61 protein-coding genes (2 of these 61 cut by a window edge) are annotated in these 55,402 nt (G+C 54.6%); 33 read left to right on the forward strand and 28 right to left on the reverse strand.

The features are described 5' to 3' along the window. The 4 genes in view from nuoN to OU789_RS04970 are tightly spaced (at most 10 nt apart) and all read left to right on the forward strand, a layout consistent with a single transcriptional unit that may run on beyond the window. Nucleotides 1-177: the end of an NADH-quinone oxidoreductase subunit NuoN gene (gene nuoN / locus OU789_RS04955; protein WP_274653823.1), read on the forward strand. 1,263 nt of this gene lie to the left of the window's left edge; 177 of the gene's 1,440 nt are visible here — the last part of the coding sequence; its start codon lies beyond the left edge, outside the window; the stop codon is at nt 175-177. Next, nucleotides 167-931: a biotin--[acetyl-CoA-carboxylase] ligase gene (locus OU789_RS04960; protein WP_274653825.1), complete on the forward strand. Its 765-nt coding sequence runs from the start codon at nt 167-169 to the stop codon at nt 929-931. Before nuoN ends, OU789_RS04960 begins: the two co-directional genes overlap by 11 nt. Nucleotides 932-941: 10 nt before the next feature. Further along, entirely contained in the window at nt 942-1,721 is a 780-nt protein-coding gene (locus tag OU789_RS04965; RefSeq protein WP_263953545.1) for a type III pantothenate kinase, read from the forward strand. Then, a complete protein-coding gene (locus OU789_RS04970) occupies nt 1,718-3,394 on the forward strand; it encodes a ribonuclease J (protein WP_274653827.1) in 1,677 nt (558 codons plus the stop codon). Before OU789_RS04965 ends, OU789_RS04970 begins: the two co-directional genes overlap by 4 nt. A gap of 70 nt (nt 3,395-3,464) precedes the next feature. Here OU789_RS04970 and OU789_RS04975 read toward each other — a convergent pair whose 3' ends face one another. Beyond that, nucleotides 3,465-4,952 carry a DEAD/DEAH box helicase gene (locus OU789_RS04975; protein ID WP_274653829.1) on the reverse strand — a complete coding sequence of 496 codons (1,488 nt, stop codon included), beginning with the start codon at nt 4,950-4,952 and terminating at the stop codon, nt 3,465-3,467. A gap of 275 nt (nt 4,953-5,227) precedes the next feature. On the opposite strand from OU789_RS04975, the gene OU789_RS04980 reads away from it, so the two are divergent. Next, on the forward strand, nt 5,228-6,364 hold the full coding sequence (locus tag OU789_RS04980; protein WP_274653831.1) for a hypothetical protein: 1,137 nt from the start codon (nt 5,228-5,230) through the stop codon (nt 6,362-6,364). Continuing rightward, complete coding sequence (locus tag OU789_RS04985; protein ID WP_274653833.1) at nt 6,365-7,495, forward strand: hypothetical protein; 1,131 nt, start codon at nt 6,365-6,367, stop codon at nt 7,493-7,495. It abuts the gene before it with no gap. A gap of 339 nt (nt 7,496-7,834) precedes the next feature. Here the strand turns inward: OU789_RS04985 and OU789_RS04990 are convergent, their stop codons facing one another. Together OU789_RS04990 and OU789_RS04995 are read right to left on the reverse strand one after the other, a co-directional pair. Further along, nucleotides 7,835-9,442 (reverse strand): peptide chain release factor 3, encoded by a 1,608-nt coding sequence (locus OU789_RS04990; RefSeq protein WP_274653835.1) that lies wholly within the window; start codon nt 9,440-9,442, stop codon nt 7,835-7,837. Between the two features lie 128 nt (nt 9,443-9,570). After that, complete coding sequence (locus OU789_RS04995; protein WP_274653837.1) at nt 9,571-10,221, reverse strand: hypothetical protein; 651 nt, start codon at nt 10,219-10,221, stop codon at nt 9,571-9,573. Between the two features lie 285 nt (nt 10,222-10,506). On the opposite strand from OU789_RS04995, the gene OU789_RS05000 reads away from it, so the two are divergent. The 6 genes from OU789_RS05000 to OU789_RS05025 all read left to right on the forward strand — a co-directional run bounded on the left by OU789_RS05000 (nt 10,507) and on the right by OU789_RS05025 (nt 15,588). After that, nucleotides 10,507-11,286 carry an SDR family oxidoreductase gene (locus OU789_RS05000; RefSeq protein WP_274653838.1) on the forward strand — a complete coding sequence of 260 codons (780 nt, stop codon included), beginning with the start codon at nt 10,507-10,509 and terminating at the stop codon, nt 11,284-11,286. Between the two features lie 327 nt (nt 11,287-11,613). Next, the gene (locus OU789_RS05005; RefSeq protein WP_274654520.1) at nt 11,614-12,669 is read left to right on the forward strand and encodes an ABC transporter ATP-binding protein; all 1,056 of its coding nucleotides are present in this window, start codon (nt 11,614-11,616) and stop codon (nt 12,667-12,669) included. A 264-nt stretch (nt 12,670-12,933) separates the two neighbouring features. Beyond that, nucleotides 12,934-13,146 (forward strand): twin-arginine translocase TatA/TatE family subunit, encoded by a 213-nt coding sequence (gene tatA / locus OU789_RS05010; RefSeq protein ID WP_263953538.1) that lies wholly within the window; start codon nt 12,934-12,936, stop codon nt 13,144-13,146. 27 nt (nt 13,147-13,173) lie between these two features. After that, nucleotides 13,174-13,824 carry a Sec-independent protein translocase protein TatB gene (tatB, locus tag OU789_RS05015; RefSeq protein ID WP_263953537.1) on the forward strand — a complete coding sequence of 217 codons (651 nt, stop codon included), beginning with the start codon at nt 13,174-13,176 and terminating at the stop codon, nt 13,822-13,824. Further along, a complete protein-coding gene (gene tatC, locus OU789_RS05020) occupies nt 13,821-14,756 on the forward strand; it encodes a twin-arginine translocase subunit TatC (protein ID WP_274653841.1) in 936 nt (311 codons plus the stop codon). The genes tatB and tatC overlap by 4 nt, the downstream gene beginning before the upstream one ends. Beyond that, on the forward strand, nt 14,749-15,588 hold the full coding sequence (locus tag OU789_RS05025) for an ATP-binding protein (RefSeq protein ID WP_274653843.1): 840 nt from the start codon (nt 14,749-14,751) through the stop codon (nt 15,586-15,588). Before tatC ends, OU789_RS05025 begins: the two co-directional genes overlap by 8 nt. A 73-nt stretch (nt 15,589-15,661) precedes the next feature. On the opposite strand, the gene OU789_RS05030 is transcribed toward OU789_RS05025, so the two are convergent. The 4 genes from OU789_RS05030 to OU789_RS05045 all read right to left on the reverse strand — a co-directional run bounded on the left by OU789_RS05030 (nt 15,662) and on the right by OU789_RS05045 (nt 19,239). After that, complete coding sequence (locus OU789_RS05030; RefSeq protein WP_274653844.1) at nt 15,662-16,894, reverse strand: M23 family metallopeptidase; 1,233 nt, start codon at nt 16,892-16,894, stop codon at nt 15,662-15,664. 81 nt (nt 16,895-16,975) lie between these two features. Further along, a complete protein-coding gene (locus OU789_RS05035; RefSeq protein ID WP_263953533.1) occupies nt 16,976-17,614 on the reverse strand; it encodes a protein-L-isoaspartate(D-aspartate) O-methyltransferase in 639 nt (212 codons plus the stop codon). Next, nucleotides 17,611-18,399: a 5'/3'-nucleotidase SurE gene (gene surE, locus OU789_RS05040; RefSeq protein ID WP_274653845.1), complete on the reverse strand. Its 789-nt coding sequence runs from the start codon at nt 18,397-18,399 to the stop codon at nt 17,611-17,613. The genes OU789_RS05035 and surE overlap by 4 nt, the downstream gene beginning before the upstream one ends. A gap of 162 nt (nt 18,400-18,561) precedes the next feature. Further along, entirely contained in the window at nt 18,562-19,239 is a 678-nt protein-coding gene (locus OU789_RS05045; RefSeq protein WP_263953531.1) for an SDR family NAD(P)-dependent oxidoreductase, read from the reverse strand. An 88-nt stretch (nt 19,240-19,327) separates the two neighbouring features. Here OU789_RS05045 and OU789_RS05050 point away from each other — a divergent pair, with 88 nt between their 5' ends. Then, nucleotides 19,328-19,921 carry a biotin transporter BioY gene (locus OU789_RS05050; RefSeq protein ID WP_274653846.1) on the forward strand — a complete coding sequence of 198 codons (594 nt, stop codon included), beginning with the start codon at nt 19,328-19,330 and terminating at the stop codon, nt 19,919-19,921. A gap of 99 nt (nt 19,922-20,020) precedes the next feature. On the opposite strand, the gene OU789_RS05055 is transcribed toward OU789_RS05050, so the two are convergent. The 11 genes from OU789_RS05055 to pyrC all read right to left on the reverse strand — a co-directional run bounded on the left by OU789_RS05055 (nt 20,021) and on the right by pyrC (nt 30,668). Then, nucleotides 20,021-20,440 carry a DUF1284 domain-containing protein gene (locus OU789_RS05055; RefSeq protein WP_274653847.1) on the reverse strand — a complete coding sequence of 140 codons (420 nt, stop codon included), beginning with the start codon at nt 20,438-20,440 and terminating at the stop codon, nt 20,021-20,023. Nucleotides 20,441-20,466: 26 nt separating this feature from the next. Further along, nucleotides 20,467-21,921 carry an amidophosphoribosyltransferase gene (purF, locus tag OU789_RS05060; protein WP_263954424.1) on the reverse strand — a complete coding sequence of 485 codons (1,455 nt, stop codon included), beginning with the start codon at nt 21,919-21,921 and terminating at the stop codon, nt 20,467-20,469. 200 nt (nt 21,922-22,121) lie between these two features. Continuing rightward, entirely contained in the window at nt 22,122-22,700 is a 579-nt protein-coding gene (locus tag OU789_RS05065) for a CvpA family protein (RefSeq protein ID WP_274653848.1), read from the reverse strand. A 17-nt stretch (nt 22,701-22,717) separates the two neighbouring features. After that, complete coding sequence (gene radA / locus OU789_RS05070; RefSeq protein WP_263953527.1) at nt 22,718-24,082, reverse strand: DNA repair protein RadA; 1,365 nt, start codon at nt 24,080-24,082, stop codon at nt 22,718-22,720. After that, nucleotides 24,075-24,542, reverse strand: a complete 468-nt coding sequence (locus OU789_RS05075) for a paraquat-inducible protein A (RefSeq protein WP_263953526.1) — start codon at nt 24,540-24,542, stop codon at nt 24,075-24,077. The genes radA and OU789_RS05075 overlap by 8 nt, the downstream gene beginning before the upstream one ends. A gap of 48 nt (nt 24,543-24,590) precedes the next feature. Beyond that, on the reverse strand, nt 24,591-25,337 hold the full coding sequence (locus OU789_RS05080) for an ABC transporter ATP-binding protein (RefSeq protein ID WP_263953525.1): 747 nt from the start codon (nt 25,335-25,337) through the stop codon (nt 24,591-24,593). Further along, complete coding sequence (locus tag OU789_RS05085; protein WP_274653849.1) at nt 25,334-26,125, reverse strand: MlaE family ABC transporter permease; 792 nt, start codon at nt 26,123-26,125, stop codon at nt 25,334-25,336. The genes OU789_RS05080 and OU789_RS05085 overlap by 4 nt, the downstream gene beginning before the upstream one ends. Beyond that, on the reverse strand, nt 26,122-27,171 hold the full coding sequence (gene alr, locus OU789_RS05090; protein WP_263953523.1) for an alanine racemase: 1,050 nt from the start codon (nt 27,169-27,171) through the stop codon (nt 26,122-26,124). Before alr ends, OU789_RS05085 begins: the two co-directional genes overlap by 4 nt. A 90-nt stretch (nt 27,172-27,261) precedes the next feature. Beyond that, nucleotides 27,262-28,770 (reverse strand): replicative DNA helicase, encoded by a 1,509-nt coding sequence (locus OU789_RS05095; protein ID WP_394358494.1) that lies wholly within the window; start codon nt 28,768-28,770, stop codon nt 27,262-27,264. A gap of 135 nt (nt 28,771-28,905) precedes the next feature. Beyond that, nucleotides 28,906-29,586 (reverse strand): orotate phosphoribosyltransferase, encoded by a 681-nt coding sequence (locus tag OU789_RS05100; protein WP_263953522.1) that lies wholly within the window; start codon nt 29,584-29,586, stop codon nt 28,906-28,908. A gap of 44 nt (nt 29,587-29,630) precedes the next feature. Next, nucleotides 29,631-30,668 (reverse strand): dihydroorotase, encoded by a 1,038-nt coding sequence (pyrC, locus tag OU789_RS05105; RefSeq protein WP_274653850.1) that lies wholly within the window; start codon nt 30,666-30,668, stop codon nt 29,631-29,633. Between the two features lie 214 nt (nt 30,669-30,882). Between pyrC and OU789_RS05110 the strand changes: the two genes are divergently transcribed. The 6 genes from OU789_RS05110 to ureC are packed head-to-tail and all read left to right on the forward strand — an operon-like array spanning nt 30,883 to nt 34,897. Next, nucleotides 30,883-31,746 (forward strand): urease accessory protein UreD, encoded by an 864-nt coding sequence (locus OU789_RS05110; RefSeq protein WP_274653851.1) that lies wholly within the window; start codon nt 30,883-30,885, stop codon nt 31,744-31,746. Between the two features lie 8 nt (nt 31,747-31,754). Beyond that, nucleotides 31,755-32,057: an urease subunit gamma gene (locus OU789_RS05115; protein ID WP_263953519.1), complete on the forward strand. Its 303-nt coding sequence runs from the start codon at nt 31,755-31,757 to the stop codon at nt 32,055-32,057. A 6-nt stretch (nt 32,058-32,063) separates the two neighbouring features. Then, on the forward strand, nt 32,064-32,369 hold the full coding sequence (locus tag OU789_RS05120; RefSeq protein WP_263953518.1) for an urease subunit beta: 306 nt from the start codon (nt 32,064-32,066) through the stop codon (nt 32,367-32,369). Then, nucleotides 32,369-32,776 carry a lysozyme inhibitor LprI family protein gene (locus OU789_RS05125; RefSeq protein WP_274653852.1) on the forward strand — a complete coding sequence of 136 codons (408 nt, stop codon included), beginning with the start codon at nt 32,369-32,371 and terminating at the stop codon, nt 32,774-32,776. The genes OU789_RS05120 and OU789_RS05125 overlap by 1 nt, the downstream gene beginning before the upstream one ends. After that, nucleotides 32,773-33,177, forward strand: coding sequence for a lysozyme inhibitor LprI family protein (locus OU789_RS05130; protein WP_274653853.1), 405 nt, complete (start codon nt 32,773-32,775; stop codon nt 33,175-33,177). Before OU789_RS05125 ends, OU789_RS05130 begins: the two co-directional genes overlap by 4 nt. 10 nt (nt 33,178-33,187) lie before the next feature. Next, on the forward strand, nt 33,188-34,897 hold the full coding sequence (ureC, locus tag OU789_RS05135; RefSeq protein WP_274653854.1) for an urease subunit alpha: 1,710 nt from the start codon (nt 33,188-33,190) through the stop codon (nt 34,895-34,897). Between the two features lie 143 nt (nt 34,898-35,040). On the opposite strand, the gene OU789_RS05140 is transcribed toward ureC, so the two are convergent. Further along, nucleotides 35,041-35,379, reverse strand: a complete 339-nt coding sequence (locus tag OU789_RS05140) for a hypothetical protein (protein ID WP_274653855.1) — start codon at nt 35,377-35,379, stop codon at nt 35,041-35,043. Between the two features lie 205 nt (nt 35,380-35,584). Between OU789_RS05140 and OU789_RS05145 the strand changes: the two genes are divergently transcribed. From OU789_RS05145 to ureG, 4 genes are read left to right on the forward strand one after another with little or no spacing between them, the layout of a single operon-like run. After that, on the forward strand, nt 35,585-35,791 hold the full coding sequence (locus OU789_RS05145) for a DUF1127 domain-containing protein (protein ID WP_263953513.1): 207 nt from the start codon (nt 35,585-35,587) through the stop codon (nt 35,789-35,791). 49 nt (nt 35,792-35,840) lie between these two features. Next, on the forward strand, nt 35,841-36,416 hold the full coding sequence (locus tag OU789_RS05150) for an urease accessory protein UreE (protein WP_274653856.1): 576 nt from the start codon (nt 35,841-35,843) through the stop codon (nt 36,414-36,416). Then, nucleotides 36,413-37,036: an urease accessory protein UreF gene (locus OU789_RS05155; RefSeq protein ID WP_274653857.1), complete on the forward strand. Its 624-nt coding sequence runs from the start codon at nt 36,413-36,415 to the stop codon at nt 37,034-37,036. Before OU789_RS05150 ends, OU789_RS05155 begins: the two co-directional genes overlap by 4 nt. A 19-nt stretch (nt 37,037-37,055) precedes the next feature. Then, on the forward strand, nt 37,056-37,667 hold the full coding sequence (gene ureG, locus OU789_RS05160; RefSeq protein WP_274653858.1) for an urease accessory protein UreG: 612 nt from the start codon (nt 37,056-37,058) through the stop codon (nt 37,665-37,667). A 14-nt stretch (nt 37,668-37,681) separates the two neighbouring features. On the opposite strand, the gene OU789_RS05165 is transcribed toward ureG, so the two are convergent. Beyond that, entirely contained in the window at nt 37,682-38,656 is a 975-nt protein-coding gene (locus OU789_RS05165) for a phosphoadenosine phosphosulfate reductase (protein ID WP_274653859.1), read from the reverse strand. A 301-nt stretch (nt 38,657-38,957) separates the two neighbouring features. Further along, nucleotides 38,958-39,248, reverse strand: a complete 291-nt coding sequence (locus OU789_RS05170) for a hypothetical protein (RefSeq protein WP_274653861.1) — start codon at nt 39,246-39,248, stop codon at nt 38,958-38,960. A 210-nt stretch (nt 39,249-39,458) separates the two neighbouring features. On the opposite strand from OU789_RS05170, the gene OU789_RS05175 reads away from it, so the two are divergent. The 5 genes from OU789_RS05175 (at nt 39,459) to OU789_RS05195 (ending at nt 43,637) form a co-directional block, all read left to right on the forward strand. Then, nucleotides 39,459-40,427, forward strand: coding sequence for an XdhC family protein (locus OU789_RS05175; RefSeq protein WP_274653862.1), 969 nt, complete (start codon nt 39,459-39,461; stop codon nt 40,425-40,427). Further along, on the forward strand, nt 40,424-41,425 hold the full coding sequence (locus OU789_RS05180) for a molybdopterin-binding protein (protein ID WP_274653864.1): 1,002 nt from the start codon (nt 40,424-40,426) through the stop codon (nt 41,423-41,425). The genes OU789_RS05175 and OU789_RS05180 overlap by 4 nt, the downstream gene beginning before the upstream one ends. A 108-nt stretch (nt 41,426-41,533) precedes the next feature. Further along, nucleotides 41,534-41,995, forward strand: a complete 462-nt coding sequence (locus OU789_RS05185) for a (2Fe-2S)-binding protein (protein WP_274653866.1) — start codon at nt 41,534-41,536, stop codon at nt 41,993-41,995. Between the two features lie 17 nt (nt 41,996-42,012). Further along, entirely contained in the window at nt 42,013-42,798 is a 786-nt protein-coding gene (locus OU789_RS05190; RefSeq protein WP_274653868.1) for an FAD binding domain-containing protein, read from the forward strand. A gap of 275 nt (nt 42,799-43,073) precedes the next feature. Continuing rightward, nucleotides 43,074-43,637, forward strand: coding sequence for an outer membrane protein (locus OU789_RS05195; RefSeq protein WP_274653870.1), 564 nt, complete (start codon nt 43,074-43,076; stop codon nt 43,635-43,637). A gap of 104 nt (nt 43,638-43,741) precedes the next feature. Here the strand turns inward: OU789_RS05195 and infC are convergent, their stop codons facing one another. Then, complete coding sequence (infC, locus tag OU789_RS05200) at nt 43,742-44,239, reverse strand: translation initiation factor IF-3 (RefSeq protein WP_274653872.1); 498 nt, start codon at nt 44,237-44,239, stop codon at nt 43,742-43,744. Nucleotides 44,240-44,509: 270 nt separating this feature from the next. Here infC and OU789_RS05205 point away from each other — a divergent pair, with 270 nt between their 5' ends. After that, nucleotides 44,510-45,139 carry a hypothetical protein gene (locus tag OU789_RS05205; protein WP_274653874.1) on the forward strand — a complete coding sequence of 210 codons (630 nt, stop codon included), beginning with the start codon at nt 44,510-44,512 and terminating at the stop codon, nt 45,137-45,139. Nucleotides 45,140-45,215: 76 nt separating this feature from the next. Here OU789_RS05205 and OU789_RS05210 read toward each other — a convergent pair whose 3' ends face one another. The 5 genes from OU789_RS05210 to OU789_RS05230 all read right to left on the reverse strand — a co-directional run bounded on the left by OU789_RS05210 (nt 45,216) and on the right by OU789_RS05230 (nt 49,303). After that, nucleotides 45,216-46,064, reverse strand: coding sequence for a ferredoxin--NADP reductase (locus OU789_RS05210; protein WP_263953500.1), 849 nt, complete (start codon nt 46,062-46,064; stop codon nt 45,216-45,218). A 67-nt stretch (nt 46,065-46,131) separates the two neighbouring features. After that, nucleotides 46,132-46,551: a DUF934 domain-containing protein gene (locus tag OU789_RS05215; protein ID WP_274653876.1), complete on the reverse strand. Its 420-nt coding sequence runs from the start codon at nt 46,549-46,551 to the stop codon at nt 46,132-46,134. Beyond that, nucleotides 46,548-47,342 carry a phosphoadenylyl-sulfate reductase gene (locus OU789_RS05220; protein ID WP_274653878.1) on the reverse strand — a complete coding sequence of 265 codons (795 nt, stop codon included), beginning with the start codon at nt 47,340-47,342 and terminating at the stop codon, nt 46,548-46,550. Before OU789_RS05220 ends, OU789_RS05215 begins: the two co-directional genes overlap by 4 nt. Beyond that, entirely contained in the window at nt 47,332-49,002 is a 1,671-nt protein-coding gene (locus tag OU789_RS05225; RefSeq protein WP_274653880.1) for a nitrite/sulfite reductase, read from the reverse strand. Before OU789_RS05225 ends, OU789_RS05220 begins: the two co-directional genes overlap by 11 nt. Beyond that, nucleotides 48,995-49,303 (reverse strand): DUF2849 domain-containing protein, encoded by a 309-nt coding sequence (locus OU789_RS05230; RefSeq protein ID WP_263953496.1) that lies wholly within the window; start codon nt 49,301-49,303, stop codon nt 48,995-48,997. Before OU789_RS05230 ends, OU789_RS05225 begins: the two co-directional genes overlap by 8 nt. Before the next feature lie 233 nt (nt 49,304-49,536). On the opposite strand from OU789_RS05230, the gene OU789_RS05235 reads away from it, so the two are divergent. Then, entirely contained in the window at nt 49,537-49,998 is a 462-nt protein-coding gene (locus OU789_RS05235) for an Lrp/AsnC family transcriptional regulator (protein WP_263953495.1), read from the forward strand. A 6-nt stretch (nt 49,999-50,004) separates the two neighbouring features. Here OU789_RS05235 and OU789_RS05240 read toward each other — a convergent pair whose 3' ends face one another. Next, complete coding sequence (locus tag OU789_RS05240; RefSeq protein WP_274653883.1) at nt 50,005-51,186, reverse strand: cytochrome P450; 1,182 nt, start codon at nt 51,184-51,186, stop codon at nt 50,005-50,007. A 91-nt stretch (nt 51,187-51,277) separates the two neighbouring features. Between OU789_RS05240 and OU789_RS05245 the strand changes: the two genes are divergently transcribed. The 3 genes from OU789_RS05245 to OU789_RS05255 form a co-directional block, all read left to right on the forward strand. Next, entirely contained in the window at nt 51,278-53,041 is a 1,764-nt protein-coding gene (locus OU789_RS05245) for a sensor histidine kinase (protein ID WP_274653885.1), read from the forward strand. Continuing rightward, complete coding sequence (locus tag OU789_RS05250; protein ID WP_274653887.1) at nt 53,038-54,264, forward strand: sigma-54-dependent transcriptional regulator; 1,227 nt, start codon at nt 53,038-53,040, stop codon at nt 54,262-54,264. The genes OU789_RS05245 and OU789_RS05250 overlap by 4 nt, the downstream gene beginning before the upstream one ends. A gap of 236 nt (nt 54,265-54,500) precedes the next feature. Then, on the forward strand, nt 54,501-55,402 hold the 5' portion of the coding sequence (locus OU789_RS05255) for a DctP family TRAP transporter solute-binding subunit (protein ID WP_274653889.1). 100 nt of this gene lie beyond the right edge of the window; the window shows 902 of its 1,002 coding nt (coding positions 1-902); the start codon lies at nt 54,501-54,503; its stop codon lies off the right edge, out of view.

Below are 55,402 nucleotides of genomic sequence, written 5' to 3' on the forward strand. Positions count from 1 at the left end.
CTGCGCATCGTGTACTACATGTACTTCGGTGAGGAAACTGATCCGCTAGACCGCCCGACATCTCCTGTACTTTGGGGCGTTTTGATGGTGTCTGCTGCGGTAATGGTGCTTGGCATTGTGAATATGTTCGGCGTTGAGGCTATGGCCAAAGCCGCCGCGGTTGCCCTTGTCAACTAATCCAACGGCAAACTGGCCCCATGGATATGGGCGTCAGGTACTTGCCACGTGTGACAGCACATTGAGCGAGGCCGCGCGGCAAGCGTCTGGCCTCGCTGGTCCGACCTGGATCCTCTCACATATGCAAACAGCGGGGCGCGGTCGGCGAGGCCGTGCATGGGCAATGCCAAAGGGCAATTTTGCCGCAACGCTTGCAGTTCGGTTACCTGACCCGCCTGAAACTGTCGCTCTAAGAAGCTTTGTCACCGCGCTTGCGCTCTATGATGCCCTTGTTGCGGCTACGGGGCGGACCGCGCCTTTCGCGCTTAAATGGCCGAATGATGTGCTGCTCAATGGGGGAAAGCTTGCGGGCATCTTGCTTGAAAGCGCTGCCGCACAAGGCGGAGACGTACAGCTATTCATCGGTGTGGGTGTCAACTTGGTGGGCGCGCCAGGCAAGGATGAGGTCGAAGCGGGCGCGGTGCCGCCGGTTGACCTCGTCTCTGAGACCGGTGTTCGGGTGACGCCAGAGGAGTTTCTTGACCTACTTGCCGTCGCTTTCGACAAATATGAGCAACAGTTCCAAACTTACGGCTTCGCCCCAATCCGAGAGGCATGGTTGGCGCGAGCTGCACGCCTTGGCGAAACCATTCGGGCCCGTACCGGCAATCAGGAATGGCATGGAACCTTTGAAACTGTGGACGAACGTGGCAACCTGATCCTCGTAACGGCGGCAGGGCGCATGGCGATTCCGGCTGCGGATGTTTTCTTTTAGGAGGCCTTGAATGCTTCTGGCGATTGATTGCGGCAATACAAATACCGTGTTTTCCATCTGGGACGGCGAGAAATTTCTTGCCACATGGCGCGCCTCGACCGAGCATCAGCGCACCGCCGATCAGTATTACGTCTGGCTTTCTACGCTGATGCAGATGCAAAAACTGGACGTGACGATCACCGAAGTCATCATTTCCTCAACCGTGCCGCGCGTCGTGTTTAACCTGCGTGTGTTCGCTGACCGATATTTCAACACGCGCCCGCTGGTCGTTGGAAAACCAGAATGTGCGCTTCCGGTTGATGTGCGCGTAGATGCGGGAACGGCTGTTGGGCCGGATCGTTTGGTGAATACGGTTGCTGGGTACGATCTCTATGGCGGTGACTTGATCGTGGTCGATTTTGGCACTGCAACAACCTTTGATGTGGTGGCCAGCGATGGTGCCTATATCGGTGGTGTGATTGCGCCCGGGGTCAATCTCAGCCTCGAAGCATTGCACCAAGCAGCAGCTGCTTTGCCCCATGTGGACGTCACCAAACCCGCTAATGTCATAGGTACCAATACGGTCGCCTGTATGCAGTCAGGTGTTTTTTGGGGTTACGTTGGCCTCGTGAACGGGATATGCGAACAGATCAAAGCCGAACGAGACCGCCCGATGCGGGTTATCTCGACCGGCGGACTAGCACCTCTGTTTCAACAGGGGCATGCACTTTTTGACAAATTCGAAGATGATCTCACCATGCATGGTTTGACGGTCATACATAAATATAACAAGGAAAACCCCGCTTTATGAGCAGAGACCGTCTGATCTATCTTCCGCTTGGTGGTGCCGGTGAAATCGGCATGAACACCTATGTTTACGGCTACGGCCCCAAGGGCAAGGAGCGGTTGATCGTCGTCGACATCGGCGTCGCGTTCCCTGATATGGACAGCACGCCAGGCGTAGACCTGATTATGGCCGATGTAACGTGGCTTGAGGAAAACAAAGAGCGTATCGAAGCTGTTTTCATCACCCACGCTCACGAAGACCATATTGGTGGCCTTTCGCATCTTTGGCATCGGCTTGGTCATCCCGTGGTTTATGCGCGCGCCTTTACGGCCCACCACGCCCGCCGCAAAATGGAAGAGCAGGGCGCTGATCCGCAAGAGGTTCATACGGTTTCGCCCTATCCGGAAGTGGTTGAAGCAGGCCCGTTTGCGGTCAGCTTCATGCCCGTTGCGCACTCCATTCCTGAAAGTTCTGGTCTTGTAATTGATACGCCAGCAGGGCGGATTGTTCACACTGGCGATTTCAAGTTGGATGAAACTCCGATTATTGGCGAGCCCTTTAGCCCAGAGCTTTGGGCTGAAATCGCCAAACCTGGCGTGAAGGCGCTGGTTTGTGATTCAACCAACGTATTTTCGCCCAAAGCAGGCCGCTCCGAGAAAACGGTCGGCCCAGAGATTGAACGGCTCGTAAAAGAGGCCAAGGGCATGGTTGTGGCGACGACGTTCGCCAGTAACGTTGCGCGCCTCAAAACGCTTGCTGAAGCAGGCCACAGGGCAGGGCGCTCTGTTGTTTTGCTTGGTCGGGCTATGCGGCGGATGGTGACGGCAGGTGTCGAGACCGGTATTTTGAAGGATTTCCCAACGGTTGTACCCGTTGAAGAAGCGCGCGACATACCGCGCGAGAACCTCATGCTGTTGGCCACCGGATCGCAGGGCGAGCGCCGTGCAGCGGTTGCGCAGCTTTCACGCGGTAAATACCTTGGAATGTCGATGAAAGAAGGCGATCTGCTTCTCTTCTCGTCCAAGACCATTCCCGGCAATGAACGCGGCGTGATCAATATCATGAACGCTTTCTCTGAAATGGGTGTTGATATCGTTGATGACGACGGTGGCCTTTACCATGTGTCCGGTCATGCCAACCGCCCTGATCTGGAGCGGGTTCACGAGATCATGCAACCTCAGATGCTCATCCCGATGCACGGCGAGCACCGCCACTTACGCCAACACGCAAAGCTCGGCGAACAAAAGGGGCTGGCGAGCGTTGTTGCAGTAAATGGTATGATGATCAATCTCTCGGGCAACCGTCCTGAGGTCGTAGAGTATATCGATTCAGGCCGCACCTATCTTGACGGATCGGTGAAGATCGGCGCTTTGGATGGCGTTGTGCGCGAGCGTATTCGCATGGCTCTGAATGGGCATATCATGGTGAGCATTATCATTGACGAAGAGGATTCTCCGCTCGGCGATCCATGGGTCGAGATCATGGGCCTACCGCGCTTTGGGCGAAGCAATGCAGAACTTGTTGATGTTGTCGAAACCGATCTTGGTCACGTGCTAATGCGGATGGACGCCAAAACTTTGGCGGATGATGACAAGATTGAAGACCAAATCCGCAAAGCAGCGCGTCGTTCCGCACAGGACGAGATTGGCAAAAAGCCAGAAGTTACCGTTGTTGTGAGCCGTTTGCTCGAAAACTAAACGATCCCAGCGTACAAAACAAAAAAGGCAGCCAAATGCGGCTGCCTTTTTTGTTTGCTGATTGAGTGTGTTAGCTTGCCGCGCGGCGCTCGTCAAAGCTCATCGCAATAAAGCCGGGCATGTGATCGCCCATGCCGACAACGCCGTTATCTCCACGGTTTTTGTCGTTGCGGCCACGGCCACGCTGGGACTCGCGAGCAGGCTTTTTGCTACGGTTGTCGCTTTGATTGTCTTTTTGTTTGTCAGACTTCTCAGAAGCAGTTTTCTCTGTCTGCACTGTTTCTGTTGCTGCGTTGTTGTCACTTGCTTCAACAGGTTTCGCCGCGGTCTCTTCAGATTTATCGCTCTTACGACGACGACCACGCTTCGGCTTTTCTTCGGAGGCATCCTTTGCCTCTTCCACAGGCGTAGCAATCGGGTTTTCTAGGCGTGGAATTTCTTGCTTCACCAATTTCTCGATATCAGCGAGGTTCTTCTCGTCTTGAGGCGAGCAAATCATGAATGCCTTGCCCTTCCGCCCCGCGCGACCTGTTCGGCCAATACGGTGAACGTAATCTTCGGCATGGCTCGGAACGTCGAAGTTGAACACGTGGCTCACGGCCGGAATATCAAGTCCGCGCGCAGCAACGTCTGATGCGCAGAGGAAACGAAGATCTCCATCGCGGAAGCCTTGAAGAACTTCCATACGCTTGGATTGATCAAGGTCGCCGTGGATTGGCTCTGCGTTATAGCCATGCTTTTTCAAAGACTTAGCAACAATATCAACATCGCGCTTGCGGTTACAGAAAACAATGGCGTTTGAGCAGCCTTCGCCTTCTTGCTCCACAATTGAACGCAGGATATCGCGTTTTTCCTTAGCGGTACGATCCTTACGGCTTGGCTTCATCAGCACAACGCCTTGCTCGATATTCTCGCTCGTCGTCGCGGCACGTGCCACTTCAATTTTGGCAGGAGCCGATAGGAATGTGTTGGTGATCCGCTCGATTTCCGGTGCCATAGTGGCCGAGAAAAACAGTGTTTGGCGGGTAAATGGCGTGAGGCTGAAGATGCGTTCGATATCGGGGATAAAGCCCATATCAAGCATCCGGTCTGCTTCGTCCACAACCATGATCTGAACGCCCGTGAGGAGCAGCTTGCCGCGCTCGAAATGATCAAGCAGACGACCAGGTGTTGCGATCAAAACGTCAACGCCGCGATCAATCAGCATGTCTTGTTCTTTGAAAGATACGCCGCCAATCAGCAATGCTTTGGTCAGGCGCGTCCCCTTTGCGTAGATGTCAAAGTTTTCCGCAACCTGCGCGGCCAACTCACGTGTGGGGGCGAGTACAAGGCTACGCGGCATACGGGCGCGCGCGCGGCCTTTTGACAGCATGGTAATCATCGGCAGCGTAAAGCTCGCAGTCTTACCAGTACCTGTTTGCGCGATCCCCAAAACATCGCGTCCTTCGAGAGCAGGGGGAATCGCACCCGCCTGAATTGGGGTCGGAGTATCATATCCGGCGGCCGTAACGGCCTTGAGAACCTTGGGATCAAGTTTCAAATCTGAGAATTTAGTCATGTATGTCCATCATTTACGGTATCGGACCGTAAGGTTGAGGGACGCAGAGTTCCAGAGCGTCCCGGCGGTGGTCTCTGCAGCATGCAGATGCGCCAATCCAATAGCCCAGATCGGGCTCTGGGTCAACTTGAGCGCAGTATTTGCCTGAAATTGTTAAATATATCGCCTGTTTTTACGGTCTGAGTGGCTAATTTTCACCTAGCCTTCTGAACTTGGCCGGCCTTGTTTCGGATGTTTGCCTATGGTAGCGGGCGTCCAACTAAGAGGGGCGAAGAATGCAGCACCACCAAATTTACGATCTGGTTGACTTGAACCTCGCTGAGTTCTCCACGCAACGTCGTGAGATTGAAGGCATTTCGGAGTTTCGCGACAATCCTGATTACAAACATTTTGACGCGACACAACTATTCTATGATTGCGTCTTGTCACCAGACGGGAAATCTTTGCGCTTTACTGCGCCATTGTTCGGCAGTTTTTGGGATGTATTCAGGGCTGGCATTCGGATCGATGGTGAACCGGTTTCAAGACTTAAACGGGTTTCAATTCCGCGCACCAATTCGCCCCGTTGTGAACTGGTCGAAGTGCCGTGGAGAGAGGGCAGCCAGCTTTCCTTTGTTATTGACGGTCAATCGATTCCGATTACGCCACGAGGCTCGGCAGCTAACGCGTTCAAAGGACGGAATGCGCTACTTTGTGTAAGCAAAAACAATGATCTAAGTTGGATCAGGGATTGGACGCAGTTCCATGCCAATGCCCACGGTGCGGACGCAGTGGTGCTGTTTGATAACGGTTCTGATGCCTATCGCCTTGAAGATATTAGCGCTTGTTTGGCGGAAGTTGACGGTATTGACGTAAGCGCCGTTGTGCGCGCGCCGTTTGAATACGGTCGGCAGTTAAAGAAACCTTTCAAGCTGAATACCAAGTTCTTTCAGGTCGGAATGCTCAACCTCGCGCGCCGCGATTTTCTTGCTCAATCCAGAGCGGTTTTAAGCATTGATATCGACGAGATGGTTATGCGGGGCAAAAAAAGCATATTTGATGTGGCCTGTCGCAGTCCGTTCGGAATGGTTTCGACACGTGGAAAATGGGTTTTCCCGGACCCAAAGCTCGATTTACCCCTTCCGCACAATGCAAATGTGTACCTCCCCGAACGCTATTTTGCACAGCCCAAATGGTGTGCTACACCGAATGGGTTGTTGAGCCGAATTGGTTGGGATGTGCATGCTGTTGGAGCGCGTTTTGAAGGTTTAGGGCGCGTATGGCCGCGAAATGAATGGCACGTTCACTGCGCCGGGACGACAACATCGTGGAAGTCATGGTCGCGTCGCTTCAAGAAGAACAATGACCTGACATTTTGCGAAGCGGTCGCAAATCAATGGGACGCTTGTCTTGGAAACGGCCAAGGAAAGTAGATGGAGAGTACAAACGTAATTGACCTAGCTTCATTTGATATCTCGTTGTTTACAGATGAACGTCGAGTTATCCCCAATCTGGAGCTGTTTTTAGGTCATCCTGAACTTGTGCACTTTGATGACACCACGCTATTTTACGATTGCGTTGTATCACCTTGCGGACGAAAACTACTTTTTACAGCACCTTTTTTTGGCAGTTTTTGGGAGCTGTTTTCTAGCTCAATAAGAATTGATGACACGCCAGTCGGGAGTATAAAACGAACTATATTACCTCTAGGCAGCACTCCACGCTGTGACTTAGTAGAAGTGCCGTGGGCTCGGGGCGCGAAACTAAGTTTTATTATAAATAATCAGAAAATTGAGTACTTTCCTCGACCTTCCGCAGCAAACTTGATTGGAAAGCGCAACTCGTTAGTTTGTGTTAATAAAAATAACAGCTTGGATTGGATCGGTGACTGGGTGAGTTATCATGTGTTGCGTCACCGCGCCGAAGCAGTCGTGATTTTCGATAATGGCTCGGACGCGTATTCCGTTCATGACATTGCTGACACGCTTTCAAATGTCTCTGGTTTGAGCAGTTTTCTCGTCGTTAAGGCGCCATTCAAATATGGACGAGTAATTGCTCGTTCAGGTACGTCAATCAAGTATAAGTACTTTCAAATCTCAATGCTGAACATTGCGCGTCGAGATATTCTGGCTCTGTCTCCAGCGGTATTGAATGTCGACATTGACGAGTTAGTTATGGGGAAAAGTAGGAGTATTTTCAGGGCTACGCGGCAAAACCCAATTGGAGCAATCTCATTTCCTGGTAAGTGGGTTTTTCCTGGCTCGGAGGTAAAGCAGTCATCGCCGCACCGAGAGCACGTTTTTACATCTACAACGGGGTCGTGTCATCGTAAGTGGTGCGCAAATCCCAATAGTTTTCTGAGCCGGTTGGGGTGGGATGTGCATGCTGTAGGTGGTCGATTCGAAAATTTAGCAAAGATAGCAAGATTTGAGTTTTGGCATGCGCATTGCGCTGGAACTACGACATCCTGGAAGCCGACTTCTAAAAGATTCTCTCCCGATGACAGTTTACGCTTTTCCTGCGAACTCGCCAATCTATGGAGAGAATATCTTCCACCTAAGTAGAAAGAAATAAATGGTGCCTTGGGCCTATGTGTTTCATTTTTTAAAGCCCGAGTTCCTCGGGTAAGATGTTTGTTTCTTGCTCTTGTTATAACTTTTGACGATTACAAAGCCGAAGTTCCTTCGGACGTAGAAAACCTTGTTTTTCGAGGTGATCGAACCATCTCAACGGTACTGAAATCGGGGCTAGAAAAGGGTGTTCGCCGCTTTCGGCACGGGAAGGTAAGCAAACTTCTTCTCACGGTCATATAGAACGGGGGGATCGAATGGTTCGTTCTTTTTGAACAGAAGCTTGATGTAAAGCTCCGCAGCCCTGAGATAGTGTTTGCTTGGCCTCATACCCTATACCATCATCTCTTTCGTAGCTGTCAGCTTCACGTCTGGATAGTCTCGCTCGATACGGTCGATGTCCCACTGTAGACGCGTCAGATAGACGATGTCACCATCATGGTCCCGCGCGATGTGTTGTTTGTTGGCAGCTTCAAACTTGTCGACAGCGGTTTTCTCGCCCGCAACCCAACGGGCAGATGTAAATTGGCTCGGCTCGAAACGAACGGGAAGGCCATATTCCATTTCGATCCGGCTGGCGAGGACTTCGAATTGGAGTGCGCCGACAACGCCGACGATGAAGCCCGAGCCAAAAGTTGGCTTGAAGACTTTTGCCGCGCCTTCTTCTGCAAACTGCATGAGAGCTTTTTCGAGGTGCTTGCCTTTGAGTGGGTCGCCAGAACGTACGCCTTGCAGGAGTTCGGGCGCAAAGCTTGGGATGCCGGTTGCGCGGATTTGTTCGCCTTCGGTCAATGTGTCGCCGATGCGCAATTGGCCGTGGTTTGGAATCCCGATGATATCACCTGCCCATGCTTCTTCGGCCAGTTCGCGATCGCTTGCGAGGAAGAGGACAGGGTTGCTGATTGCCATCGGCTTTTTACTGCGGACATGTGTGAGTTTCATGCCGCGTTTGAAATGCCCTGATGCAAGGCGGACAAAGGCCACGCGGTCGCGGTGTTTTGGGTCCATGTTGGCCTGCACCTTGAAAACAAAACCCGCGACTTTCTTCTCGTCCGGTGCAACAGGGCGTGGTGAGGCGGATTGGGGCTGTGGCTCTGGGCCATAGTTGGCAATACCGTCCATCAACTCCTTAACACCAAAGCTGTTGATCGCAGAGCCAAACCAAATTGGCGTCATTGTGCCTTCGAGCATCGCTTGGTGGTCAAGCGCAGGCAGAAGTTCGCGGGCCATCTCGACTTCTTCACGAAGTTTTTCGAGCAGGTCAGCTGGGACGTGTTCTTCAAGGAGAGGATCATCAAGACCCTTGATCTCAATGCTCTCGGCGACCTTGTTCCGGTCCGCACGGTCCATGAGCTCAAGTCGGTCGCGAAGCATATCGTAACAGCCAAGAAAATCGCGGCCCATCCCAATCGGCCAGCTTGCCGGCGTTACATCGATTGCAAGGTTCTCTTGGATTTCATCAATGATATCAAACGTGTCGCGGCTCTCTCGGTCCATCTTGTTACAGAATGTCAGGATCGGCAGGTCGCGCATGCGGCAAACTTCAAAGAGTTTTTGCGTCTGGCTCTCAATCCCTTTCGCGCCATCGATCACCATAACGGCGGCATCAACAGCGGTCAGCGTACGATAGGTATCTTCGGAGAAATCCGAGTGGCCGGGGGTATCAACCAGATTGAATCGGTAGGGGCCGAAATCAAACGACATGGCCGAGGCGGAAACGGAAATGCCGCGGTCTTTTTCCATTTGCATAAAGTCAGAGCGCGTGCGGCGCGCTTCGCCTTTCGCGCGCACTTGGCCAGCCATCTGAATAGCGCCACCGAAAAGAAGGAACTTTTCGGTTAGCGTGGTTTTCCCTGCGTCTGGGTGGGAAATAATCGCGAATGTGCGGCGGCGCGCAATCTCTTTGGGGAGATCGGACTTTATGGAAAGTTGCTCTGTCATGGCGGCGGTATACTCGCGTGCGAATGGCCGCGCAATGGGGTGTTGCAGCCCTGAACACATGTAGCGCCTGTTGAATGCAAATCTATTCCCTAAGGCCATGGCAATAGGGCTATAGATGTTGATTGAAACTAGTTTTTAAAACTGCTTGTGGACTGAATATCCCGCAGCGACGCGAGTACATAATTCGGAACTGTGTCAATCGACCGATTTTGCGGCGCTTCGTTTAGTCGACCAGAAGGAGCGGCGCCTTTGCGCTCGGCGTTTCGTGCTCTGCGCGCCTGAGAGTTCGCGGTATTGGCGATGAGGTCCTCGACGTCAACTTCACGGTGGATTTCGATCAGCCGATACTCTTTGTCGTCAAGTAGGGGAGCGAACGGAAGAATGAAAATATTCTCGAGCATCATGTTGGCCGGATTTACCTCGGCAAGTACGAGCGCCTCTACGCAATCTGCATCTGATGTCATTAGAGTAACTTTGCTGTCGAGAAAAATCTGGCCCTTCCGGCCTGTCGCTGACTGCTTTTCGGAGATCGTAAATGTGGCCTGATCCGTCATGCCGATTTCGATCTCGACCGGTGCGCACCCTTTGACCAGCTTGTATTCATCATCAAGACAAAGAGCGGCGCCATCAGCGAAGGGCTCATTGTAATTCACACCGCTTACCGCGATGAATTCGATTGATTGATATACGATGAATGATTGGCTTGGAAGATCTCGTGAAGTTGCCTGATACGCGCCGCGGGTGTTGACTTGAGGCGGGGTAATGGAGGCAATCTTCATATTCTAATCCTTAGATACCGTTTACTCGGTGAACCACATACTTAGAAACTTACGCGTCGTACATACACACTCTTGAGAGTTTACGACCCGACACGTTAAATATGTCTTTTCACATGGCGACATTAAGGCCAAACACCGTCAAAACTTAGGGTTTACGTAGCGTTAATCTCAAAAAAATGAGGCGTGTTGTTTATTAAGCATAAGATTTTGGAGCGGCCGACAACTTACGGTTTAACCCAGTCATCACTATGCTACATTAACGCGGAATTCAGACAGGAGAATGCAATGGATATGGGAATTTCAGGCAAGCGCGCTTTGGTGTGTGCTTCATCCAAAGGTCTTGGCCGCGGATGTGCCGAAGCTTTGGCTGCAGAGGGGGTTAATCTTGTACTGAACGCGCGTACCGAAGGGCCGCTCGAAAAAACTGCTCAGGAACTGCGCGACAAATATGGCGTGGATGTCGTGGCAATTGCGGCTGACATTACGAGCGAAGAAGGGCGGAATAAGGTCCTCGCGGAAGCTGCCGATGTTGATATCCTCGTAACAAACGCGGGCGGTCCGCCTCCGGGAATGTGGTCCGATTGGGAGCGCGAGGATTTCATCAAAGCGATCGACGCTAACATGCTTACACCGATTGCGTTGATGAAAGCGCTGCTTCCCAAGATGATCGAGAAGGGATGGGGGCGTGTTGTCAACATCACCAGCCAATCGGTCAAATCTCCGATTGCGGTACTTGGTTTGTCAAACTCAGCGCGTGCAGGACTTACTGGTTATGTTGCGGGGACATCTCGTCAGGTTGCGCCGCATGGCGTTGTGATTAACAACTTGCTGCCCGGAATTCACGCAACAGACCGCGCTGCGAGTCTTGACCAAGGTGTGGCCGATGCTCAGGGCATTTCAGTTGAGGAAGCTGCAGCGCAACGTGCGGAAACTTTGCCAACGCGCCGCTACGGTACTGCCGAAGAGTTTGGCGCGACTTGCGCATTCATGTGCAGCCAGTACGCAGGCAACATGATCGGCCAGAATGTGCTGCTTGATGGCGGCGCGATGAACTCGACAATGTAACTATACCTATTTGGCCGCAGGGAAGTGTTCTCTGCGGCCATACCGTGCAACCGTGTGCCGAAAGCAGGTCGTCGGGGTTGCCGAGGTCTGGGGGGGGTGCTATCCCGAGGATTGCGGATCATTCTGACCGTTTATATCGGATAAGGCGCGCACGTGACCAAAGATCAAAAGATTTCCTCGGACTCGATTGCTTCTGAAGATCTGCTGCATTCTGCTACGGGTGCGCAGGTATCCACTATTGCTAGTCCCGCTGGCTCAGAAACGGCAGAGCCTCTCACGCGCGAAAATCCGGACGCGCAACTTCATTCTCAAACGCCACGCCTAGAGATACGAAACATCGTTCGCGAATTTGGTGGGCGACGGGTTGTAGATAACGTGTCGCTCAAAGTGATGCCGGGTCAGGTGACCTGCCTTCTCGGGCCGTCGGGGTGCGGAAAATCAACGACACTGCGGATTATCGCGGGCGTGGATATGCAGGATTCCGGTGAAATTTATGTAGACAATAAACTTGTCTGCGACACGGTTTATCGCGTCCCTCCAGAACGCCGCTCGATCGGGCTGATGTTTCAGGATTTTGCACTGTTCCCCCATCTGACTGTGGGGCAGAACGTTGCCTTCGGGTTGGATGGTCCTAAAGACGAAACCCGCGCGCGGGTCGAGGAATTGCTCGGCCGCGTCGGTTTGCTGCATTTCATTGATAGCCACCCCCACGAGCTCTCTGGCGGCGAGCAGCAACGCGTGGCGCTCGCCCGCGCTCTTGCGCCGCGACCGTCTATCATGCTCATGGACGAGCCGTTTTCCGGCCTCGATAACCGCCTACGTGATGATATCCGCGATGAAACCCTCGCGGTTCTTAAAGAAGAAGGAGCGGCGGTATTGCTGGTTACGCATGAGCCTGACGAAGCTATGCGCATGGCGGACCAAATCGCGCTGATGCGCAATGGCGAGATCGTACAATTGGGCGCGCCCTACAATATCTATAACCGCCCCGTTGATCTTGAGGCTGCGCGCTTCTTTAGTGATATCAATGTGATACGCGGGAAAGTTAAAGGCGCGCTCTGCGAGACACCATTTGGTCAGTTCCTCGCTCCGGGTAAACCTGATGACACGATGCTTGATATTGCAATTCGACCACAGCACCTGCGCATTGACTTTGATCGCGGCGGCAAGGGGCCGAACCCAACCTCGATCGACGGAACGCCAGCGCGTGGCATTGTGACACGAGCACGCTTTATGGGCCGTGAAAGCATTGTTGAGTTTCAAATGGATTATGACGGCTCTACGCTGCGTGCAACGGTTCCATCGGTGTTTTTGCCGCGTGTCGGCACCGCGCTTTGGCTTATGATCCGTCGCGACCGGTGCTTTGTGTTCAACGCGGAGTGACGCCAAAAATAGCGTCTGCGGCATTTTCATGCTCTTCACGCCAAGGTGCCGCAAGCGACATCCGCTCGCTTGTTGCGGGTAAATTCCCTGTTGTTTGCTGAAAATCACGCCGAATTCTTTGCCCTGCGACAACAAAGCGGGGGATTCTGCGTAAAAACATCACAAATCGGTGCGATTGGGTATTTGAAACCCCGCCTCAAACCAATAGATACAGTAGGGAAACTATGACGGCGGGGCGCGTTGCCCTGTCTTGGGAGAAAGAAAATGCTGAATAATATTGGTTTGCCGGGTCTGCTGCTGATCGCTGTTGTTGTCTTGGTCTTGTTTGGCCGTGGCAAGATCTCGTCCCTGATGGGCGAAGTTGGCAAGGGCATCACCAGCTTCAAAAAAGGCATCAATGAAGGTCAGAAAGAACTGGAAGACACCGCAGATGTTGCGCGCGACGTAACCCCTGAGTCTGAAAAAGACAAAGCCTGATCTTTTCCAGATTGTTAGGATGTCCTGATGTTTGATATCGGCTGGAGCGAATTGCTTGTGGTCGGGGTTGTGTCCTTGATCGTGGTCGGCCCCAAAGACCTTCCCGGAATGTTCCGAACGGTTGGCCGGTTTACTGGTAAAGCGCGGGGCATGGCGCGTGAATTCCAGTCGGCTATGAACGACGCGGCGGATTCCGCCGGCGTTGCTGATGTGGCCAAAGACCTCAAAAACGTGACGTCGAAAAAGAGCCTCGGCCTTGATCAACTTGATGGCGTTGCCAAGCGGTTTGAGGACTGGAGCCCGGGCGAGAATAAGGGCAACAACAAACCCGAAAGCGTAGCGGCAAAAGCCAAGCCAGGATCCGAAACAGCCAAGCTGTCTGAAGAGCGTACTGAAGCTAGCAAGAAGATTCAGGAAGCGACTGCGAAAAAGGCTCTAGAGCGGAAAGCTGCGGAAGAAGCTGCTGCGAAGGCCGCCGAGGATGCGGCCAAGGCAACGGATGAGGCGGCAAAGCCAGCCAAGACACCAGCAGCGAAAAAGCCTGCCGCCAAGAAACCGGCGGCGAAGAAAACCGCTGCTAAAAAGCCCGCAGCCAAATCAACGCCCAAAACGAAAGCCGCGGCGAAACCCGCTGCCAAGAAGGCCACCAAGGCCAAGAGCACAGGCAAAACAACATGAGCGACTCGGTCGAAGACAGCTCCGCCCCGTTAATCGAACACCTTACTGAGCTACGTACACGGTTAATCCGGTCAGTTATTGCGTTTCTGGTTGGTATGGTTCTGGTATTTATTGTTGCCGAACCGATCCTGAACTTCCTTGCGCAGCCCATCGCAGATGTTCTTCGCGCGCGTGGTGAAAACCCGCAATTGATCTTCACTGCGCCACAAGAGAAGTTCTTTGTGTTGATCCGAATTTCGGTGATTGGCGGTTTTGCCGTTTCATTCCCTGTGATTGCCTATCAACTTTGGCGGTTCATCGCGCCGGGGCTATACAAAAACGAACAAAACGCGTTCCTGCCGTTTATCTTTGCGTCCCCTGTAATGTTCCTTCTGGGAGCAACCTTCGCCCACTACGTGGTGACACCATTGGCGATGAACTTCTTTATCGGCTTCTCTGATGCGATCCCAACACTTGCGCGGATGCTCACAGGAGAGGGCGTTGGTGAAGTGACCGAAGACTCCGAGTTGCGGACTGTGTTTCTTGGGTCGGTGCGCGAAAGCTTGAACTTGTCGCTCAAATTTATTCTGGCATTCGGACTGTGTTTCCAGCTTCCCGTTTTGCTGACACTTATGGGCAAAGCGGGGCTTGTTTCGGCGCGTGGTTTGAAGGGCGTGCGGAAATATGCGGTCGTTGGCATCCTGCTCGTTGCCGCACTTGTGACACCTCCGGATGTTGTCACCCAGCTTATCCTGTTCACAGTTGTTTACGGCCTCTATGAGGTGTCGATCTTGCTTGTTTCCCGTGTTGAGAAACAGCGTGAAGCCTATCTCAAGGCTGAAGGTCTTTGGGATGAGGATATCCACGGTGATGGCGCCTTTGAGGATGACGACGAAGAAGACGAGCGTGACGGGCGAGGCACCAAAGATGACGGAAAAGCAGCCGATGAATAACGTTGATTTGCGCCGCATCGCCGATGCACTTGAGCGTATGTCTCCGGCCCCGGCAGGTGCTCCCGATTTTTCCGAGGCGGATGCTTTCGTCTGGCATGTTGCGCCTGATCGGCTCGCGCCAGTGCCAGACGTCAATCGCGTGGACTTGTCGCTTCTTGTGGGCATCAACCGCTCGCGTGACACGCTTCTCGAAAATACCTTGCAGTTCGCACGCGGGCTTCCGGCAAACAATGCGCTCCTATGGGGCGCCCGTGGTATGGGTAAGTCGAGCCTTGTGAAATCCATTCATGCCGAGGTTCTGCGCCAGGGGCTTGGCCTTAAGATCGTTGAAGTTCAGCGTGAAGATTTGCCAAGCATTGGCCGCTTGCTCTCACTGCTGCGCGCCTCGTCAGAACGCTTCCTTCTGTTTTGCGACGACCTGAGCTTCTCGCATGATGACCAGCACTACAAATCGCTCAAAGCGGTGTTGGATGGAGGCATCGAAGGACGGCCAGAGAATGTTGTGTTCTACGCCACTTCGAACCGCCGTCACCTGATGCCACGTGACATGATCGAAAACGAACGTAGCTCTTCCATCAACCCATCTGAGGCTGTTGAGGAGAAGGTGTCGCTCTCGGATCGGTTTGGTCTGTGGCTCGGGTTCCATCCATGTTCGCAGGATGAGTACCTCGATATGATCCGTGGCTATTGCAAGGAATACGGCATCGAGATTGACGAGGACACACTCTGGGCAGAGGCGATCGAATGGCAAGCCACACGAGGAAGCCGTTCGGGGCGCGTTGCATGGCAATACTTTACCGATCTCGCAGGGCGCAGAGGCGTTTCGCTCTAAGCTCGTTTTACACTCTCAAATACAAAAAGGCGCACCGTTAAGGCGCGCCTTTTTCTGTTTTGAATATTGTCGCTTATGAAAGATAGGGCATCGGATCGACGCTATCAAAGCCTTTGCGCACTTCGAAGTGCAGATAGGATGGGTTGCCATTGCGGACCTTGGCGATCGCCTGGTTTCGCTTCACCTTATCGCCCTTCTTGATCGATACGCCCTCGACGTTTGCATAGATCGTCAGAAGTCCATCCGCATGGCGCAGCACAACAATCGTTACACCGTCGGTGTTCGTTGTGATCGCTGCAACCGTTCCGGCATCCGCTGCTTTGACCGCGCTACCGGCAGTCGCGCCGATATCAATACCGTCGTTCTTGCCTTTGGAATAGGCGCGGATGATGCTGCCTTGAACAGGCATAGAGAAGCGCGTTGCTTTGGCGGCTTCTTTCTCTGACATACTCAGATCGGGAGCCTTTACTTCTTCCGGTGCTTTAACGGGCACTGGCTTTGGCAGCGCTTCACTTGCGCTTGGGGGAACCGGTGTCGCAGAACCAGCTCCTGGTTGCTTAACCACTTCGACCTTTTGCGGAGCGGCTTGCTCTGCTGGGAGCGGAATAAGGAGGAATTGCCCTTCGCGAACACTCAGATCACTGCCAAGCCCGTTCCATTCCGCAAGGGATTTCACGTTCACATTATAAAGCCGCGAGATCGAATAGGCCGTCTCGCCACTCGCAACGCGGTGACGGATCGGTTCTGGCTTCTTGGGCGAAGTTTCGTTTGGCTTGGCGGTGTTGATATTGGTGTTCTGCTGTGGAGCGGTCGAAGAGCGCTCAATCGCGCTGCCCGCAATTGTCGTGATATCGATTGCTTCTGTTGGCGCGCCCGTAGCCGCAGAAGGTTCCGCAACGCGGTTGGGAAGCGCGAGCAACTCGCCTTGGCGCAGTTTCACATCTGGCTGAATGCCGTTGTATTTCGCAAGCGCTGTCGCATCAACGCCGACACGGCCAGCCACGTCTCGAACTGTGTCGCCCTGACGGGCCAGTACAACCTGATAGCTCGGGTAGGACACGACGCCGCGATTGTCGGGGGCAGGGGCCGGTTTGCTGGCCTGTTGCACTGCGGAGGAGGTGGAATAGGCATCGCCGAAATTACCGCGCATGTCCCAATCTAAACCTTGGTTGCACGCGGCGAGCGCCATCAGCGCGCCGCCGAACACGACGGTTTTGAGACGCGGGCTTAGGTTGCGCGTCTTGGAATTCTGAAATTTGCCTGTGGCCTCAAACAGCGCCAAAGCGCCGGAACGTGGGGGCTGCATAGGATATTCCTCAATTTTCTTATGCTCGTTTGCCGAGCTTATGGGGTCATTATACACGAGTTTAGTGCACGTTGTAGGCTATTATTCGTCGCTTAGCCCTTCGAGCAGCGGAACAAAGCGCACATCGCGCAATTCGTCGTATTCAAAGCCGTTTTCGGTTCTTGTGACCTTGATAAGGCTTTGTACGGTATCTGATTGGCCAACTGGCAGCACCATAATGCCACCCTCGCGCAATTGTGAAAGCAAAGGGCCGGGTGCATCTTCGGCGGCTGCGGTAACAAGGATCCGGTCAAACGGCGCTTGATCCGGTAGGCCAAAGCTACCATCCGCAGAGAAAGCCGTGATGTTGGTTAGGTCAAGTTCGTTGAAGATCTGCTGTGCTTCTCGAACAAGGCGACGGTGGCGGTCCACTGTGTAAACGCGGCGTGCCAATTGGCTAAGAATTGCGGCCTGATAGCCAGAGCCGGTGCCCACCTCAAGAACCTTGTCGCGCGGAGAAACGTTGAGCGCCTGCGTCATCACGCCAACAACAGAAGGCTGGCTGATTGTTTGGCCACAGGCAATCGGCAGCGGCATATCTTCATAGGCGCGCTCGGCAAACACACCGCGAACAAAAGGCCCGCGGTCGATCTTTTCCATCGCCGTTAAAACGCGCTTATCCGTAACGCCCTTTGATCTTAGGGCGTATAAGAATTGCATTTTCCGTTCGGCGTCGTTCATGTGTCGAGTTGCCCCTTGATCGCGGCAAATGCATCGTGGGCGGTGAGGTCGGCGCGCATGGGGGTGACCGAGATATAGCCCGCTAGGTTTGCAGCGGCATCTGTGCCTTCGGCTGTATCAACATGCTGGTTGCCGCCCCGTATCCAAAGGAACCGGCGACCAGAGGGCGACATATGCGGCTCTGTCGAGAAATTTGTGCCGCGCCGATATCCTTGGGTTGTTGTGCGCAAGCCCTTCACGGCAGCAGCGGCCACAGGCGGGAAGTTCACGTTATAAAACAGGCGGTAATCCTCGGATTCTTCGGGATTGGCAGCGAGAATTCGTCGGACAGTATCCGCGCCATGTTCGGCGGCGGCTTCGAATGGGTCATCAAGCTGTGCGTTGTCTGGGCCATAGTATTGCGAAAGCGCGATTGATGGGACGCCTTGCAAAGCGGCCTCCATGGCGCCGCCGATAGTACCGGAATAGAGCGTATTTTCGGCAGCGTTGTTGCCGCGATTTACGCCTGAAAGCACAAGGTCGGGGCGGTTTTCCGGCATCACGTCATAGAGCGCGGCCAAAACGCAATCTGCGGGGCTGCCTTCGGTCGTGAACACGCGCTCTCCCAGTTGGGCCATCGCAAGCGGGTTGGTATAGCTGATGCAATGCCCAACGCCGGATTGTTCGAAAGCAGGTGCGACCGTCCAGACTTCTCCGTCTGGTCCGGCAAGCTCTTCGGCGATCTTATGCAGGGTTTTGAGCCCCGGTGCGTTGATCCCGTCGTCGTTGGTTATGAGAATACGCATTGTGCCTCCCGCTGCTTGATATTCATGTCCTAGAACAGCGGAAGGGGGAGGTAAAGAATTCCACAAGCGCAAGCGCGAGAAAACGCGAGGATGCGGTTGTTTGGTGCCAGATTGTCACCACAGGCGTATTAATCAGGCGCAACTTGCGGCTTGGTCGGCGCGTTATGGCTGCTGGAGCAGGTCCAAAGCCTTTTTCGCTTCCTCATGCGGCGAAGCAAGTGGTGCGCGATCTTCACCCGGGAAGAAGCGAGCCCGCAGGCCCGTTGGCATCGGCTTGGGCTTGGCAATCACCACGCGTGGGCCGGTGGATTGCGTTTCGCCACGCCACGAACGCACAAGCGCCATTTGCGCGGCCTTGCTCGCACCATAACTACCGAAATAGCGAACACCGGGGGCGTCATCGTCGAAGAACAGCGCGGTTCCGTTTTCGGCGGCAAGCAAAAGTGGCTCGACATAGGTGATCAAACGCTGCGCGGCTGTCGCGTTGCAGGTCATGGATTTGTCGAAATCTTTGGGGTCTACATGTCCACTTGGGGCAAGAGGCGCTCCGTGAATGGCCGTATGCGCCCAGAGGTCAACATGCCCCCAACGATCATATACCGAACGGCAGAGATGCTGCATTGCGCCTTGGTCACAAATATCAAGTGGCGCAAGTGTGGCGCTGCCGCCTTTCGCTTTGATACGGTCGTCCAACTCTTCAAGCGCGCCCGATGTGCGGGCCACCGCGATAATATGATGGGTCGGAGCCAAGGCTTCGGCCAATGCCGCACCAAGACCGCGCGAGGCCCCTGTGATAAGGGCGATTTTGTCGGTTGAGTTTGTCATGCCTTCGTTTGTCATTAGTCCCTCGTCCTTGCAAGCGGTTCCTTGACATTCGCGGCATATTGCCCAAAAACAAGCCTGAGAGCATGTCCTCAAGGAGACCAAAATGACATTATCCAAAGCCCTGATCGGCTCCAACTCCCTCGTAACCAAAGGGATGATGGTCCTGACTGGTTCGCTTTTCATCGCATTGGCCGCACAAGTTTCTGTGCCGATGTTCCCCGTGCCGATGACGCTGCAAACACTGGCCATTCTGATTGTTGGCCTCACATTCGGCGCGCGCCTTGGTGCCGCAACACTCGTGGCTTATCTGGCCGAAGGCGCGATGGGTCTGCCTGTATTCGCAAACGGTGGTCTTGGCCTTGCAACATTCGTTGGCCCAACTGGTGGCTTCCTGATTGGTTTTGTGGGCATGGCTTACCTTGCTGGCCTCGCTGCTGATCGCGGTTTTGCCAAGGGCTTCTTCAGCACGGCGCTCGTTGCTGTTGCTGTATCCGCGCTACTTTACGTTCCTGGCCTTGCATGGCCGCTTGGCGTTGCCTCTGTGGCTGGTGTCGAAGCTGGCTGGGCTGGACTTCCTGCGGCGAAGGTAATTGCTGGGTTTGCTCAGCCGTTCCTGATTGGCGATGTGGTTAAGGCCGTTATCGCTGCGCTGGTTGTATCCGGTGCATGGAAAGCTCTGGAACTGCGCAAGGGCTAAGGCCTGTACACCCGCAGATTAGACGGGTTAGAATTTCGAAAGCGCCGTGTGGGTTCACGCGGCGCTTTTTTTCATGGGCGATGGATGTTTGGTGGCCTGTTACGCTTCCGCGTGAAGCTCTGCCAAAGCTGTCTCGCAAAGACCGTATTCCAGCCACTGGCAGCCCTTACAGATCTCGGACAGGTGCCCAGAAGGCACATTTGCTTTGATCCGCGCTTTGGCTTCGCCCCACGTGAGCTGCTCGTTCGGCTTAAGCTTCAACGCCGCCGCATGTGCGCGATCCAGCGATTTGATCTTACTCTGCTCTGTGCATAGCCGTCCGCGCCGTTTGGGGCAGGGGCCGCAAATATCATCGCTAAGCCCGACGGTCTGGATTACCTCTTCATCGCCGCCTTTCGCCCGCAGGCGCTCGACAACGATCTCATACATGTTCTGGGTGAATTCCGGCGAATAGCCCTTGCCCTGAAAGCCAAGCGAACAGAGGAAATGATGGGGGCGAAACTTGATGGGTTCGCTCATGTTTGCCCTCCAGACCTATATCCGGCTTATTCCGCTGCCTTGAGTTCAAACCCTTTGGCAATCATATCTGCAGGGCGCACAGGGTACTCACCAGAGAAGCAGGCATCGCAATACTGCGGAGCCTTGGCATCGCGGCCATTCGCTTCGCCAACCGCGCGGTAGAGGCCATCGAGCGAGATAAATTTGAGGCTGTTCACGCCAAGATGTTTGCGCATTTCCTCTTCACTCATGGTGGCCGCCAGAAGCTTTTCCCGTTCAGGCGTATCTACGCCATAGAAACAGGGCCACATGGTAGGGGGAGAGGCAATTCGGAAGTGAACCTCTTTGGCCCCTGCATCCAGGATCATTTCCTTAATCTTGCGGCTTGTCGTGCCGCGCACAACGGAATCATCCACGAGGATGACCCGCTTGCCGCGAATGAGCGCGCGGTTGACGTTTAGCTTGAGGCGCACCCCCATGTTGCGGATTTGCTCGCTCGGCTCGATAAACGTCCGGCCCATATATTGGTTACGGATAATCCCCATTGCATAGGGGATGCCGCTTTCCTGACTGTAGCCAATCGCAGCAGGGGTGCCAGAATCCGGAACTGGGCAAACCAAATCGGCTTCGACCGGAGTTTCGCGGGCCAACTCAACCCCGATTTGGCGGCGTGTTTCATAGACCGAGCGGCCACCGATGATACTGTCCGGGCGGCTAAAGTAAACGTGTTCAAAGATACAGAAGCGGCTCGGCTTTTGCTCAAACGGACGGTGGCTTTCAACGCCATTTTCTGTGATGACGACCATCTCGCCGGGCTCGATTTCACGAACGAAATCCGCGCCGATAATATCCAGCGCACAGGTCTCCGAAGACAGAGCCCACCCTTCGCCAAGACGGCCCAGAACCAGCGGGCGAACGCCCAGAGGGTCGCGCACGCCAATGAGTTTTGTGCGGGTCATGGCAACCACCGAGAACGCACCCTCAACCGAACGCAGCGCGTCTTTCATCCGTTCGGGGATGTTGCGCTGCATGGAGCGTGCCATCAGGTGAATGATGCATTCGCTGTCGGAGCTGCTTTGGAAGATGGAGCCACGTTCGATCAGATCGCGGCGCAAGGCATCGGCGTTGGTGATGTTGCCGTTGTGTGCAATCGCGGCGCCGCCCATGGAAAACTCTCCAAAGAAAGGCTGTACGTCGCGGATCGCGGTTGCTCCTTTGGAGCCCGCAGTTGAATAGCGCACATGCCCGATGCCAATGGGGCCGGGCAGGGTTTTCATAACTGAATGGGAGGTGAAGTTGTCGCGTACATATCCAAAGCGACGGGCGGAGTTGAACCCTTGTTCGGCATCATGGACAACAATGCCGCCTGCCTCTTGTCCGCGATGCTGAAGCGCATGAAGTCCGAGCGCTACGAAATTGGCTGCATCGGCAACGCCGACAACTCCGAAAATACCGCACTCTTCCTTGAGTTTGTCATCATCGAACGGGTGGGCGGGGGGCATGTCACGCATTGCAGCTCCGAATCCATGTCTCTGTCGCCCTTCTCTTAAGGCGTTGCGGCGGCGGTGTCACCCATCCGCAGTTAGGAAAATGTCATATTTCATGGATAGTGGCGGCGCATTGCTCAGGAATTAGCCGCTTGGCACAAAAAAGGCCGGGCAATTCTTGCCCGACCTCGTGTCGTACGTTCTGTACGAAGATGTTATTCGATGACGGTGGTCTCGGTTGCGGGTTCGCACTGAGCAAGGAATTCTTCCATGTTTGTCTCAAGCCATCCCGGAACATCGGTTGGAACCGCATTGCCCACACGATCAGAAAGCTGACCAAATACTTCGGCGCTTCGGCTATCTTCGATAACCGCAATCGGCTCATCCGTAACGGCCCAGTTATAGAGCCACAACGCCACAGCAACGAGAAGTGCACCACGCGCCGCGCCGAACAGGAAGCCAAGCCCTTGGTCGAGCCCGCCCAGCACGCTGCGTTGCACGACGTTAGAGAATATTGGCGTGAAGATCGACAAGACCACAAGCGCCACAATACCTACAATTGCAAAACTCGCCCCAAGGGAAAGCTCGCATTGGCCGCCAATGAAATCGTTGAGAATCGGAATTTCCCGAACCAGCGGCTCGGCTTTGGGTGCGAAAATATAAGCAATGACCGCCGCAGCGATCCAACTGGCAATAGACAAGGTCTCGCGAACCAACCCGCGTGAATACGCAAGCAGCGCCGAGATGAGGATGACGACAGCAACCGCGCCGTCTACAATGGTAAAGCCTTCCATGTCTTCTCCTGTAGGGGTTAGTTTTCCCCGAAAGTATCTTTAACGAAACTTGCCAAATCCGACATATATCGAACCTGCATGTCCGCGTGGTCTCTTTTCTTGCCCCCCGATGGTGCAATGGCGGAAGAGAAGCCCAGTTTCCCTGCTTCTTTCAACCGGTTTTCCATTTGACCAACGGGCCTTAAAGCCCCTGATAGGCTAATTTCGCCAAAAACCACAGTCTCAGACGGCAAAGAATGATCTTCCCGTGCAGAAAGTAGCGCAGCCGCAACAGCCAGATCAGCCGCCGGTTCGCTCACACGCATGCCGCCTGCGACGTTCAAGTACACGTCCAAGCCGGTAAAAGGAACGCCGCAGCGGGCCTCAAGAACGGCCAAAATCATGGCGAGTCTGCTGCCGTCCCACCCAACAACGGTGCGGCGGGCCTGTGCATGAGGGCTCGGAGCGACAAGCGCCTGAAACTCAACGAGAACTGGGCGAGTGCCTTCGATTCCTGCGAATACAACGCTGCCCGGAACGGGGTTGGCGCGATCTCCTATAAACAGTGCCGAGGGGTTTTTGACTTCGGCCAAACCTTTGCCTGTCATCTCGAACACGCCGATCTCGTCAGCAGGGCCAAAACGGTTCTTAACCGCACGTAGCACGCGGAACTGATGGCCGCGCTCGCCTTCGAAGTACAAAACGGTATCGACCATATGCTCGACCACGCGCGGGCCGGCAATCTGACCTTCCTTGGTGACATGGCCGACAAGGATCATGGTTATGCCCTTGCGTTTGGCAAATGTCGTAAGCTCATGACAGGCAGCGCGAACTTGGCTCACACTACCCGGCGCGCTATCGACCGTGTCGGCCCACATAGTTTGAATTGAGTCGATGATAACAAGATCGGGCTTCTCGGCCTCAAGTGTTGTGAGAATATCGCGGAGGTTGGTTTCCGCTGCGAGCTTCACGGGCGCTTCCTGAAGTCCGAGCCTTTGAGCGCGCATGCGCACCTGCGCGCTGGCTTCTTCACCTGATACATAGATCGTTTTGAGGCCCGCACGGGCAAAGCTCGCCGCTGCTTGAAGTAAGAGTGTTGATTTCCCGATACCTGGATCACCGCCCACAAGAACCGCGCTGGCAGGGACCAAGCCGCCGCCTAAAACGCGGTTCAACTCGCTTGAGCCGGAACGGGTGCGGGGTGGTTGCGCTTCTTCGGTCGCCAAATCGAAAAGAGCCATCGGCGTGCCGCGTTTGGAGCCAAGTGACTTTCCAGCAGGGCCAGACGAAAACGGAACCTCCTCGGAGATCGTGTTCCATGCGCCGCAGTTATCACATTTGCCTGACCATTTCGAAAAGGTCGCCGCGCATTCTTTGCAAACAAAATTCTTGGATTTAGCCATGCGCATTTATGTCCTTCTTCGCGGCCTTTTCCAAGCGTTCTGTGGTGAATGAAACCCAGAGGCTGAGCAAAACACAGGCCGTAAACAAATACAGACCCCAACCGGTTTCGACGCGGCCAACACCAATGCCCTTGATCACAACAATATACAGCGAAATCAGGAATATGTCTGCCATAGCTAAACGACCGAACAGATGTAAAACGGGCAGGGCGCGTGCGTCCATGCGGCCAGCATGGATCATCGCCAACCCGAGCGTTTTACAGATCGGCGCAACAAGCGCAAAAAAGGTAACGAGGACCGCGAGGAAAATGTCGATCTGCCAAAGATCGATGACTCCGGACATGACAGAAATTTCGTTCAAGCTGAACAGCGGCAGAATTCCGGCGCGTAGGAGCGGCGCAAACCATGCCACAGGGAAAGCGACAAGCAGGGCAAGGTTGAGAATGCGCAGCGTTTTCATGCGAAATGGGTCGCAGGTTTGCGGGCGCAATGCAAGACGGGCAGCATGCTAACGCAGACTCGCAATCGGGCCATCGGCGCGGCCGTGAATGAACTGGTCAAGGTGGGCATCGCCGCTTGCGTCCATCTCGGAAACAGGGCCGGTCCATTTAATAACCCCGTCATGGAGCATTGCAACACGGTCTGCGATGGTACGCACGGAGGTCATATCATGGGTGATCGTGACGGTTGTTGCCCCCATTTCCACAACGATCTCGCGGATCAATTCGTTGATAACACCAGACATAATCGGATCAAGGCCGGTTGTCGGCTCGTCAAAAAAGATGATCTCGGGATCCGCGGCAATGGCGCGGGCAAGGCCAACGCGTTTCTGCATCCCGCCCGAAAGCTCGGCCGGATAGAGCGGGGCGACATCAGGTGAAAGCCCCACGCGGCGCAGCTTCTCTACGGCGATCTCATAGGCCTCGGCCTTGGGGCGCTTTAGGCTTCCGCGCATGAGGCGAAATGCAACGTTTTGCCAAATCGGCATCGAGTCAAAGAGCGCGCCGCCCTGAAACAGCATCCCGAAACGCGCCAGAAACGCGTCTCGTTCAGCTTTCTGAACATTGACGCCATCAACGGTAATTCGGCCTGAATCAGGTGTAACAAGTCCGAGTATACATTTGATGCAAATAGATTTTCCGGTACCGGAGCCCCCGATGATGACCATGCTTTCGCCGCGCGGTACGTGAAGGTCAAGGCCGCGTAGAACCTGCTTGGGTCCAAAACTCTTGTGAACATCTTCGAGCGTAATCATACCGAAAAGAATACCCCCGTCAGCAGGAAGTTAGCGGCAAGTATCAACACGGCGGCCGCCTCTACTGCGCCTTTGGTCGCACGGCCGACTCCCTGCGCTCCGCGCCCTGAATTCATGCCGTAGTAGCAGCCCATGGTCGCTGCGATCCCACCGAATACCGCGCCTTTGACAAGAGACGAGATGATGTCGAGTGGTTCTAGGAAGTTGGCTGTGTTGTGAAGATAAGTGGCAGCATTGAACCCAAGGCTTTGGGTTGCGACGATAAATCCGCCCATAATGCCGATGATGTCGCCAATTCCGACGAGCAGTGGAACCGTTATCAGCGCCGCCAGTACACGTGGAACAGCGAGGTATTTCATCGGGTTTGTTGACAACGTTACGAGCGCGTCGATCTGTTCCGTGACTTTCATCGTCGCGATTTCAGCGGCAATTGATGACGTAACACGCGCGGCAATCATTAGGCCGACCAGAACAGGCCCAAGCTCGCGAACCATACCGATGGCAACGATCTGAGGAACGACAGCTTCTGCGGAAAAACGCGCGCCGCCTGCATAGATTTGTAATGCCAGCGCACCGCCTGTGAAGAGTGCCGTCAACCCGACAACGGGAAGGCTGAAATATCCAATGTTAAGAATGGATTGCAGGAGTTCTTTGAGGTAAAACGGCGGGCGGAAGAAATGGCTGATGACGCTAGCCGCAAAGATCGCAATCCGCCCGATTGCAGCAAGAAGCTGCAAAACCGAACGTCCAATTGCGGCCAAGGGTTTGGTTATCAGCCTTGCGCTCATGAACCCGCCTCGACATAGCGTCGTGTATAGCGAGATCCGAGCGAGGTCAGGATTTCATAGCCGATTGTGCCCGCCGCAGTCGCAAGATCGTCAACAGTCTGCGCCGGACACAAAATATCGAGCGCATCGGGCCGCTCGGTAAGATGCGTAATGTCGACCGTGATTAGGTCCATGGAAACGCGGCCAACCAGAGGGCAAGGCGTATCGCCAAACCAAAGTACTGTGTTGTTTGACATGGCGCGGATGAGGCCATCGGCATAACCGCCCGAAACCGTCGCAAGCTTGCTTGGCGCTTCGGCCACCCATGTGCAACCGTAGCCAACGGCTTCGCCTTCTTCCAATTCGCGCGTCTGGATGACGGGGAGTGAAAGGCTCACAACGGGCTTTGCGGCTTCAAATGGTGCGCCGCCATAGAGGCCGATTCCAGGACGCGTGAGATTGAAGTGATATTCCTTCGGCAAGAGAATGCCGCCCGTTGCGGACAATGAGCGGGGCGCAGTGATGCCCTCGGTCATGGCGCGGAAGTTCTGAAGTTGGGCCTCGTTCGCGGAGTGATCGGGCTCGTCTGCGCAAGCAAGATGACTCATCACAAGGGTCGGATTTTGCGAAAGCGCAATGTCGCGCACCGCCGCCCATTCGGCAACTTCCATGCCGAGGCGGTTCATGCCGGTATCAAGCTGAATACCAAACGGTGCTCCGGGCAAGGCCTCGAAATGCCGCGTGAGTTGCGCGAGGGAGTTCAGCATTGGCGTTAAGACAAGATCATGGATCATGTCGGTATCACCGGCCATATGCCCTGAGAAAATGCAGACCTCCGGCCCCGGTCCAAGCGCTTGGCGAATCTCGACGCCTTCTTCGGCAGTGGCGACAAAGAAGCGGCGTGCGCCTGCTTGGGCGAGCGCACGTGCAACGCGGCCTGCGCCACAGCCATAACCGTTAGCCTTAACCACCGCAGCTGTTTCAACGGTTGGGCCGGTTTGGGCATCCAAAGCGCGCCAGTTGGCCACCAGCGCCGCGAGATCAATTTTGAGTTTTCCCGTAGACATGCAGAGGGTTGTGCCGTTTGCATCGCGGCGAGGCAAGCGAATTTTACGCAAATCCGCTGGCGCTCATTCCGACTGGCAGAATTCGGGGAGTTAGGGCTGCTCCGGCTGTCCTTGCCATGGTTTTGCAAGGTTGCCAAACCGCGTGAACTGTCCTTCGAAGGAAAGCTCAACATGGCCGATCGGGCCGTGTCGCGCTTTGCCGATAATGACTTCGGCCTTCGCATGGAGCGCGTCCATTTCTTCCTGCCACGTTGCCATCTTCTCAAGCTCGTGATCACCAGGTTTTTCGCGCTCTTTGTAGTATTCCTCACGGAACACGAACATCACAACGTCGGCGTCTTGCTCAATCGAGCCAGATTCGCGGAGGTCCGAGAGCTGCGGGCGTTTGTCATCGCGGCTCTCGACTGTCCGGCTCAACTGCGAGAGTGCCACAACTGGAATATCAAGTTCTTTGGCGATGGCTTTGAGGCCTTGGGTGATTTCCGAAACCTCGTTCACGCGGCTATCTTTTGCCGAAGCAGGACGAACGAGCTGCAGATAGTCCACAAACAAGGCGTCCAGCCCATGGGTCCGCTTCAGGCGCCGTGCGCGGGCTGCAAGCTGCGAGATGGGCAGGGCGGGCGTGTCGTCGATATATAGCGGGCAGCTTTCGAGCTGCTTGGCCGCTTCGACGAAACGGCGGAATTCTTCTTCGGTCATGTCGCCGTTGCGGATCTGGCCGGACGGCACTTCGGAAGCCTCCGACAAGATCCGCGTAGCAAGCTGCTCGGCCGACATTTCGAGGCTATAGAACCCAACGACACCGCCGTTGATTGCTCCCTCGCTTCCGTCGGCTTTCTTGCCCTTCTTATACGATTTCGCGATGTTATAGGCGATGTTCGTCGCCAAGGATGTTTTCCCCATGGAGGGACGACCCGCGAGGATCAAAAGGTCTGAACGGTGCAAGCCGCCTAGCATTTTGTCCAAATCAATCAACCCCGTAGAGATACCAGCAAGGTCGCCATCGCGCTCATAGGCGGTGTTCGCGACTTGAACCGCTTCGGTCACGGCCTTGAGGAAGGATTGGAAGCCACTTTCGCCTTGCCCTTGCTCGGCCATGGCATAGAGGCGCTGCTCGGCCTCAACGATTTGCTCGCGCGGCTCACTCGCAATGTCCACAGCGGCAGCTTTGTCTGAAATCTCACGACCAAGCGCCATGAGTTCGCGTCGAATAGCCAGATCATAGATAATCTGGGCGTAGTCCTTGGCCGCAAAGCTTGAAATAGCAGCGCCGGCCAGTCGGGCAAGGTAGGCAGGCCCGCCGAGCTCTTTTAGCCCTTCGTCATCTTCAAGAAACGCTTTGAGCGTGACAGGTGATGCGTTGAGGTTTTTGGCAATCCTGTTTGCCGCAACTTCAAAGATTCGTGCGTGAGTCGGCTCGTAAAAATGCGCGGAGTTCACGATTGCAGCAACACGATCGTAGGTGTCGTTGTTGGTCAGGATCGCGCCCAGAAGCTGTTGCTCCGCCTCGATATTATGCGGTTGCGCATCCATTTGCGACGGTTGTTCCGGCAACGCAGGAAGCCCTGCGCCGTCCTGCATCGGTGCAATCTCGTTCATACTGTCCCCTCAGACCTTGGCGTCTGACATACATGAAAGCCAGTTGTACTGGCAAATTGTATATTTCTGTGGATAACCTGTGGATTAGCATATTTAGGGGCTACCGTAAAGAACTGCCCCTAGATGTTGATCAGATCAGGCTTTCTTGTGGGCCTCTTGCCAGCCGCGCGGATCGTTGAGGAAGGCTTCTACCTCTGTCAATGTTTCCTCGTCAAAAGCATTGGAGGCTTTGGCCTCGGCCAATACATCCCACCATGTGCAAAGGTGGTGCAGCGTAACCCCGTGATCGCCAAGCGTCTTTTCGGTTTCAGGGAAGATACCGTAGTAGAAGATCACCGCTGTATGTCCACAAGTGGCGCCAGTTTCGCGGATTGCGTCCACGAAGGAGAGCTTGCTGCCGCCGTCGGTTGTCAGGTCTTCAACGAGCAAGACGCGCTCGCCCTCGCTCATCGCGCCTTCGATCCGTGCGTTGCGGCCATAGCCTTTCGGCTTCTTGCGAACATAGCTCATTGGCAGCGCCATACGTTCTGCAACCAGCGCGCCAAAAGGAATGCCTGCGGTTTCGCCACCGGCCACGTTATCAAACGCTTCAAAGCCTGCATTGCGCATGACCGTAACAGTCAGGAAGTCCATCAACGTCGAGCGGATACGTGGGAAGGAAATCAACTTGCGGCAGTCAATATAAGTCGGGCTCGGCAAACCACTGGCCAGCGTGAAAGGTTCGCGGGCGTTGAAGTGTACCGCTTCGATCTCAAGCAACATCCGCGCAGTCAGTCGTGCGATTTCTTTCGGGTCGGGATAGGCGCTCGGGATCATAGCGGTTCCTTTTGTTTGATTGGTCTATTTGAACGCTGCGGAGCTTAGTCCGCAACCCGCCAATGCAGCGGAAATCCAGGGTCAAAGACGGTTACGGTTTCATCGCCAACGGTGATCTTATCAGGGTAGGTGACAGGCTCGCCTTTGGAGAGCGTGATCGTATTTTCATTTGCCGGGAGGCCATAAAACGCGGGCCCGTTCAGCGAAGTGAAGGCCTCGAGTTTCTCGAGGGCGCCTTGCTTTTCAAACACCTCGGCGAGAATTGACATGGTGTTGGTCGCGGTGAAGCACCCTGCGCAGCCACAGGCATTTTCTTTGAGCTTATCCGTATGTGGAGCGCTGTCAGTTCCAAGGAAGAAGCGCGCGCCACCCGATGTGGCGGCCTCGACCAGCGCTTCGCGGTGCAACTCACGTTTCGCAACGGGTAGGCAGTAGTAGTGTGGCTTGATGCCGCCCACGAGGATGTGGTTGCGGTTGATCACAAGGTGGTGCGTTGTGATGGTCGCGCCGAGATTGTCTTGGCTCTTGGCGTAGTCCACACCGTCTTTGGTTGTGATATGTTCCATCACAGTGCGCAGACCCGGGGTGCTTTTGCGGATCGGATCAAGGACACGGTCGATAAACACGGCCTCGCGGTCAAAAATGTCAATTTCAGGGTCTGTCACTTCACCGTGTAGACAAAGAGGCAGGCCGATCTCGGCCATTTTCTCAAGCACGGGGCGAACATTGTCAAAATTGCTAACGCCGCTGGCAGAGTTTGTTGTTGCGCCCGCAGGGTACAGCTTCACCGCAGTGATCAGCCCGCTTGCATGAGCTTTCGCGACATCCTCTGCATCTGTGTCTTCTGTGAGGTAAAGCGTCATCAACGGAGTGAAGTCCGCGCCATTTGGCATCGCCGCCGTGATCCGATCTCGATAGGCTGCGGCTTGCGCTCCTGTTACAACAGGCGGCACGAGGTTAGGCATGATGATGGCGCGGGCAAAGTGGCGTGTCGTTTCGGGCAAGACTGCCGCGAGCATATCGCCATCGCGCAGGTGTAAATGCCAATCATCGGGGCGTCGGAGCGTGAGTTCATTCGTCATGCCCCTGCGCTACACAATTGCTGCGCAGTTTTCCAGCGGCGATTGCAGTCAGGAGGCAATTTCCCGACTGCATGGAAATGGTCAATTCAGGGGTGTTTGATTAATTTTTAGGCGAAGGCGCATTTTTTCGGCATATGCGCGCCTTTTCCTTGAGCGGAAGCTTGCGGATGTGTGGCTCTGTTGCCTAGGAATGAGGCAAGTTACGAGGGCTGGGATGCTGGATCAGGCGACAAATTTTACAACACATGGCGGTCAGCCACCTGCGAAGCAGGGGCGTATGCAGCGCATGGTTGGTCGTGGTGCAGTTGGTTTGGCCATGCGCGGCGCGCGCCCAACCTTGACCGATCTACATCAATCCGGCTCGGCCAAAGTGTTTTTGCCGCGCGTCCACCGCGATGTGCCGGAACTTGTGTTTCTCAACACTGCGGGCGGTGTTACTGGCGGCGATCACCTTTGCTATGACATGAAAATTGGTACTGGCGTTGCGGCAATGGCCACCACGCAAACCGCCGAACGAGCGTATCGCTCCACTGGTGAAGTCGGGCGAGTCGATGTGTCGATATCCGTTGGAGAGGCGGGCACTTTGAGCTGGTTGCCACAGGAAACGATCCTTTTTGAAGGCTCAAATCTCGGCCGCCGCACCACGGTTGAGCTCGCTTCGGACGCGTGCTTTTTGATGGCGGAAAGCGTTGTTCTTGGGCGCGCCGCCATGGGCGAGACCATCGAAAGCCTTTCGTTCTCTGATTGGCGCGAGGTGCGCAGATGTGGAGCGCCGGTTTGGGTTGACCCATTTGCAATCTGCCAAAAGGTTATTGACGGGAGCGAGAGCGCCGTGACGCTTGCAAGCGCACGCGCCTTCGCCACAATCGCGTTGATCGAGCAGGGAGCCGAAGACGCAGCGGAGCGGTTCCGTTCTGTGATTGAATCCTTTGATGGAGTCGTTGCCGCTGTGAGCGGCTGGAACGGGAAATGCATCATTAGAATGCGGGCAACGGACGCATGGCCCCTGAGGCGCGCCGTTGCACAACTACTCAAGATCGCGCGGCAGGGCAGCCTCCCGCGCGTTTGGCAAGAATAGGGAAGACAATGAACCTGACCCCGAGAGAAAAAGATAAACTTTTGATTAGCGTGGCGGCCATGGTGGCGCGAGGACGGCTGGAGCGCGGCGTAAAGCTCAACCATCCCGAAGCGATTGCGTTGATCACCGATTTTGTTGTCGAAGGTGCGCGCGACGGCCGTTCGGTTGCCGATCTGATGGAAGCGGGTGCCCATGTGGTTAAAGCTGATCAGTGTATGGATGGCATCGCCGAAATGATCCACGACGTGCAGGTTGAGGCTACATTTCCAGACGGCACAAAACTCGTCACTGTTCATCATCCAATCAGGTAGGTTCCTATGATTCCCGGAGAGATTTTCCCCCAAGACGGCGACATTGTATTGAACGAAGGCGCAGAAACGGTGACGCTTGTCGTGTCCAATACTGGCGACCGCCCTGTACAGGTTGGAAGCCACTATCATTTCGCCGAAACGAACGCCGCACTTGAGTTTGACCGCGATCAAGCGCGCGGCATGCGCCTTGATATTGCCGCCGGAACCGCAGTGCGTTTTGAGCCAGGGCAAACGCGCGAAGTTACGCTTGTGCCGCTCTCTGGTAAGCGGGAAGTTTACGGATTTAATCAAAAGGTTATGGGAGCACTTTGATGCGCCTTTTTCTCGCAGGATTGTCTTGTAGTGCATTGTTAATGCTGCCGTATGCGGCCACCGCAGAAGAGCTTAATTGCGACGATCCGGTTACCCAACGTGAGATCAATGCTTGCGCGTATCAACGGTATCTGAAGGCCGACGAAGCGCTCAATTTGGCGTGGGAAAAGGCAATGACTGCGATGAAGGAAATTGACGCTGCCAATGACATAAAAGAGGGCGGCGCGGCGGACACGCTCCTTGCGGCGCAACGCTTGTGGATTTCTTACAGGGACAAGGCCTGCGAAGCGGAGGGATGGCTTTATCGCGGTGGTACGCTTGAGCCGTTCATCGTTTCTTCATGCCTTGAGGATTTATCGAACCAACGCACAGAGCGGTTGGAATTTATAGCGGAGATAGACGGATGAGATTAATTGGAATTCAGGCGGCTATCCTGCTGGCGCTTTATGGCGGATCATCAGCAGCGGCGGAGCAAGGTGAATGCGCCAATCCGGAGATGACCGAGCAATTCAATGAATGTGTGTGGCAATCTTTCGTGCGCGCCGATGAAGATCTAGAATTTGCATTCTTGATGGCGCTCGAAGGCGCAAGGCAGATCGACGACATTTTCCCTGATGGCCCGGCAACCGCCGAAGCCCAGATTTATTATTCGCAACAGGATTTCTACAATTACCGTGATAGCAAATGCGCTGCGGACGCGCTGCCTTATCAGGATGCCGATCTGTATTCGGCCGTAGTTTATTCTTGCCTCGAAGCCATGACCCGCCGCCGCGACGAAGACCTCCGCGCGGTTTGGGAAGCAAACTAAGGAAACGACCATGCCCGCAAAAATCTCTCGTGCGACCTATGCCGATATGTATGGACCGACCACCGGCGACCGCTTACGGCTTGCCGATACCGATCTGATCATCGAGGTTGAACGCGATCTGACGACTTATGGCGAAGAGGTTAAGTTCGGCGGCGGCAAGGTGATCCGTGATGGGATGGGTCAGTCGCAGATAACGCGAGCAGGTGGGGCTGTTGATACGGTTATCACCAATGCGCTGATCGTGGATGTAACGGGCATCTATAAAGCCGATGTCGGCCTAAAGGACGGTGTGATCGCAGCGATTGGCAAAGCGGGCAACCCAGACACACAGCCGAACGTGGACATAATCGTTGGTCCTGGCACAGAAGCCATTGCGGGCGAAGGGCGTATTCTCACGGCGGGGGGCTTTGACAGCCACATTCACTTCATTTGCCCGCAACAGATGGAAGATGCGCTCCATTCCGGTGTGACGACGATGCTTGGCGGCGGCACTGGCCCCGCACACGGCACACTCGCCACGACCTGTACGCCGGGGCCGTGGCACATTGCTCGGATGCTTCAGGCAATCGACAACGCGCCGATGAATATAGGGCTTGCGGGGAAGGGGAACGCCTCACAGCCAGCGGCTTTGGTCGAAATGATCGAAGGTGGGGCCTGCGCCATGAAACTCCACGAAGATTGGGGAACAACGCCGGGTGCAATTGATTGCTGCCTGTCCGTTGCCGATGACATGGATGTGCAGGTCATGATCCACACGGACACGCTCAACGAAAGCGGCTTTGTCGAGAATACGGTGAACGCGATCAAGGGGCGGACGATTCACGCATTCCATACAGAAGGGGCAGGCGGCGGTCATGCGCCCGACATCATCAAAGTTGTGGGCGAGCAGCACGTTATTCCAAGTTCGACCAACCCAACGCGACCTTATACGGTGAACACGATCGAGGAGCATTTGGATATGCTCATGGTGTGCCACCACCTCGATAAAGGAATTCCGGAAGACGTCGCTTTTGCTGAAAGCCGTATCCGCCGCGAAACCATCGCCGCGGAAGATATCCTGCATGACATGGGGGCGTTCTCGATCATAGCGAGTGATAGCCAAGCCATGGGGCGCGTGGGTGAGGTTTTGATCCGCACGTGGCAGACCGCCGACAAAATGAAAAAGCAGCGTGGTCGTTTGAGCGAGGAAACGGGCGACAACGACAATGTGCGCGTCAAACGCTATATCGCCAAATACACGATCAATCCTGCGATCGCCCACGGAATTAGTCGCCATATCGGCAGCATTGAAATTGGCAAACGCGCCGATCTCGCGCTCTGGTCGCCTGCATTCTTTGGCGTGAAGCCCGAGATGGTCTTGATGGGTGGCAGCATCGTAATGGCTCAGATGGGAGATCCGAACGCCTCAATTCCAACGCCGCAGCCCGTTTACTCTCGCGAGATGTTCGGCGGTATGGGCAAAGCAGTTGCGCATTCCGCTGTCAGCTTTGTGTCCGCTGCGGCAGAATCTGCAGGGCTTGGTAAGGCGCTGGGCTTGTCTAAAACCACGCTAGCAGTCGAAAATACTCGGGGTATCGGCAAGTCTGACATGGTTATGAACAGCGCAACGCCAGAAATCGAAGTGAACCCCGAAACTTACGAAGTGCGCGCGAATGGTGAGCTTCTAACGTGTGAACCTGCGCAGAGCCTGCCTATGGCGCAACGCTACTTCATGTTCTGATGGTTGCTCTAACACAATGGCAAAACCTTGCGAACCGAGCGCAGGAAGGTCAAAGACACGCAAATGGTGCCTTTGACCCTGTCTGCGCAGCGCGCTCGGATTATCAGAGCGCAGTCACACAGGAAGGCAGGCCCGCTGTACAGCTAGCAATAGACGCCGCCTTGTTTGGTCAGGTCAATCACCTCGCCGTGCCCAATATACATGTCGTCGCTTGGAGTGAAGCGGTTGCGAACCTTGATGTGGGTGCGAAAGCGTGTTGTCCAGTAGTGCGGATCACGCCGTATTTCCGCGGGAAGGCGTCCGGGATCGAATTCGCGGGATTCTTCTTGCTCCACAAGGACGTCGCAGCGACGCCCCTTAAAAACGCGCGTGTCACGCTCTTGGATAAAGCGCAAACTCAGGCGCATTTCTTCTTCTTTGAGGGTGCCAATTCGGTCGCGCAGCGCGGCGAGCCGATCAGCAGAGGGATGTGTTTCCAGCATTGGTTTCTCCAGCAGCTATGCCCTCAATCATCAAGCGAGTCGGTTAAAGAAATGCAAATACATGCAGTAAATAAAGGGTTAATGACTGGGGGATTGCAAAAAATGCATGGCCGGTTTGCCGAGGTGTGGGTTGTTCTGCGGTGCAGCATTGCACATATGATTGGTCGAGAAACAGGAAACTTCTCGACTGAACAGGAGAAATACCATGGCATATGTTGCTACACAGAAATACGATGCAAAACCTTCGATCTTCTCTGCTCTGATCCAAGGCGTTCAAAACGGCTTCACATCATTCGCAGAAGCTCGCAAGCTTGCTGCCGACGCACAAGAACTGGAAGCGCTGAGCGATCGTCAGCTTGCAGATATCGGCATCCGTCGCGACGAAATCGCACGCCGCGTGGCTGGCCTCTAAACCTGCCACCGAGGCGCGCAGCGTCTTACCAAATCCAGCAGGTGCGCTCATGAGCGCACCGCTGCACCACCCAAAGTTTTCCCCGACGAAATGCTACCGTTTCGAACGAAGCCAAGGCGAAAACGTACCGTTTGATGACATTGTCGAGCTCCCCTATGAAGGGCGACTGCTGCGGCGCAAACGGCTTATCACTACGGATGGCGAGACTGTATTGCTCGACCTGCCGGAAGTGACCAATCTCGATCACAATGACATTCTGATACTGGAAGATGGCCGACGCGTTGCTGTCAAAGCAGCGTCAGAGGAGCTTTTAGCTGTGTCCGGAGCTGATTTGCCACGTTTGGCATGGCATATCGGTAACCGTCATACGCCCTGTCAGATTGAAGGGGGGCGGCTACTTATTCTGTACGATCATGTGCTCGCGGATATGCTTCGCCAACTCGGCGCAACTCTGGACGAGGTGACTGAGCCTTTTACGCCAGAAGGTGGCGCATACGGTCATGGGCGGACTTTCGGCCATAGCCATGGACCTGCTGACCATGCACATGAGCATGACCACCACCATGATCATAAGCACGACCATCATCACCATCACGGCCATTCTAACAAGAAAGACGAGACGTGACTGCTGATCTCCTTTCTTTGACGCAGTGGCTCTCGCCTGCATTTCCGTTGGGCAGCTTTGCGTATTCCCACGGATTGGAAACTGCCGTTGTGCAAGGCGACGTGCGGACAGCCTCTGAGTTGGAGCGTTGGATCAATGACGTATTGCAACACGGCGCAGGGCGCGTTGATGCGATCCTTTTGTGCCAAAGCTTCAAAGGCGCGGAGGTTGCCGATCTTGCCTGTGCGCTAGCCGCAAGCAAAGAGCGCCTTGAAGAAAGCGAGGCGCAGGGCAGGGCGTTTGTTGAAACAGTTAACGCAATTACAGGGTCCGAGCTCGCAGCGGCGCCTTTGCCGGTTGCGGTTGGTATCGCTTTGCGTTCGTTGAGTCTTGGTGCGGTGGAAGTTGCTTCGCTCTATCTACACGCCTTCGCGTCGAATCTCGTGAGTGTCGGGGTGCGTTTTATTCCGCTTGGCCAAACCGAGGGGCAGCAGGTACTTTCTGCGCTGCACGCGACAATCACAGATATTGCCACCGCCGCAAGTACGGCCGCGTTGGACGATATTGCTTCCGCTGCATTTGGCGCAGATATGGCCGCGATGCAGCACGAAACCCAAGACGTTCGCATATTCAAGACATGATGCTGAAGGAGATTAGAGGATGACATCGCCAAACGGACCATTGCGCGTTGGAATCGGCGGGCCTGTGGGCGCAGGCAAAACCACGCTGACAGAGATGTTGTGTCGTGAATTGACCAAGTCCTATTCGGTCGCTGTGATCACCAATGATATCTATACGCGCGAGGACGCAGAGGCGCTCATGCGGGCGCAGGTCTTGCCCGAGGCCCGTATTCGCGGGGTTGAAACCGGTGGTTGCCCACACACAGCGATCCGAGAGGATGCAAGCATCAACCTCGCTGCGGTTGCTGACTTGCGCGAAGCCTTCCCTGACCTTGATATCGTATTGATTGAGAGCGGCGGAGATAATCTTGCCGCAACCTTCAGCCCTGAACTCGCGGATCTGACCCTCTATGTGATCGACACCGCCGCAGGGCAGGATATTCCGCGCAAAAAGGGGCCTGGGCTTACGCGATCGGACCTCTTGATTATTAACAAAACGGACCTCGCGCCTTACGTCGGCGTTGACACCGCACAGCTCGAGGCAGACGCAACATCCGCACGCGGAGACCTGCCGTTCGTGATGGCGGCGCTCAAATCGGGCAAGGGCGTTCCCGAGGTTGCCAAATTCATCCGCGAAGCTGGGGGGCTTTGATTTAGTGCAGAGCGCTACTCGGTCGTAGCCGTATCCACCGCAATCGGATGCAGGTGATGCAAATTGTTGGCGCGGCGTCCAAGGCGGGTTTCAACCTCGTGAAGGCGCCGCTCAAACTTTGGTGCAGTCAGGCGCGACACAACGTTCTGACACAGCATGAGCGATAAGAAATCGCGGTCGTCATCCTGTGTCCGAGTGTTGAGGCGTCGCAAATAGGGGAAATGCTCCCGCCGCGCGCGATACAATTTGAAGAAGTCGAGCGCAGTGAAGCCACCTTGGCATGCCTTTTCGATCATAGGCTGCAAAATCTTCATCTCTTCAAGGCTTTGCTGAATATTTGCGCCGAGATTACGGCATCTCAGCAGCTCTACGTTTGAGCGGTTAAAGAGGGATGCATGCATGGCATCGAACTCTTCGTCGGGATCAAACACAATAAATGCGCGATCCGCGCCTTCGAGCATGTCAGGGGCAAAGCCATAGCGCTCGGTGAAATCCAACCGTCTTGCTGCTGGGTATCGTTTGTCCCAACCGGCGAACTCGGTATCAAGCGTTGCTTGGGGTTGTACCGCAATAACCGTCGCGCCCGGGGCCGCTACAGAAAATGCCGCCGCCGCATAGCCGCACATGCCAGCACCATAGAAAACAACGTTGTCAAAATCCTCGAAGAAACCGTCGTCGATGAGCCGATCAAAATAGCCGTAAAGGTATTTGTCACGGAACCACGTATCACCATGGGCGAGAATACAGAGGTTGGAAAACCCATTCTCCGCCACAAGCTGGAATCCAAGCGGACTATCGCCTTTGCCGCGATTGCGAACGGATGCGATGGTTTCAAACGTCACGACAAGCGTCGGGCTCTCGTCCGTCAAAATGGCGGAGTGGTTTGGTCCGACGGGTTCAAAATACCCGCGATCCTCTCCGTCAACTTCAAGGCGGGCGAGCCAGTCTTGGGTTTCGGAGTCCAGTGGAGAGCGTGTGTCGTGAGTCATTGATAGTCCTTAAAAGCAGAGCATCGCGATCCTTGCGATGTGCCTGCTCTTAATGACAACGCAATTTGGCAAAAATTGGAAGCTGCAGCGTATTTTTTGCAACCTAGGGGTGCGCTTTGCGATAATCCGCTTACTTATGGGCGCTTTGTTGCGCAAAGCGGGTCAATCAGAGGGGAAAATCTGCTAAAATTTGTCTAAAAGCAGGAGGTACTCACCAACAGATCGAAGAATTTGAGCGCGGCAATGACGCGCCGCTCGGATTCTCGAATCGCAGTCAGGTGATTTCGCGATGAGAAGGGGCTTACTGGTCGAAGAAACCGTCGAGGGCCGCAAGGTCTGGAATGACTTCAAACTCGGGTTGGCCAGAGATCGGGCCTTCTTCCCAAGTCAGGGCAACAACGGCGATGAAGTCTCTGTCTCCTTTGAATGAGAATACCGCTTCGTCGGACTCAGAGCTTTGCGCAACGGCGGCAGCCGTACGGCCAAAAAGCGGATGTCCTTCGGCAAGTTCTGCCGCGAGTTCGGTTTCTAGGGCCGCTGCATTTACCGGAAGTTCCCAACCTGTGGGAAGCGTGTTTTCTGCGTCGCTCATGTTTTTGGCTTAACTGAATGAATGGCTGAATACCACGCCCGATCAGGGCAGTTTGGTTTTTTGATCGGAAAACTGTGGCAATTCGGTAAAATGTCCGAAAAGCTGCTTATGATTGTTGCGGTGCTGCCTTGCCGTGGAGTGCCGAATTTCCCCTTGTGAATAGGGCGCGCGCGGTGGCAACCTGTCATAAACATCCAGAGGGTTACGCACATGGATTTCGACGCAATTCCGGAAACAGCACTTGCTTGGTATCGCCAAGGAAAAGGGGCTGCGCTCGCAACCGTGGTCGAGACTTGGGGGTCAGCGCCGCGCCCCGTCGGCTCTCAACTCGCGATATCGGGCGATGCTGGCATTGCCGGCTCTGTGTCTGGCGGGTGCGTGGAAAGCGCGGTTGTCACCGAAGCTCTCGACGCGATTGAGGACGGAAAGCGGCGTATTCTGGAGTTTGGCGTCTCTGATGAAACAGCTTTTGAAGTTGGCTTGGCGTGCGGCGGAAAAATCCGTGTGATGGTCGAGCCAATTGGTGGCAGCCTTTCCGAGGATATCTTGGCTAAACTTGTCGCAAAACGCGCAGCGCGGGCGCCGATTGCTTATGTCGTTGGAGCCGACGGGCGCGGAGAGCTACAAGATCCAGCCCTTCATGCAGCGCGATTCCGTGCCGATAAATCCGGATTTGAGGAGGATGGCGAAACATTTGTCGCCGTTCACAACCCGCCGCTGCGCATGGCAATTATCGGCGCGGTTCATATCGCTCAGGCTTTGGTGCCGATGGCCAAGATGGCCGGATACGATACGTTAATAGTAGACCCTCGTGCGGCATTCGCGAGCGAAGAAAGGTTTCCGGGGGAAACGCTGGAATGCGACGACTGGCCAGATGTCGCGCTCAAGAATTGGGGGCTCGATAGCCGGACAGCCGTTGTAACGCTTTCACATGACCCAAAAATTGACGACCCAGCGTTGATTGCCGCGCTAAATTCCGATGTTTTTTACATTGGTTCGCTTGGATCAAAACGCACGCATGCAAAGCGCGTCGAGCGGTTGGATGAAGCAGGGTTCAGTGCCGAAGATATTGCCCGAATTCACGGACCTGTCGGGCTGAACATCCAAGCGCGAACACCCACAGAAATCGCGCTCGCGATCCTCGCCGAAGTGACCGCGGTGTTGAGGAACGGCGCATGAAATTCGGGCCAGTCCCAACGGAATCTGCGCTTGGAGCTATTCTTGCGCATTCCGTGAGCGTTGGGGGCACAGGGAAATTACGTCTGCGCAAAGGCATAACCTTGACGCATAAAGAGATCGATTTGCTATTGCAGGCAGGTATCGAAGAAGTCTCTGTTGCGCGGCTTGGTCCGCATGACCTTGACGAAAACACAGCGGCCACGCGTGTGGCGGAGGCACTTGTTGAGGGATGCGATGAGTTAAAGCTCAGCAACGCTGGTACGGGGCGGGTAAACATTTTCGCCAGGGCAGCGGGTGTCACCCGAGTTGATGCGGCGAAAATTCACGCGGCTAACGCGATTGATCCCATGATCACAGTTGCGACGGTGCCGCCCTATGCGCGGGCCGCAAAAGGACAGATGATCGCGACTGTTAAGATCATTTCATACGGTGTTGCAGAGAGCCACATCGCGGAAGTCGCGGACATATCGGTAGGTGGGCTCGGGCTAGAGACGCCTGTGTACTCCACTGCCTGCATGATAGAGACCGTTGGCCAAACGATGAGCGACAAGGGTTTTGAAGCAACGCGCGCACGGGTTGAGGCGCTGGGTGTTCATCTCACGCGCGGGCCACGAATTGATCACAGTGTCGAGGCAATTTCAGAGGCTCTGCAGGCTGCTAAAGAAGAGGTGTTGTTGATCCTGACGGCTTCAGCGACCTCAGATATCGACGACATTGCGCCCACAGCGCTGAAACAGGCAGGGGGCGAGGTTACGTGCTATGGCATGCCGGTTGATCCAGGCAATTTGCTGTTCTTCGGAACACTCGGCTCTAAGCCCGTGATCGGCCTTCCGGGCTGTGCGCGCAGCCCAGCCTTGAACGGTGCGGATTGGGTGCTTGAGCGGCTTTTGTGCGGGATAGACGTAACGCAATCGGATATCTCAAAGATGGGAGTCGGTGGATTACTCAAGGAAATTCCAACCCGCCCGCACCCACGAAGCCGAACCGAAAGCGAATGACATTCATTCTGTGAATGTCGCAGGAATTGGTGATTCAGATAAAAGAAGCGGTTTTAAGTCAGCGAAAGCCGTGTTTTAGTACGTCGAGGATTTGAGGAGAGGGACGCAATGACCAAGATCAGCATATCGGTGAACGGCGAGTCAAAATCCGCAGAGGTGGAAGATCGTACGCTTTTGTCTCATTTCCTGCGGGAAAACCTTGGACTGACCGGAACGCATATCGGTTGCGATACAAGCCAATGCGGTGCCTGCTTGGTGCATGTGGATGGCCTTGCGGTGAAATCCTGCACGATGTTCGCTGTGGAAGCTGATGGCACGGACGTCCGAACAATCGAAGGTATGGCAAATGCCGATGGATCGCTGAGTAAAATTCAGGCGGCGTTTCAGGAACACCACGGGCTTCAATGTGGATTTTGCACGCCCGGGATGGTGATGTCAGCCGCAGCGCTTCTTAAGGAGAACCCGAATCCAAGCGAAGAGGACATCCGTGTATTCCTTGAGGGCAATATCTGTCGGTGCACTGGGTATCATAACATTGTCAAAGCCATTCAGGCTGCGGCAGCGACATAAGCGACGAGGGACCAGACATGTATAGTTTTGACATTGAGCGCCCCACGACATTGGAAGATGCGGTCGAGGCCCTCAAAGACGAAGAAGCCCAAGCCCTTGCGGGAGGACAGACACTCATTCCAACGCTAAAGCAGCGGCTCGCTGCGCCAGAGCGTCTGATCAGCCTGACATCAATTCCAGAGCTAAAGGGCGTCTCCGCTAATGACGGGTGGATTACGATAGGTGCGGCAACGACACACGCTGAGGTTGCGAAATCTGTATCCGCTTATCCGGCACTGGCGGCTCTGGCCGGACAGATTGGCGATCCAGCAGTCCGCAACCGTGGAACGATTGGCGGAACGCTGGCCAACAATGATCCGGCGGCATGCTATTCAGCGGCAGCGCTGGCATCCGGCGCAGTGATCCAGACAAACACTCGAGAGATCGCAGCAGCGGATTATTTCCTCGGCATGTTCGAGACTGCGCTTGAAGAAGGCGAGATCATCACACAGGTACGCTTCCCAATCCCTGAAGTCGCGAGCTATCAGAAATTTGCGCAACCTGCCTCTCGTTTTGCATTGGTCGGCGTCTTTGTTGCAAAATTCGCGGATGGTGTTCGTGTTGCGGTGACTGGGGCGGCCGAGGAAGGTGTGTTTCGCTGGAGTGAGGCCGAAGCCGCATTGGACAGCAGTTTTGCTCCAGAGAGCATCGATGCTCTTGAAGCGGACGACGACGGGCTAATTGCGGATATCCACGGGACCGCAGCTTATCGCGCTCACTTGATCAAGGTTTTGGCGCGCCGCGCGATCTCTGCCATGAGCTGAACACGCCAATCTCCGTGAATTGATTGTTCGGGCCGCACTAAATCTGTGCTGCCCGAGCAAAAAACAACTTGGATTTTTTGTATTCTGACCCTGTCCGTGGTTTGAGATTTAAACCCTTTGTGACGTAGGGGAATTTCCGGTGGGTCAAAAATGGCCGACTGTTTTTTGGCGGATGCGCTGGAAATTGCACAATAAATTTCCGATGACCGCGAGCTCTTTCACCCGTCTGTTCGGCTCTCCATATAACTCTTGTCACGAGATAAATGGAGATGACAATGAAACTCAAAATGCTCACAGCCGCAGGATTGACCTGCTTGATGGCAACTGGCGCTACAGCGCAAAATTGGGCCATCGAAGGCGCGGTTGGTGGCCGTTTCTCGAACGAATTCCAGTATGGCGGTAGCGATACGGATTCGGATGTCGGGACTATGTACTCGCTTGGTGCGTACTACGCGCCAGATGCGACACCAGGTTTTGAATTCGGTGTGGACCTTAGCGGAAGTAATGCCGATATCGCAGACTCCAACGACAAAACAAGCACTCGTGCAGCAATGGCCGTTGCGCGCTATACCTTCTATCAATCCGGTGACTTTTCGGCCTATGGCGGACTGGGACTTGGATATATTGAAACCAGCTACGACGTGAGCGGTGGCGCAAATGGAAGTGATAGCGGCCTTGGCGGGCAAGTTTCGATCGGTGCGCGATACAAGCTACAGGATGATCTACACCTGTTTGGCGAATACCGTCATCAGCGTGCATTCGAAAGCGCCAACTTTAACGGCACTTCAATGAGCAGCGACAGCGACAATATCTTGGTTGGTATTCGCGCGTCCTTCTGACCCTAATACGACTCACGGTTCAATTTTCACACTCACGGACCGTAAACAAAAAAGCCCCCGAGAAATCGGGGGCTTTGCTGTATCTGAAATGCTAAAAAGCCAGATTATTTTTGCGGACGTGGGCCGATCATCATGATCATCTGACGGCCTTCCATTTTTGGCATGTTTTCAACTTTGCCGTGTTCCTTGGTGTCTTCGGCGACCCGCTCAAGCAGCTCGCGTCCGAGATTCTGGTGCGCCATTTCGCGCCCACGGAACCGGAGGCTGACTTTAACTTTGTCACCGTTCTCAAGGAATTTGAAAACGTTGCGCATTTTTACCTGATAATCATGGGTGTCCGTGTTGGGACGGAATTTAACTTCCTTTACCTCGATGATTTTCTGCTTCTTGCGCGCTTCGCTTTCGCGTTTCTGTTGCTCGTATTTGAACTTGCCGAAATCCATGATCTTACACACGGGCGGCTTCGCGTTCGGCGAGATTTCAACCAGATCAAGTCCGGCTTCCTCTGCCATCGCAAGGGCGCGTGCGGGGGTTACAACACCTCCGTTGCCACCATCGGCTTCGATGAGGCGGATTTCAGGTGCGCGAATGCGATCATTCACGCGTGGGCCCGTATCACGTTGTGGCGGGGCGTTATGTGGTCTGCGAGCTATGGCTTTGTTCCTTTGATCGTTTCTGATATCTTAGCGTGAAACTTACTCCTGCCTGTAGAGTGTTTCAACCCGCTATTCAATGGTTTGAACGAGGCGTGTGTGGTTTCCTTTAAGCGAATGCGTGCCGTTTTCGCGTTTTTCCGCCTAAGTGTTGGCACCTGTTTGCAATTTGTTACAAAATGACCGCATTTAAGGAACTTTGAAAAAGGAGCCTAACCAATGAATAGAAACCTATTAATTATTATCATCGCCGTGATTGTTCTTCTCGGTGGATACATGATGTTCTCCTCAAATAGTGAGACTGTACAAACCGAAGTATCCGAAGCTGCCGAAAACGCAGAAAGCGTCGCTGAAGAGGCGGTTGAAGCCACCGAAGAAGCTGCGAGTGAAGCCGCAGAAGCAACGGAAAACGCTGTGAGTGATGCCGTTGAGGCTACTGAAGAGGCGGCGAGCGATGCGGTTGAGGCGACTGAAGACGCCGCAAGTGACGCTGCTGAGGCCACAGAAGAAGTTGTGAATGATGCTGTCGAAGCGACTGAAGATGCCGCAAGCGATGCCGCGGCTGCAACAGAGGAAGCTGTAGATGATGCAACTGATGCTGTTGAGAATGCAGCAGACAGCGCAACTGACGCGGTCGAAGATGCAGCGAACGATGTAACAGGCGGAAATGACGCAGAGGTTCTGTCCGCTGAGAACTTTGATCAAGACAAGGTTAATGAGCTGATTGACAACTCATCACTGGACGATGGCACAAAAGAAACGCTCAAGACAGTTGTGCAATCTGCTGCTGACAATCCAGCGCTGCTTGACGGTGCGCTTGCACAGGTCAAAACTGCGCTTGGCATGTAATTTCGGGTAACTCCGCAAAAAGAAACGGCGCCGCGAACTCATCGCGGCGCCGTTTTTCGTTGGGTTGTTCGGTTGGTTAGCCGACGAACGCTTTTTCAACCACAAATTCTTTAGGCTCGGAATTTGCGCCTTCGCGCATGCCGGATTCCTCAAGAATCGCTGTAATGTCTTTGTTAAGGCCCATCGAACCACAGATCATCGCGCGGTCTGTTTCTGGGTTGAGCGGAGGTACGCCAAGGCGTTCAAACAGCTCACCAGACTTCAGGTGCTCGGTGATGCGGCCCATAACAGGGCTCTCTTCACGGGTTGTGGTCGGGTAGTACTTCAGCTTGCCTTCGATCATCTCGCCAATCAGCGGATCTTCTTCGAGGCTTTCCACCAGTTGACGGCCATACTCAAGCTCGGCAACTTCGCGGCAGGTGTGCGTCAGGATCACTTCGTCGAATTTCTCATAAGTTTCCGGATCACGGATCAAGCTCGCAAATGGTGCAATTCCTGTGCCCGTGGCAAAGAAATAGACGCGCTTACCTGGGAGCAGGGCATCATGCACCAACGTTCCAACGGGCTTCGGGCGAAGAATCAGCTCGTCACCTGGCTGGATGTGCTGAAGTTTCGAGGTAAGTGGGCCGTCCTGAACCTTGATCGAGTAGAACTCCAGCTCCTCGTCCCAGCTTGGGGAGGCGATGGAATAGGCGCGCAGGAGTGGTTTTTGCTTGCCTGTTTTTGGGTCCGGATCGCCCATCAGGCCGATCATAACGAACTCGCCAGAGCGGAAGCGAAGGCTCGCAGGGCGTGTTACGCGGAATGAGAATAGCCGGTCTGTCCAATGCTTTACCGACTTTACAATCTGGGCGTCGGGCATCGCTTTAACGGGCTTAGCAGCGGGAATTGCAGCGTCTTGTGTCACGGGAACCTGTTCATTCATATGTCATCAATGCAAAGCGGCGCTTTGCCCTCTGTTCGCAGTCTATAGGGGAAGTTTATCAGGATTTCTAGGCGCGGACCCGCGACTGATAGTCATGGTCCTGCCAATTGGCACGGAAGGCCCATTCCTCGGCGGGTTGGCGCGTTGCAAGCTCATCGGAGATTTCAACCTCGTCAAAGCCCGAACGACGCGCCATGGCATATTGGTCCGAGATCACATGGCCCTTCGCCCGCAATCTGCCTGCAAAGCCCATAAGGCGCAGGCGTTTGGCAATCGTAAAGCCACGTCCGTCTGCGCTTGATGGGAAATTAACTCGGATCAGGTCAATCTCGGCAAGGCGCGCCTCGATGTCTTTCGGGTCAAAATCGCTTGGAACGTCAAGGGCAAGGTTTGCAGCCCCGTCGTTGGCGGCAAGGTCTTCGACCGAGATAAAGCCATCTGCCCAGTCTTCGGTATTGAAACCTGTGTCTTTTACGATCACGCTCATATCTGTTCTCCTTGTGCCGCGGCTCCTTTGGCGGCGGTCTCAAGTGTATCTACGGGCAGCGGCCCGCGAACCATTTTGCCATTCACGAAATGAATGCCGCATTCGACTTTATCCTGTCCGCGCCAACGGCCTGAGCGCGGGTCTTCTCCCGGCGCAACGGGGCTGGTGCAGGGGGCGCAGCCGATCGAAGGATAGCCTTTGGCCACCAGCGGGTGACGCGGCAGGCGGTTGTTATCCATGTATTCTTGCAAGTCCTCGGGCGCCCAATGTGCCAGTGGATTTACTTTGATGCGGATGTTGTCTTCGTTTTCGAAGAAATCCAGAGTTGCGCGGCTTCCGGCCTGAAAGCGTTTGCGTCCGGTTATCCATGCGTCAAACCCAGAGAGCGCTTCCTGAAGCGGTTGCGTTTTACGCAGGGCGCAGCACGCATCGGTGTCGCGCTGGTGAAGCGTGCCGTCTGGGTCAACTTTAGCCACAGCCGTCTCGGCGGCGCGGATTGTCTGAACATTGGTCAGATTGAGCCGCTCCGTCAATTCAAGCTGATACTCGAGCGTTTCCGCAAAGAGCATCTGCGTGTCGATGAATACCACAGGTGTGTTGCGATCCATGACTGAAATCATGTGCAGCAGCACGACCGATTCAGCGCCAAAAGACGAAACAAGCCCGATACGCCCCACCTGCGGGTCGCCCAGAGCGCGCTCCAATACCGCCGTTGCCCCATGATGGGCATAGCGTTTGTTAAGCTGCTCTACGCGCTCCTGAACGCTTAGAGTGAGGGGATCATGCCGCATTTTTCTTCGCAGCCTCCGGATAAAGCGCGTCTTTGAACGGCGCCATACCGAGGCGACGATAGGCTTGCAGGAATGTTTCTTCTTCGGAGTCGCGCAACTCGAGATACGCGTGGATCAAGCGCTCAATGGCCGGCACGATCTCGTCATAGGCAAAGCCTGGACCCGCGCGTTCGCCGATAACGGTTGTTTCTGTACCGTCACCGCCAAGCGTGATTTGGTAGTTCTCAACGCCCGCACGATCAAGACCGAGGATGCCAATGTGGCCAACGTGGTGGTGACCACAGGCGTTAATGCAACCTGAAATCTTGATCTTGAGTGCGCCGATTTCATGCTCCAGCTTCAACTCGTCAAACCGCGTGGCGATTTTCTGAGCTACGGGGATCGAGCGAGCTGTCGCGAGCGCGCAATAGTCCATGCCGGGGCATGCGATAATATCGGAGATCAGGCCGATGTTCGCCGTTGCCAGACCTTCAGACCGCAGGAGTGCGTGAATGGCCGGAAGGTGGCTCTTGTGAACATGGGGCAGGATCACGTTTTGCTCGTGACTGATCCGCAGTTCGTCATGCGCATATTCGCGTGCGATCTGAGCAAGCTGACGCATCTGCGCGCTTGTCGCATCGCCCGGAGTCTCGCCATGCTTTTTGAGCGAGATCGTTGCGATGGCGTAGTTTTCGTTCTTGTGAGGCGCGAGGTTGGTGTCGGCCCAAGACCGGAAAACCGGATCGGATTCATATGCAGCTTCGAACGCATCAATCGGTGCGTTCTTGAACTGTGGCGGCTGGAAGTGCGTGCGGATTTCGTCCAGCAATTCCTGATCACCGCCTGCGAATGTCGGGCGCAACTCAGCAAACCGCTCGTCGACGAGGGCGCGGATTGTATCAAGGCCGTTTTCGTGAACGGTGATCTTGATCCGCGCTTTGTATTTATTGTCGCGGCGACCAAGAAGGTTATAGACGCTCAGAACTGCTTCCACATAGGGAAGCAGATCTTCACGCGGGAGGAAATCGTTTAGCACCTTGCCAACCATCGGCGTACGGCCAAGGCCGCCACCAACGAGGATTTGGTAGCCAGTCTCGCCCGCATCATTGCGCACGATGTTTACGGCGAGGTCATGGGATTTCAGAACCGCACGGTCCGCCTCGCTGGCGCCCACGGCGATCTTGAATTTGCGGCCAAGGAACTGGAATTCGGGATGGTCGGTGGACCACTGACGCAGAAGCTCCGCAACAGGGCGGGGGTCTTCGATCTCGTCAATCGCAGCGCCAGCGAACGGATCGCTTGTCACGTTACGGATTGTGTTGCCCGAAGTCTGGTTGGCGTGCATCTGAACATCAGCAAGCGCGTCAAGCATATCTGGTACGTCCGACAGCTTTGGCCAGTTGTACTGGATGTTCTGCCGTGTGGTGAAATGGCCGTAGCCCTTGTCCCACGTGTCGGCGATATAGGCGAGTTGGTCCATCTGGCGGCTGTTGAGCGTGCCATAGGGGATCGCAACCCGCAGCATATAGGCATGAAGCTGAAGGTAGAGACCATTCATCAGGCGGAGCGGGCGGAACTCTTCCTCGGTCAGGTTTCCGGCAATGCGGCGCTCTACCTGCTTGCGGAACTGAGCCGTACGGGCGCGCAGGAAGCCTTCGTCAAAGTCGTTATACTTATACATTGTTTTGCTCCACTTGCTTGCCGTGGTTGTAATTGGATGGCCCGACCGAGCGGAACTCTTCGCGGAAATGGGTTGGCGCAGGGCCAGCGTCGCCTTCAACAGCATCAGCCAAGTAAGCACCGACAAGGAAATCTTGCTGCGCTTCAGCAAAGGCAAGGCGCACGGCGGCGCGGGCTTCATCTGTGATAAGCTCGGCGTCGGCGTGATTGCGCGACCAAGTGTCATCAGCAGTGAGGTAAATCACGTCACCCTCAATAAGGGCATTCGCGGTTACAATTTTCGGGGTAAATGCGCGCGCCATTAAAATGCCTCCTGCGATGGTGTGAATCCGCAAGACATGCCGCAAGCCGCCATCATGAGTAGGGCGTCTCGTTTTTGGGTGTTCTGGCGTGTCATAGCGGGATCTCCTGTGTTTCAGTCCGTAAATATAGGATATTTTCCCAATAAATCGCTATGCCCTCTTGAAAATAAGGAAGAATGTTCCGATTGTGGGGCGTAACAGAACACAGTTTTCGGAATCGGAAGGGAAATAGGATGTCGGTCCGTATTGATGAGGTTGATCGGAAGATCCTCAAGGAGTTGCAACAGGACGCGGGCCAGTCTCTTGATGAAATTGCCCGCAAAGTCGGCAGTTCCAAGACACCTGTTTGGAACCGGATCAAGAAACTACGAGAGGCGGGAGTCGTTGGGCAGGAGACGGTTGTGCTTGATGCCGAGGCGCTCGGTTTTGAGGCCTGTTTCTTTGTGCTTATTCGGACTTCAGAGCACGAGGAAAGCTGGCAGAAGAACTTTCTCAACGTGCTGCGCGAACGCCCTGAAGTTCAGGAAGCGCATCGACTCGCAGGTGAGATCGACTACATCCTGAAAGTCCGCGTGAAAAACGCCCGCGCCTATGACGTGTTTTACCAAGCGCTGATTTCTGAAGTGAAGATTTTCAACGTCACTGCGCTTCTTTCAATGGAAGAGATAAAATCAACGACGATGCTTCCCCTCTAGGCGCAGTTATGCGCTGAGGTGCAGGGATTTCAGCCCTCTGAAATGGTAAATTGGTGCATATTCCGGCTCCTCTACGATCGCGAGCTTTGGCATGCGTTCGAAAAGGATCGGCAGGGCGGTCTGTATTTCCAGTCGAGCAAGCGGTGCTCCGATACAAAAGTGCGTGCCAGCTCCGAAACTCGCGTTTACCTGTTTGGGGCGCTCTGGCAGAAAGCGATCAGGATCTTCCCAACGCCCTGGATCGCGGTTCGCCGCTGCCAGTAGGCAAGCCACCTGATCACCTCGTTTAAAGCTGTTCCGGCCAACCTCGATATCCTCATAGGCATAGCGCGTGAACATATGCAGCGGCGGGTCATAGCGCAGCATTTCTTCAGCTGTTCCTTCAATCGCGTCAGGGCCGAGCAAGTCAGGGGCGCATCCGTTCTCTAGAAAGGCCTTTAGGCCGTTGCCAAGTGTATGCACCGTAGCTTCATGGCCCGCATTCAAAAGCAGAACGCAGGTGGCGATTAACTCGTCGGTTGAAAGTTTTTCGCCGTCTTCCTCGGCGGCGATGAGATGGGTGATTAAATCGTCCTGCGGCTTGTCGCGCCGGTAGGCCACATAGTCGCGCAAGAAGTCGGCAAATTCCTTGCCTGCGTCCGATGCCGCAACCTCATCGTCATACGTTCGGCCTGCTTTATACATTCCGACTATGGCGTTGCTCCAGCGGAGCAGTTCGGGGGCGTTTTCTTCTGGAATTCCGAGCAATCGCGCGATGATAATAACGGGTAGGGGCTGTGCAAAAGACTCAATGAAGTCAAAGCGCTCCCGCGGAATCTTATCAATCAAATCATGCGACAGGCTGGCGATCTCGGGCGCAAGCTCCTTGATGCGTCGGCTGGTAAAGGCGCGCAGGACCAACCCGCGAAGGCGGGTATGGCGTGGAGGTTCCAATTCGAGCATCGAGTGGTTTTCAATCGCCCAAAACCCTGCCTGATGCGCGGGCTTTTCTGTGGCCTGTTCTTCAGGGATTTCGCGGCCAAACCGGCGATCCCGCAATATCGCATTCACCGACGCATATGAAACTGCACAAGGAAGGCCGTATTCCTGCCAATGAAACATTGCGCCAGTTTCGCGCGCGCGCTCATAAAACGGATAGGGGTCTTGGGTGAATTCGGCGGCTGTTGGGTCTTGGGAAAGGGTCTGCACAGAGCGTCCTCATGTAATTGAAGCCGCAGCATTTCAAATGGCTGTGGCCATGGCAAGGCCTGCTGGGTATCTTGGTCAAAAAGGGAGTGAGATGCGACAAAGGCTTGGAGCGATCTTGGTATTCATTCTCGCCGTCGCTGGAATCGCTGGCGGGGTGTGGTGGTTTGCCTTTACCGCTGCACTTGTGCCGCTTGAAGAACGCGGACGCGCTGACCTTTCTCTCGCCTCTGATCGGCTTCTTGGCGAGTTGCAACGCTATAGGCAGGTTGCGGTTTTGCTCGCGGATCATCCTGTTTTGCTGTCGCTTGCCAATGGTGGTGTGGAGCCAAGGGCCCATGCGCTACTTCTTGAAACGGCTGATAAAACCGGAACCCTTGAGATCATTTTTGCAAACAAAGATGGTCGCGTACTGGCGAGTTCCGACGGGAGCGAAACCCGCGAAAGCGATATCTCAGGAGAAGCCGTCTTTGAGCGGGCCATGACTGGAGCGCTTGGAACGGACCACAAGAGGCTAAAGGAGACAGAGAAGCGGGTTTTCTTTTTTTCGGTGCCGGTTTTGGACGGCGGTGCACCTTTGGGCGTTGTGGTCGTGAAAGTTGATATCGAAGCCGTTGAAGAAAGTGACTGGCGCGGCGACCCGCAGGCAATCTATTTCACCGACGATACGGGAGTCATCTTCGTTTCTAACCGTTCCGAACTTTTGTTTCGGAACCGCAACCTCGCGCCAGTCGAAGGAAGCGAACGAGACTCGTTTCTAAAGTTTACTTCTAATACCATTGGACCCCACGAAATCTGGTCGCTTTCTGGCGGTCCATATTTTCCGAAGCGCGCTCTGCATCTGACCCAACCTTTACCTGTGATCGGCATGACTGGCGAAGTTCTGATTTCAACCGCGCCAGCCGAACGCAGCGCCTTACAGCAAATGATGGTTGCAGTCGCACTTTGCCTTGTTTTTGGTGCTTTGCTGTATGTGGCGACGGAACGGCGACGCGGACTTGACGAACGACTGAAGGTTGAGGCTGAAGCAAAAGCGGAGCTTGAACGGCGAGTTGAGGACCGGACCCGTGAACTTTCAAGCCTAAACCTTGATCTACGAGATCAGATTGCTGTTCGGGAAGAGGCAGAGTCCGCGCTCAAAAAGGCGCAGGCCGATTTGGTTCAGGCTGGCAAGCTGTCAGCGCTTGGTGAAATGTCTGCAGGTATCAGCCACGAATTGAACCAGCCGCTCATGGCGATCCGCAGTTTTGCCGAAAACGCAGAGGTATTTCTTGATCGTGGTAAAACCGAAATTGCCGCGCAAAACCTTAGTAAAATCAGTGAACTGAGCCGCCGCATGGGGCGGATCATCAAAAACTTGCGTGCATTCGCTCGTCAGGAGGACGAGCCAATTACGAACGTTAATATCAATGCGGTTATCGACGCGGTTCTAGAGATGAGCGAAACACGGCTGAAGCGGGATGGGGTGGAGGTAGATTGGCAACGGCCTGAAATGGAAATCTATGTGCGAGGGGGCGAAGTTCGGTTGCAGCAGGTGCTGACCAACCTTTTGTCAAACGCCGTCGATGCAATGGATGGATACGACGATAAGCGCGTTGATATCCGTCTTGAGTCCGGTAGTAATACTCATATTCTTTATCTGCGTGATCGTGGGCCAGGCATAGATGCACCGGAAAAGATTTTCGATCCCTTTTATAGCACCAAGAAAGTCGGTTCAGCCGAAGGGATGGGGCTTGGTCTGTCGATTTCATATGGGTTGATTCAGAGTTTCGGTGGCAATATTCGAGGCCGGAACCACCCCGATGGCGGAGCTGAGTTTATCGTCGAACTAGCGGCAGCGAAGGAAAAAGCGGCATGATTTCAAAGGTTTTGCTCGTGGATGACGATGCCCATGTACGTGAGGCACTTGGCCAGACACTTGCGCTTGCAGAATTGAATCCTACGCTATGTGCAAGTTTTATTGAGGCAAAAGATCACATAAACGCCGGATATGAGGGCGTTATTCTGAGCGATATCCGTATGCCTGGGAAAGATGGATTTCATCTATTAGAATATGCCCAGAAATGCGATCCAGATTTGCCGGTGATCCTTCTTACAGGCGAGGGTGATATTCCAATGGCTGTTCGCGGGATAAGCGCGGGCGCGTTTGATTTTCTCGAGAAGCCTTGCGCACCTGCCGACCTAGTGAGCGCAATTGAAAAGGCGCTCAAAACGCGCGAACTTGTGTTGGATAACCGCCGCATGAAGGCTCAGCTTGAGAAAGGCGATGCCGCTGATCGGTTGATCTTTGGGACATCGGAGCTAGTAAAAGACATGCGAGCACGCGTTCGGGCGGTGGCAAGAACACATGCAGAGGTGTTGATCACTGGGGAGCCGGGAACTGGAATATCCAAAGTCGCCGAGGTTATTCACCTTGTTTCGAGCATGGCGATGAATCCATTCAAAAAGGCCGCCGCAGCAGGGCTTAAGGAGAGTGAATTTAAATCGCTGCTACGCGATACGGAAACGGGCACGCTTTTTTTGGATGAGGTCGCAGCACTTCCCCCAGCCGTGCAGTTTTCGCTTCTACAACATCTTGAGACGGGCGATGGCGCACGCATAATCGCCGGAACCTACCGCGATTTACAAAAGGAAGCGAGCGAGGGGCGTTTCAACCCAGACCTATATTACAAGCTCGATGTCATGCGCATCAGGGTGCCAAGTCTGCGGGAGAGGTCAGAGGATATTCCGGTATTGTTCCGTCATTACGTTGCGATCGCGTGCGAGCAAGCTGCTTTACCGTTGCCGGATGTAACTCCAGAGCTTGTCAGTCGCTTGATGGCACAAGATTGGCCCGGAAACGCGCGGTCACTGATGAATGCGGCTATGCGCTTTGCGCTGGCTCTTGGTGACGACGTAGAAGAGGATGCGGTCGGTCTTGCAGAGCAGATGGCAAAGTATGAGCGCAGCCTGCTGGTTGAAGCTTTACAGCGCGAAAACGGGAATGCTTCCGAGGCGGCGCGCCGCCTCAAGCTTCCGCGCAAGACATTTTATGACAAGCTCGGCAAATACGAGATTCGGGCCGACACCTACCGGCAATAGGGTGTGTGAAAATCCGCACACAGTTTGGTTTTTGAATGTGTGGAAAACCGCCGCGAAAATTTCACCTTCATCCTTCCGCGCGCCTTTTTTGAATTTAAGTTTATGAAATATATACGAAATTAGTCATCGCCTCTGAAGCGGTAAATTTTTCTTGAGCGAAAGGAACGTAACGTCGTTTTATATCGGCACGCCTCAAAGACGAGGTTTCATAAATGTGAATTTTGGGAGGAGCCAAAATGAAGTTTCTAGCTGCAACCGCCGCACTTGTTGCGCTGTCCTTTACTGCAAACACCGCTGCTGCGGCCTGCGATGAAGGCGAAGTCGTCATCAAGTTTGCCCACGTAACAAACACAGACAAACACCCCAAAGGCATTGCTGCCAGCTTGCTTGAACAGCGTGTCAACGAGGAAATGAACGGCAAAGCGTGCATGGAAGTCTTCCCGAACTCCACGCTTTACGACGATAACAAAGTTCTCGAAGCCATGCTTCAGGGCGATGTTCAGCTTGCCGCGCCAAGCCTCTCGAAGTTTGAGAAGTTCACCAAGAAATACCGGATCTTTGACCTTCCGTTCGTTTTCAAGAACGTTGACGCAGTTGATGAATTCCAATTGTCCGAAGCGGGTCAGGCTCTCAAGGACTCCATGCAGAAGCGTGGCCTTCAAGGTCTTGCCTTCTGGCATAATGGCATGAAGCAAATGTCGGCCAACAAGCCACTACTACTTCCTGAAGACGCAAACGGCCTAAAGTTCCGCGTACAGTCCTCTGACGTGCTCGTGGCACAGATGGAAGCCATCGGTGGCTCTCCACAAAAAATGGCTTTTGCCGAAGTTTACGGCGCGCTTCAGCTGGGCGTTGTGGACGGCCAGGAGAACACTTGGTCCAACATCTTTGGTCAGAAGTTTTTTGAGGTTCAAGACGGTGTGACCGAAACCAACCACGGTATTCTCGACTATCTGGTTGTGACATCGGTTGACTGGCTCGACAGCCTCGAAGAGGATACACGCGATCAGTTCCTTACAATCCTTGCTGAGGTCACCGAGACCCGCAACGCCGAGTCTACACGTGTGAACAACGAAGCCAAGCAGGCCATCATCGATGCCGGCGGCGAAGTACGTACACTGACAGAGGAACAGCGCGC

It is taken from the genome of Halocynthiibacter sp. C4 (assembly GCF_028823805.1).
Taxonomy (GTDB): domain Bacteria; phylum Pseudomonadota; class Alphaproteobacteria; order Rhodobacterales; family Rhodobacteraceae; genus Falsihalocynthiibacter; species Falsihalocynthiibacter halioticoli.

Bases quoted from the DNA above. Each gene is read 5' to 3' on its own strand.
- OU789_RS05125 (WP_274653852.1), top strand. From the start codon at position 32,369: ATGCGCCTTTTTCTCGCAGGATTGTCTTGTAGTGCATTGTTAATGCTG.
- tatB (WP_263953537.1), top strand. From the start codon at position 13,174: ATGTTTGATATCGGCTGGAGCGAATTGCTTGTGGTCGGGGTTGTGTCC.
- OU789_RS05210 (WP_263953500.1), bottom strand. From the start codon at position 46,064: ATGAATGAACAGGTTCCCGTGACACAAGACGCTGCAATTCCCGCTGCT.
- OU789_RS05050 (WP_274653846.1), top strand. From the start codon at position 19,328: ATGACATTATCCAAAGCCCTGATCGGCTCCAACTCCCTCGTAACCAAA.
- OU789_RS05100 (WP_263953522.1), bottom strand. From the start codon at position 29,586: ATGATCCCGAGCGCCTATCCCGACCCGAAAGAAATCGCACGACTGACT.
- OU789_RS05075 (WP_263953526.1), bottom strand. From the start codon at position 24,542: ATGAAAACGCTGCGCATTCTCAACCTTGCCCTGCTTGTCGCTTTCCCT.
- OU789_RS05045 (WP_263953531.1), bottom strand. From the start codon at position 19,239: ATGACAAACGAAGGCATGACAAACTCAACCGACAAAATCGCCCTTATC.
- OU789_RS04985 (WP_274653833.1), top strand. From the start codon at position 6,365: ATGGAGAGTACAAACGTAATTGACCTAGCTTCATTTGATATCTCGTTG.
- OU789_RS05170 (WP_274653861.1), bottom strand. From the start codon at position 39,248: ATGAGCGACGCAGAAAACACGCTTCCCACAGGTTGGGAACTTCCGGTA.
- OU789_RS04990 (WP_274653835.1), bottom strand. From the start codon at position 9,442: ATGACAGAGCAACTTTCCATAAAGTCCGATCTCCCCAAAGAGATTGCG.
- pyrC (WP_274653850.1), bottom strand. From the start codon at position 30,668: ATGACGAATGAACTCACGCTCCGACGCCCCGATGATTGGCATTTACAC.
- OU789_RS05195 (WP_274653870.1), top strand. From the start codon at position 43,074: ATGAAACTCAAAATGCTCACAGCCGCAGGATTGACCTGCTTGATGGCA.
- OU789_RS05120 (WP_263953518.1), top strand. From the start codon at position 32,064: ATGATTCCCGGAGAGATTTTCCCCCAAGACGGCGACATTGTATTGAAC.
- OU789_RS05025 (WP_274653843.1), top strand. From the start codon at position 14,749: ATGAATAACGTTGATTTGCGCCGCATCGCCGATGCACTTGAGCGTATG.
- tatC (WP_274653841.1), top strand. From the start codon at position 13,821: ATGAGCGACTCGGTCGAAGACAGCTCCGCCCCGTTAATCGAACACCTT.
- radA (WP_263953527.1), bottom strand. From the start codon at position 24,082: ATGGCTAAATCCAAGAATTTTGTTTGCAAAGAATGCGCGGCGACCTTT.
- OU789_RS04965 (WP_263953545.1), top strand. From the start codon at position 942: ATGCTTCTGGCGATTGATTGCGGCAATACAAATACCGTGTTTTCCATC.
- ureC (WP_274653854.1), top strand. From the start codon at position 33,188: ATGCCCGCAAAAATCTCTCGTGCGACCTATGCCGATATGTATGGACCG.
- OU789_RS05180 (WP_274653864.1), top strand. From the start codon at position 40,424: ATGAAATTCGGGCCAGTCCCAACGGAATCTGCGCTTGGAGCTATTCTT.
- OU789_RS04975 (WP_274653829.1), bottom strand. From the start codon at position 4,952: ATGACTAAATTCTCAGATTTGAAACTTGATCCCAAGGTTCTCAAGGCC.
- OU789_RS05030 (WP_274653844.1), bottom strand. From the start codon at position 16,894: ATGCAGCCCCCACGTTCCGGCGCTTTGGCGCTGTTTGAGGCCACAGGC.
- OU789_RS05190 (WP_274653868.1), top strand. From the start codon at position 42,013: ATGTATAGTTTTGACATTGAGCGCCCCACGACATTGGAAGATGCGGTC.
- OU789_RS05000 (WP_274653838.1), top strand. From the start codon at position 10,507: ATGGATATGGGAATTTCAGGCAAGCGCGCTTTGGTGTGTGCTTCATCC.
- OU789_RS05140 (WP_274653855.1), bottom strand. From the start codon at position 35,379: ATGCTGGAAACACATCCCTCTGCTGATCGGCTCGCCGCGCTGCGCGAC.
- OU789_RS05230 (WP_263953496.1), bottom strand. From the start codon at position 49,303: ATGGCGCGCGCATTTACCCCGAAAATTGTAACCGCGAATGCCCTTATT.
- OU789_RS05165 (WP_274653859.1), bottom strand. From the start codon at position 38,656: ATGACTCACGACACACGCTCTCCACTGGACTCCGAAACCCAAGACTGG.
- ureG (WP_274653858.1), top strand. From the start codon at position 37,056: ATGACATCGCCAAACGGACCATTGCGCGTTGGAATCGGCGGGCCTGTG.
- OU789_RS05095 (WP_394358494.1), bottom strand. From the start codon at position 28,770: ATGAACGAGATTGCACCGATGCAGGACGGCGCAGGGCTTCCTGCGTTG.
- OU789_RS05250 (WP_274653887.1), top strand. From the start codon at position 53,038: ATGATTTCAAAGGTTTTGCTCGTGGATGACGATGCCCATGTACGTGAG.
- OU789_RS05145 (WP_263953513.1), top strand. From the start codon at position 35,585: ATGGCATATGTTGCTACACAGAAATACGATGCAAAACCTTCGATCTTC.
- OU789_RS05130 (WP_274653853.1), top strand. From the start codon at position 32,773: ATGAGATTAATTGGAATTCAGGCGGCTATCCTGCTGGCGCTTTATGGC.
- OU789_RS05150 (WP_274653856.1), top strand. From the start codon at position 35,841: ATGAGCGCACCGCTGCACCACCCAAAGTTTTCCCCGACGAAATGCTAC.
- OU789_RS05035 (WP_263953533.1), bottom strand. From the start codon at position 17,614: ATGAACGACGCCGAACGGAAAATGCAATTCTTATACGCCCTAAGATCA.
- OU789_RS05115 (WP_263953519.1), top strand. From the start codon at position 31,755: ATGAACCTGACCCCGAGAGAAAAAGATAAACTTTTGATTAGCGTGGCG.
- OU789_RS05080 (WP_263953525.1), bottom strand. From the start codon at position 25,337: ATGATTACGCTCGAAGATGTTCACAAGAGTTTTGGACCCAAGCAGGTT.
- OU789_RS05175 (WP_274653862.1), top strand. From the start codon at position 39,459: ATGGATTTCGACGCAATTCCGGAAACAGCACTTGCTTGGTATCGCCAA.
- OU789_RS05245 (WP_274653885.1), top strand. From the start codon at position 51,278: ATGCGACAAAGGCTTGGAGCGATCTTGGTATTCATTCTCGCCGTCGCT.
- OU789_RS04995 (WP_274653837.1), bottom strand. From the start codon at position 10,221: ATGAAGATTGCCTCCATTACCCCGCCTCAAGTCAACACCCGCGGCGCG.
- OU789_RS05220 (WP_274653878.1), bottom strand. From the start codon at position 47,342: ATGCGGCATGATCCCCTCACTCTAAGCGTTCAGGAGCGCGTAGAGCAG.
- OU789_RS05235 (WP_263953495.1), top strand. From the start codon at position 49,537: ATGTCGGTCCGTATTGATGAGGTTGATCGGAAGATCCTCAAGGAGTTG.
- OU789_RS04970 (WP_274653827.1), top strand. From the start codon at position 1,718: ATGAGCAGAGACCGTCTGATCTATCTTCCGCTTGGTGGTGCCGGTGAA.
- OU789_RS05225 (WP_274653880.1), bottom strand. From the start codon at position 49,002: ATGTATAAGTATAACGACTTTGACGAAGGCTTCCTGCGCGCCCGTACG.
- OU789_RS05065 (WP_274653848.1), bottom strand. From the start codon at position 22,700: ATGGAAGGCTTTACCATTGTAGACGGCGCGGTTGCTGTCGTCATCCTC.
- purF (WP_263954424.1), bottom strand. From the start codon at position 21,921: ATGCCCCCCGCCCACCCGTTCGATGATGACAAACTCAAGGAAGAGTGC.
- OU789_RS05055 (WP_274653847.1), bottom strand. From the start codon at position 20,440: ATGAGCGAACCCATCAAGTTTCGCCCCCATCATTTCCTCTGTTCGCTT.
- OU789_RS05205 (WP_274653874.1), top strand. From the start codon at position 44,510: ATGAATAGAAACCTATTAATTATTATCATCGCCGTGATTGTTCTTCTC.
- OU789_RS05215 (WP_274653876.1), bottom strand. From the start codon at position 46,551: ATGAGCGTGATCGTAAAAGACACAGGTTTCAATACCGAAGACTGGGCA.
- OU789_RS05110 (WP_274653851.1), top strand. From the start codon at position 30,883: ATGCTGGATCAGGCGACAAATTTTACAACACATGGCGGTCAGCCACCT.
- OU789_RS04980 (WP_274653831.1), top strand. From the start codon at position 5,228: ATGCAGCACCACCAAATTTACGATCTGGTTGACTTGAACCTCGCTGAG.
- OU789_RS05185 (WP_274653866.1), top strand. From the start codon at position 41,534: ATGACCAAGATCAGCATATCGGTGAACGGCGAGTCAAAATCCGCAGAG.
- tatA (WP_263953538.1), top strand. From the start codon at position 12,934: ATGCTGAATAATATTGGTTTGCCGGGTCTGCTGCTGATCGCTGTTGTT.
- alr (WP_263953523.1), bottom strand. From the start codon at position 27,171: ATGTCTACGGGAAAACTCAAAATTGATCTCGCGGCGCTGGTGGCCAAC.
- OU789_RS05085 (WP_274653849.1), bottom strand. From the start codon at position 26,125: ATGAGCGCAAGGCTGATAACCAAACCCTTGGCCGCAATTGGACGTTCG.
- surE (WP_274653845.1), bottom strand. From the start codon at position 18,399: ATGCGTATTCTCATAACCAACGACGACGGGATCAACGCACCGGGGCTC.